This window comes from Thalassospira sp. MCCC 1A01428, from assembly GCF_002115825.1.
In the GTDB taxonomy this organism is placed as follows: Bacteria; Pseudomonadota; Alphaproteobacteria; order Rhodospirillales; family Thalassospiraceae; genus Thalassospira.
The window spans coordinates 288,357-336,483 of sequence record NZ_JFJZ01000001.1 but is presented as its reverse complement, the minus strand read 5'-3'; the positions used below and the strand labels follow the sequence as shown (position 1 = coordinate 336,483).

The following is a 48,127-nucleotide window of genomic DNA, read 5'->3' as shown; positions in this document are numbered from 1 at the left end:
CATTTGCCGCATCACGAATTTGGGTGGTGATCGTAACATCCTGATCCCAGTCTGCCGCGGGCGTGAAGGCCACGGCAGCAAGGGCAGCATTAACGTCATCCACCGAACCACTTACTGTCCAGATCCCGGTATTAGAATCGTATCCTGAACTTGCCGAGCCGAATGTTCCGGTAGTCAGGCTGCCAGCGGCGGTGTTTGACAGTGTCAGCGTCGCAGTGATGGTATCGCCACTATCCGCATCCGTCACCACTATGTCATCAAGCGCAACGGCTGAACCTGGATCTTCGGTATAAGGAACCGTCTGCGTCAGGTTGCTGGCCGTTGGTGCATTATTTGGCACAACTTCGGTCGCAAAGAGATTATCAATTTCATATGATGCTGTACCATCAAATGCAAGTTCTACGCGATCAACGTTTTGGTACGCGGCCCCCTCAAATGAAAAGTGCCCTGAATAATAGGAATTCGTTACCTCTAATGCACTATAAACATTATCATATTTAATAGTACCACCTCCTGCCAAGCCAGTGGGAATTGTTACATCGTCAGCAGAAAGATCTATTGAAGCGGTTCCAACAAGAATATTATTGCTATAAATATTTATCGTACCAATAGGATTTGAAATAGCTGTCACTGTGCCGAAATCAAATGATTGCAAAGAAACAAAACCACTTTGCGTTTCAAAACCGTATACAGTATCGACGTTTCCTGCATCATTTTGACTATTCCAGATCAAAGTGCCGTCACCGGCGTCTTCATCAGAATTCAAATGAGTAGAAACACCTGTTTGAGATGAATTACCAATTGCCAGACCAACAGCCGTTGTCGACGTAAAGTTCCATCCATTTAACGAAATGGTTGTAGCGCCATTTTGGGATTGAGGAGCATCAACATCAAACGTTTCGCTGCTTGCAAGGATCCCATGAAACTCAGCCTGGGCATTCGCAGATATTGAAACTACAGCCTCAATCTGGCCATGAGAGACCTCAAGATCCCAGTCGCCCCCCATGTCTGCTGCGCCTGTTACATTATTTGATGCGGCAACATCCGCACCAGTCAGGCCTGCCATGGCATCAACAAAGGCCATTCCTTGCTGATCACTGCCAACATTGCAACCATATAGCAAGATGTCCCCGGCATCAGTGAGATGCGCACCGATATCAGCCAGCGCACCGGACTGGCTCGACAGATTATCAACATCAATAATCTGATCACCCAGAATTATTGCTCCAACGGATCCATGCGACACCAGATGCACTGCATCAAACTGCCCATAAGAAGACAAAAGGTCAGCTATCTGGGTTAAAGTACCGTCAGACTGGAAAGTTATTACGGTAACATCGCCAGAGAACCCTGCCGCCAACGTTTCGTAACCTGCAATCGATGTGTCGATTAAAGCAACTTCGTGCGTTTGCGTTCCACTATGTGCCGGTATGGCATCGGGTATGACAACCGGGTTATCGCCGGCATCATTACCGTTATTCTCTGCAGTTTGCGCACTGGTATTGGCATCACCATCCGAATTGCTAACCGGCAGATCAGAACCGCTCTTAGTGCCCGAGCCATCGTGCGACGCGTTATCAGCAGTGGCGGCTTCAACTTGCGCCTGCGCATCCTGTGCGGCTTCTGCTCCGGTAGCAGCCCCGGCAGCATCAAACATGAAGCGCGGCTCCAGACACATCGGTTGAATTTGCGAAAACCCGACATCAATTAGTGCCTTGGCACCTTTTAAACGGTCCAGACGTGTCATTTATTGTTTGCTCCCATAAGCGGTCCCAGCGCCCTGAACCTGAATATGCAGAACGGATATAACTGCTTCAGATCCTAGAAAAATAACTATCCCAACGCATGACAGCATGCAACCTTTGCGCGATTATCACCCTCTTACGAGCTAGATAAATTCAAAATAACCGCCCATAACCCACCTCTTTGAATAGTTTTTTCTCCAAAAGAGAGGCCTTATTTATGCGCAGCATGAGTTTCAATTTTTGAAATAAAATTCGAATCTACCAAGTATAAAAAGAACACACATTCAGCGATAATATTTTGTAATGTTTATAAAAAATATTCCATCTCATTAAAAATTTTAACATCCGACTCGATTCGCGTTTCCTAGAGTCACGTTGCGCATCATTTCCAGCAGGCAGAATCCACTTCCAATTTACGGCCACAACAATCCTTTCGATGGTTTTTTTTCACTTTTCGACAATCTTAAATTGACCAATTAAAATGCTGATGCTGATAATATCGATGAAACCTGAAATTGAAAAATTTGACAACACGAGGGGACATCATGGAAGATTATGCCGGGGTTATTCAGGCGCCAGGATTTGACTTTTCGCCACGCAACTAGTCGTTATTGCCTGGAGAAATTAATCGCCTTCTCGCAAAACGATGCTCTTTTCAGTCTGCCTGGCGTCATTTATGGGGGCAACGGACAAACTTCTTTTTTCCGACCAGATTTACAAAGCGGGGTTCCATTGAGCTATGGAAATGGCGCAGGACTGCCGCGTTATATAATCGGCAGAAAAAATCGGAACACCATCACTGATATTAGTAATATTGAATATGCCATCTTATAGCCATCCACACGTCTATAGTGGCGCAGGTGCAACAAGTGCTCTTCATGTTTCGAAAAAAGCAGAAAACAGTCCAAACACCAAACGATGGCGATTATATTGGTTTGCCTGCCAACAACTTAGGGGCTTCCGGGTTCTTATATGTTTCAGCAGCTGATGGCGCATCAAACCCGCCAGCGGCAATTTCCGGTGTAACGGGGGCTGCATTTAACAATAACGACTTTACCATTGGCAATACCGGCGGCAACATTCCAATCGCTATTGTACAGCCAATTCTTGCGATCAATTACTCGATCTGCCTATACGGCACTTTTTCTTCCCAAAACTAAAAACCCGCCCCCTGGGGGATACCGGGGGGAACTCGAAACCATCCCTAAAACACCGTAATTGCCCTTTTCCCTTGATAGTTTCAACGATACACGGGCCTTGGTTAAACGATTTGCATCACCCTGCAAATAATGACCGGTATATTTATATCTTGCAAATATACCTGACCATTTAAGGCAACGCTCAGCTTCGGTTTTACGACATATCCATACGCAGCCCGGTCGAATGACAAGGATTTACGCACAAAACTATTTCGCTAAAATCACGATAACTTTAAGGGAATTAATGCTGGGTAAGGGTTTCATCAGCCTAATCGCCGACATTCAGTCGGGTGTTCAGGCGAACGGATATAGCAAGCGACGTCTCTATGTCATTAATCGCGAAAAGCTATCTTATCCTGACGACATTTATGACATCATTTGATCGTCAGACTGGACCAACAGCAATGTCGGTAATGCAGCGGCCTTTTGCCACATGAACCACAGGTTTCGACACCAATCCGACTTCATAGCCCAAAATACCAACATCTCCAGCACAAACCTGAAGCGCAGAATGGCACCTGCTCTGCCTGCGGCTTCTATAAACTTCCTATCGATCGACATCGATATGCTGAAGAATGCATTTTGGCCAACAGGCAAAATATACAGCCGGAAAACTGGGAAATGTGCGCTGGATCGATCTTAAAATCGCCCCATGCAGAAGCGCCATGAAGAGAGCTGACATTAACTCTTACACGCGCGCCCTTCGGTAAAGGCGCGGAAAACATCCAGCGTTTCGGCGCTCACATGGTGTTCAATCCCCTCGGCATCGAACTCTGCAATCTGCGCATCCAGACCAAGTGCTATCAGGAAATCATAGACAATTCTGTGCCGTTCCCGGCACTTGTCGGCCAGGGTTTGTCCTGCATCGGTCAGAAAAATGGAACGATAAGGCCGGCTCGATACAAAACCGTCGCGCTCCAGCCGTTTGATCGTATTGTTAACCGTTGCCGGTGTCACACCAAACCGCGCGGCCAATGAAACGGCGCGCGCCTCGCCTTCCTCGACAATCAGGTCGGCAATCATCTCTACGTAATCTTCCGTTACCTCACGCGCATGCGCATCGCGAAGCCGGGCAAAGGTTTCCGCATGATTTTCCTTGGGTGGAAGCGCCGCCCCGCCGGCCATTCCTGTCTCCTGCTTTTGAACAATTATTTGTCATACCAATTTCAAAAGCAAAAATCAATTTAGCATCGGCTAACTTTCGATCTCCAGTAAAAAACAGGGGACCTTAATGCGCCTCGGCCCGCCAGAACGTCATAACAAGGCATTGCTCGCGGCCCAGTTTTAATGTCTTGCGAAAATGGGTATGCAAATGGCGATAAATCTTTTGTTCTGTCGCCGTCCAGCAAAAAACGCCATGCGTTTCATCGGGAACCTTGATGTCACAAATTGCGCGGGCAAACGGCGAAACATCGTCACCTGCACCTGCACCTGCACCTGCATCTGCATCTGCATCCACATTCGTATTGGTCCCCTGTGGGGCAAATGCCATTTCGGGGCAACTGCCGTCGCGAAAAATCCATGCCAGATCAAACCCAGGATGATGTGGCAAATTCTGTTTGGCGTCGGGGCCTGAAACCTCGAGAATGACATGTCCGGTTTTGTCATCGGGCAAGTCTTCCAAATATCGGCAAATTGCCGGTATCCCCGTTTCATCGGCCGCAAACAAATACCAGTCCACCACAGGCAAATCACTGCCGATCGGCCCTGTTACCCCCACAAGCTGCCCGGGCACGGCATTATTGGCAAATCGCGACCCGGGGCCGTTATCGCCATGAACCACAAAATCAATATCCATCCAGCCTTCGTCGGCATTGATTTGACGAATGGTGTAAACACGGGGTTCTACCTTGTCCTCGCCCTTGGGCCAAACCGGCAAACCGTTTTCCCCCATCGTTGGCCATTGCGGCGCGCTAACGCCATGGGGCGGAATAATCAGACGTACATGTATTGCCCCGCCCAAATAGGGGGTTAAATCATCGCCATATAATCGGAGCCGGCGCATGTCAGGCCCCAAATTAGTAACCTTGCCCACGCTTAGTTCACGAAAATTGGGCAGTTTACCGCCTTTTTCCGAGGCCTGCCCTGCCCCGTGCCAACGACAGTCAAGATCAGCCCCGGGTACCAGTTGATCCACCATCGTGATCACACCGGTTTTAAGCTGGGTAATTGCCGTGTCATTTGCAGCGGTTATTTCGATGCCAATTGCTCTATCGCGCGGACCAACCCGAACCGTTCCAAGCGATATTGAAATCACGTGGTCATCGCCTTCGATCGAAACACTGCAATCATTGTCACGATAAAACGCCGACAAAACATCCAGCGCCCGCCGCGGATCCGGCACGGCAACCTGCGTGTGCGCCCGAACAATTTTAGAAGTCATCATGCCAAAGCCCGTAATGCTTGCAAAACCAAAGACAATGACCAAAACCAATATTACAAATGAAAATCATTCGCAATTTTTTATTATAGATTCCACCGATATTCTTTTTTCTGATCGGCAAAATGCGTTAAACCATAGGCTTACATACGATTTCCTACGGAAGAATAATGGCTCATCCTGAAAAAATCCGGCGCTTGCGCGAGAACGATCTGAAAACCATGCTGCAATGGGCATCTGATGAAGGATGGAACCCCGGCCAGGATGACCTGCAAGCATTCTGGCACACCGACCCGGAAGGGTACTGGGGGGCGTTCGACAAAAAAGGGTTGGCCGCCGTTATTTCCTGCGTCACATACAGTGCCGATTTTGCCTTTGTCGGGTTTTACATGTGCCGCCCGGACCGCCGGGGGCAAGGACTTGGCCTTCGGCTATGGGATAGCGTGCTTGGCGGGCCTGTTTCGCACACCATCGGACTCGACGGCGTGGTCGCCCAGCAGGACAATTATGCAAAATCCGGTTTTCAATTTGCTCATCGCAACATCCGCATGGCAGGCACCCTGCCGGCATCCGACGCGTTTACCGCCCCGTCGGACCTGTTTGAGCTGAAAATTGACGACATCGCGATTGCCGATGCTTTTGAACAAAGCCTGAAACTGTTTGCCGAATCGCGCCTGTCATTTCTCAGGGGCTGGATCGGCAGCGAAAAGCACACCGCTCTTGCCCTTTATGGACCAATGGGGGTGCGCGGTTATGGCGTAATTCGCCCCTGCCAGAACGGGTATAAGATCGGCCCGCTATTTGCCCAGGATGCCGATGATGCCGATTGCCTGTTTCAGGCATTGCTGGCACGACGCCAGAACAATCTGGATTGCCCGGTATTTCTGGATGTTCCGGAACCCAACCATGCCGCAGTTGCCCTTGCCCGAAAATATGCAATGAAACCTGTATTTGAAACCGCCCGTATGTATCGCGGTCCAATGCCTGAACTTGATCTGGCAAAAACCTTTGGCATTTCCAGCTTTGAATTAGGATAATTCCAAACTGAAGCAAGATGGCGATCTTCCCGCCACCACCCGTTAAGGCACTTTATTTATGGCTCCTCATTTGGGGATGCAAAAACATCATGGCCGCAACCATAATACGCACACGGAATAAAAACCGTTTCACTATGGAAATCGGATAGTTAACCCCAATCTGTTCTATATTGGCACTTGTCCGTGCACATTATGGTCAATTAACGGGTCTGCACCCGACGCCGAACCGAAACCACAACAGGTAGCAGTCAAAGACAATGGATATCGCAACACTCGTTGGAATTATTGCCGGCACAGGCGTTATTGTTGGCGCTATTATGCTGGGCGGCAGCCTTGGGGCCTTTGTCGATGTGCCATCAATCATGGTTGTGTTTGGCGGAACAGCGGCAGCAACCCTGATCAAATTTCCCATGCGCGACGTGGTGAAATCGATGAAAACCGGCATCGGCATTGCGTTTAAAAACCCCAAGGAAGACCCGCAATCGATTTACGAAAAGGCAATGGAGCTTTCCGCGCTGGTGCGTAAAAACGGCCTTTTGGGGCTGGAAAGTGTTGAAATTGAAAACGAGGTCATGAAACGCGGCATCCGCATGTGCGTGGATGGCCATAATGGCGACGTGATCCGCAGTTCGATTTCCAGCGAGGTCGCCAAATCCATCCAGCGCGACGAACTGGGCGAGTTAATGTTTCGCGGCATTGGCGATACCGCCCCCGCATTTGGCATGATCGGTACTTTGGTCGGGCTGGTGCAAATGCTGGCCAACCTGTCTGACCCTGATGCCATTGGCCCGGCCATGGCCATTGCCATGTTGACCACATTTTATGGCGCAGTTCTGGCTAACCTGATCGCCCTGCCCATTGCCGATAAACTGGCATTAAAAGTTGAACAACTGCGTAATACCAAGGAACTGATTGTGGAATCCGTTGTGCAAATTCAGGCCAGCCAAAGCCCGATGGTGATGAAAGAAATCCTCGGCCCTTACCTTCCCGGTGGTATTCCGGTAGATGACGGCGCCGGTGAAGGGGGCGACGCGTAATTCCGGTCTGTAACTTGACCCACACCGCCATTCGCCCCACACTTGACACTTCCTCATTCTGGATAATTTCACCCGATGGCTAAAAAACCTGCAGCAGGCGCACCCGCATGGATGGCAACATTTGCCGACTTGATGTCGCTGTTGCTGGTGCTGTTTGTGCTGTTGCTGACATTTGCCGAAATGGACGTGGTGAAATACAAGGCGATTGCGGGGTCGGTTAAATCCGCCTTTGGTTTTGCCAAGGATGACAAACTTTCCGGCGTGATCGAAATGGACGGATCACTTCTGGGCAAGGCCATCAAAAACCCCTCCCCCAATACCCCGCGCGTTGTTACTGAACTGCCGCCTGTACAAACCCCGAACGTCGAAATCAACAAAACCGATACCGGACAGGAACGGGCCGAAAAACTTGAAAACACCATCGAAACGGTGTTGCAACGCATGGGGCTAACCGAACAGATCGGCATTGAACGCAAGGGCGATGAAGTTGTGGTTCGCTTCCCCGATGATATTGCCTTTCCATCCGGGTCTTCACAAATCAACGAGGATTTTGGCGCAATTCTTAACCGTGTCCTGCCGGTGATCAAACAAACCGACGGCACCGTGATCGTCGCCGGTCATACCGATAATATTCCGCTTTCGCCGTCCTCGCGGTTTCAATCGAACTGGGATCTATCCGCCTCGCGCGCGACATCTGTGCTGCACTGGATGATCAATGAAAACGACATGAACCCTAACCGCATGATCCTGCAAGGATTTGGGGATAGCCGCCCGATTGCAAGCAACGACACACCCGAAGGCCGATCCAAAAACCGCCGGGTTGAGCTGACAATTATTATGGAAGACGCACAAGGCGGCGCAAAATCCGGCGACGACGCCCCCGGAGGGAACAGTACCGGCCCGCAACAGGGAAATTCGGCAACACCAGCCGAACCCGAGCAAAATAGCGACCGCGTTGGCACCGGTTTCATCCGCCAGTCACGCCCATAATTGTTGGCGCAGCGGGCGCAAGCAAGGACTGTTCGTAAACCAAATGTTGTAATGCAGGGACTCCCTTAATGCCCTGCATCACAGGAAGAACATTTCAAAAAACTTGCCAGTTGCCCTCCTGCCTGATCGCCCCGTCGTTACGAACAGTTCCAATGGTCATAAGGCACTAATCCTGTGTGGCGCGATAAATACGCCGCCCTTTCCACATCCAGCCCGCCGCAACAATCGCACCACCCGCCAACGCGCAAAGCACGACAAACCCCATTAACCCGGCATTTGCCGCATTTGGCAAAGCGGCCTTGTTCACCACAATCGCAACTGCAATTGCGCCAAAAGCGCCGCCAACACGTTGAACAATGTTAATCAGGGTTGCGGCATCCGCGGTCTGGTTCTTTGTAACGGCAATATAAGCCGCTGTCATAGCAGGCATCTGGACCATTGCCACCGCCATTCCCCGCATAAATAACAACAGCAATATCCCCCAAAACGACAGCAAACCCGGCCATAAAAATGGTGCTGTCACCAACAGCAAACAAACCGCGCCCAGCATACAGGAAACAGCGGCCCCATAACGATCCGTCAGTTGGCCCGCAATGGGCAATGCAATGGCAGAACCAAGCCCCATTAACAGCAAACCGAAACCCGCCTGATCAATTGGTTGTCGCAAGGTATTTTGCAAAAACATTGCAAAAAACAGCAACCCGCCATAAAGGCTGGCCCCGGTTAAACCCGCCAGTATCACCGCAACCGTAAAACCGGGAATTTTAAACAGGTCCATATCAATCAGGGGCTGGTTTGTGCGGGTTGCATGAACAAGAAACGCGGCAACAAACACCACGCCGCACACCGTAAAAACCACCGGCCCAAATGCCCCACCCTGAACACCCAGCCGAAGCGCACCATACAGCAATAACGGCAAACCACATGCGATCAGCGCAAAGCCGCGATAGTCAAAACGCAAGGTGGAACCGGTATTACTGGCAGGCAACACCGTTTTTGCCGCCCACAGGGCCATAAGCCCAAAAGGAAGGTTTATCCAGAACAGCCACCGCCAGGAAACAACTTCCAGAATAACACCGCCCAGCCCTGGGCCAAGGGCTGGGCCCAAGGCAACAGCAAAGCCGACCGTTCCCATCAGACGGCCAAGTTGCTGGCGGCTGGCCTGCGCGGTTAAAATGGCCTGGCCCGTTGGCACCATCACGCCGGTTGCCGCCCCCTGCAAACACCGCGCGGCTATAAGAAAGCCGGAATTTGGCGCCAAAGCACAAAAAACCGATGCCGTAACAAACAGCAGCACACTGCTAAACCAAACCCGATTATGCCCAAACCGTTGTCCCAGCCACGCAGTTAAAGGCAGTGAAACCGCCAACGCAATCAAATATCCCGTCACAATCCATTGAATATCGGAAAAGGATGCGGAAAAATCCCGGGCAATCGTTTTAACCGCAAGATTGGCAACCGTGGCATCAAGCATCGCCATAAACGCACCGGCACCGGTTACAAAGGCAACCAGCCATAAACGTACTGGAACAGGTGTGCTGACAGGCATGTACAACGTCCCGAAATCATAAACAGGCAAATATTCATTTTTATGGTACACATGTATCATAAAAAAGAACCCTTTTGCAAAGAAAGGCCCTGAAAATGCCCCGTCTGGTTGACCACGACCAACGCCGAGCAACCATCCTGAACGCATTTGTTGCTGTCGCAATTCGCGATGGTTTGCACACGGTTTCGTTGCGCCAGGTGGCGGCAGAAGCCGGTATTTCCCTGCGGCTGGTACAATATTATTTCAAAACCAAGGCAGGGCTGATGCAGGCGGGCCTTTCCTATCTTGAACAGCAAAGCAATGAACGCTGGAAAAAACGGCTAACGGTTGCAACACATCAGCCAACCATCCGCGCCACCCTTCAGGCACTATGTGCCGAGGCCCTGCCCAATGACCGGGCAAGCCGCGAATTTCACCTTTTGTGGATGTCCTATACGATCCTCGCCCTGACCACCGACGATTTCCCCGACCAGTCCTTTACCCGGGCCCCTAACCGGCTGCATCAAACCGTTACCGGCCTGCTGCAATCCGGTATTGAAAACGGCGAGTTTGACCATACCCTTGACGCCAATGACGAAGCTGGCATTCTGTTGGGATTAATTCATGGCTTAGGCACCGCAGTACTGATCGGCCAGCAAGAACCCGAAAATGCACTGGCACTGCTTAATCGCCATTTAAACAGACTGTAATCAGACGTCCCGGTTTCGCTATATCGATAACGCGCCAGGCCAGCAGCGGACAGCAAACAGATCAGGTGTTTAACCACCGGCGTTTTGTCCGCATGACATAACATCATCAGTACCAGTTATTCCGGCTGCCCTTGCTTTGGGAACCAACGCCAAACCGATGGCCTTTGCCAAAATCCTTTCGGTCACGCCGCCGCGCAGCAAATTTTATTTTAAACAAAATTAGATTGCCCTTGCCTCTCCACAAAATCGACCTATACCCCATATGCAAAGGTATAGATTTTCACCCAGGATAAACTGTTCCGAAATGTCCCTTATGTCTGGCCTGTCCGTTTTATATGCCGATTACAGCCCCAAGGCCGCCAGCCTTGTGCGCGAAGCATTGCAGCCATATAACATTGGTGCCTTCTATGCCTGCGAAACCCAGGAAGAAACGCTGGCGCTGGCCCATCGTTACCGGCCACGTCTGGTGATGGTCAGCCACCAGCTTGAAGGGTATCAAGGCATAAAAACAATCGGCTATCTGCGCGCCATGTCCGGGCAGGACGACCCGTATTTTACCCAGGTTCCTGTTTTGCTGGGGGCCAAATCGCTTAACCGCGATGCCATGCGCAGTGCAGTTGTCGCTGGTATCGAAGGGGTGTTTCGCCAACCCGTCAACCCCGACCGCCTGCACCGTATTATCAATACGGTCATCAAATCCCCGCGCCGGTTCGTGCTGGAAGGTGATTATTTTGGGCCATCACGCAAAAAAAACGCCCCCGCCGAAACGGCAACGGCCGATACCCCGACGCCCTGCACAACGCCCGATATAACATCATTGCAAGCACCCCCTGCCGAGGATGAAACCCGGCAGTCCGCGTCAGATTTACCAACCCGCAAACCACGGCAATCCAATGCCGGGGTGGTTTTACGCCCAACCCGTAAATCCGCCAGCGTTGATCGTGTGCCCGCCGGTCGGCAACGTGGTGCTGCATCGGGTACCACCCTGCCAGGTACTGTTTTAAAAGGCCGCAAAACAACCCTGACAGCCCTTTCGGAAGAAGACCTGATAACACCGGCGGATGCCCGGGCAAAGGCCACACTGCTTGATGTTGCTGACCTTCAGCAAAATAATCGTGATGCAACCAAATCCGTTGCAAACCTGATATCCACACCCGACAAAGATAGCAAAGCACCATCCCCCAAACCCGATCAAGCTGCTGTGCCCGGTGACGAAGCCGACAGCGACAATGATGACAATAGTGATGACAGCGCCGACGACGACCTTGTCGAAATCGACATTCGCACGGCATTGCTAACCCATAAAATGTGGGTCGATACCGGGGGCAAGGAAGGGAAAATGATATCCTTTGCCCATGCCGATTTACGCAATGAAGACCTTGAAGGCATTGATCTGACCCGGTGTGTGTTGCCCCAGGCCTCCCTGCATAATGCCAATTGCGAGGGCGCGGTTTTACGCCGTTGCGATCTTACGCAGGCTAATTTCAGCGGCGCCAACCTGAAAAACGCCGTGCTGGCGGCCAGCCGCCTTAACGGGGCTAATTTCAAGGATGCCCGTTTGACCGGAACCGTCTTTTTGGGGGCAGATCTCGGCAATGCCAATTTACGCGGGGCAAAACTGCCTCATTGCGACCTTAGCGGCTGTAATCTCGCCAAAACCGATTTGCGCGATGCCGACCTGTCATCGGCCAAGGGTCTGTTCTCCGAACAAATCCAGCGGGCCCGTATAAATGCCAGCACCCGGCTTCCCCGGGACATGAAGTTAAAAACGGTTTAGGGATATACGCGGGAAATAATCGAGAAACCGGTACAAGGCTCGATCTCAGCACCAGCGGTCTATTTTAGCCCCGGTGCCTGCAACATCCTTTAGCGTCGGCCAAACATCTTTTCGATGTCATGCAATTTTAGTTCAACATAGGTCGGGCGACCATGGTTGCACTGGCCGGAATGGGGCGTTGCCTCCATTTGCCGCAAAAGGGCATTCATTTCATCGGCATTCAGCTTCCGCCCGGAACGAACGGAGCCATGGCACGCCATAGTGGCGCACACATACATTAGCCGGTCTTTCAGCGCCATGCCTTGCCCCAGTTCGGCCAGCTCGTCGGCCAAATCACGGACAAGGGCGCTCACATCAACCTTGCCCAGCATGGCGGGCACTTCACGCACCACAATCGCACCGGGGCCAAACGGTTCAATCACCAGCCCCAGTTCGGCAAATTCATCCGCCCGTTCGGCCACGCGGTCAGCCCCGGATTCATCAAGCTCCACCACTTCGGGCAATAACAACCCCTGGCGCTTCACCCCGGTTTCCGCCAAATCGGCTTTCATGCGTTCATAAACAATGCGTTCATGGGCCGCATGCTGGTCCACAATCACCAGTCCGTCACGGGTTTGGGCGATAATATAATTGGCATGAACCTGCCCGCGCGCCGCCCCCAGGGGGTGATCGACAAAGCGGGTATCATCGGTGGCATCAATCCGGGCCGAGGGCGATGCACTGGCATAGCCCCCCGCAAGGGCTGCGGCGGCGGCCCCGGCAAAACCACCATCCGCCCCATCTCCCTGCCCGGCTGAGGGATGGCCACCAAAATCGCGGGGCCGGTCAAACAACCCGCCAATGGCAGGACCACCGGGGCCGCCATTATCAAACGGGGCCTGTGCAGCATAATTGCGTTCAATCGCCTGGTGACCAGGATAGGCATTGGGGTTGCGATTATAGCCACCAAAACCGGCCATCCGCCCCGAAGCACTGCCCAACGCGCCATAGGGCACACCGTCGCCATCTTCGCCTTCGCGGCGCACCGCGCCCATCGCCATATTGGCAACTGTGGTCGATGCCCGGTGCCCGGCCCCGGCCAGCGCATGTTTCAACGCCCCGACAATCAACCCGCGCACCAGCCCCGGATCGCGAAAGCGCACCTCGGTTTTGCCGGGATGCACGTTGACATCCACGTCACGCGGTTCCAGTTCCAAAAACAGGGCCAGCAACGGGTGACGATCACGGGCAAGGAAATCCTGATAAGCTCCGCGCACAGCCCCCTGCAATAACCGGTCCTTCACCGGGCGGCCATTAACAAACAAAAACTGCATCTGGGCATTGCCCCGGTTCAATGTCGGCACACCGGCATAGCCGGTCAGGCGAATGCCCTCGCGTTCCGCCTCAATCTGCAGGGCGTTATCCTGAAATTCGCGGCCCATCACTGCGCCCAGCCGTTTCAGGCGAGCATCGAACAAATCGCCACTGCATGCCGGGTAATTCAGGATCGATTTATTGTTATCCCCGCTCAGCGTAAAACCCACATCGGGCCGTGCCATGGCAAGGCGTTCCATAATCTCGCGGGCATACATCTGTTCGGTACGCGCGGTTTTTAAAAATTTCAACCGCGCCGGGGTGGCGTAAAACAAATCACGCACCTCAACCCGGGTGCCAAACGGATGGGCGGCGGGTTCGGGTTCGCCTTTCATGCCGCCTTCAACGCTCAGGCTCCAGGCGTTATCGGCCCCTTTGGTGCGACTGGTCAGGCGCATTCGCGAAACCGACCCGATGGACGGCAATGCTTCGCCGCGAAACCCCATAAAGGCAATATTGAATAAATCATCATCAGGTAATTTCGATGTCGCATGACGCTCGACCGCCAGGGCCAGTTCCTCGGGGGTCATCCCTCGCCCGTCATCGGTAACAGATAACAAGGTGCGTCCGCCCTCGCGCAGGGCAACATCCACCTTTTGCGCCCCGGCATCCAGGGCGTTTTCCACCAGTTCCTTTAACGCCGCGGCCGGGCGTTCCACCACCTCACCGGCGGCAATCTGGTTGATCAGGTTCTGGGGCAGGATGCGCAGCGACATAAACAAAAGCCTGTGTTGTTCGATACCCTATATAGAAGGGCACAGCCCCCAAAAGCAACAGGGGCAGCGAAATCCCTTTCGCCGCCCCTGCCTTGCGTTGATGTCAAACCGGAAAGGTTAAACAAATCCGATTTAAAATCAGTGCGGCGTTACATCAAAGCCAAACCATTTGTCCGACAGTTTCTTGATTGTGCCATCGGCCTTGGCTTGCGCAATGGCCTTGTTAAACATGTCGCGCAGATCGGTATCTTCCTTGCGCAAACCAACCGAGCTACCCCGGCCCAGAATGCCCCGCTGGAAACGCGGCCCGGCTACGACCATGTCGCTATTGCCTTCTTTGGCAGCGGCGGTTGAAAGGTAGCCCATCGATGCCATGATCACGTCAACACGGCCTGCCAGCAAATCAAGGTCATGCTGTTCGGTGGATTTGTATTCGCGAATTTCGGCGGTGTCCTTCAGGTATTTATCAAGGAATACCGACGCGATAGAGGCCGTCTGAACACCAATGATTTTGCCCTTGAGGAACGGCTTGATGTCTTCAACAGCTTTTTCAGCCTGTGGCAATTCGGATTCCAGCGAGAACACTTCGCCAAAATGTGGCATTTTTTCCAGGTCACTGCCGCGTGCTACAGCAAAGGTCTGGCCAGTGGTGCCATAGGATTCCGAAAAGCTGATGATTTTTTCGCGTTTTGCCGTTGCCGACATGCCCGCCATAATCGCATCAAACTTGCCTGCCGTCAGGGCCGGAATAATACCGTCCCATGCCTGCGTTACCATGGTGCATTCCACATTCATCCGTTTGCACAAATCCTTGTACAAATCGATTTCATACCCTTCAAGCGACCCGTCGGGTTTGGTCGAATTCCACGGGGGAAATGCCCCTTCGGTCGCAATCGTGATATGCTTCCATTCCTTGGCCTCTGCCTGGCCCAGCATTGCCAGCCCCATGCAAACGGCCAGAACCATTTTACCAAATTTCATTTAGACCTCCGTGATGATTGTTTTGGCGTTATATCGCCGGTTTTATTAATGCGGCTGGGCCGCGATGAATTGTCGGAACCGGGCCGACCGGCTGGCCCCAAACACCGTTTGGGGGGCGCCGTCTTCCTCGATCCACCCCTGTTCGAGAAAGATCACCCGGTTGGAAACCTCGCGGGCAAACCCCATTTCGTGTGTCACCACCAGCATGGTCCGCCCTTCGTCGGCCAGTGCGCGCATCACGCGCAACACTTCGCCTACCAGTTCGGGGTCCAGTGCCGATGTCGGTTCGTCAAACAGCATAACCTTGGGATGCATCGCCAATGACCGGGCAATGGCAGCACGCTGCTGCTGCCCGCCTGACAGATGGGCAGGATAGGAAAAACGCTTTTCGTAAATGCCAACCTTTTCCAGATAGGCGCAGGCTTCATCATGGCATTCGGCAACCGGGCGTTTTTGCACAAACACCGGCGCTTCCATTACGTTTTCCAGAACGGTTTTGTGCGACCACAAATTAAAACCTTGAAACACCATGCCCACATTGGTGCGCAGCCGGTTAAGCTGGCCCATATCGGCCGCTTCAAGATCGCCATTATTGCCCGAACGCGTGCGTATGGTTTCCCCGGCAATGGTAATTTCGCCCATGGTGGGGGATTCCAGGAAATTCACACAGCGCAGCAAGGTTGATTTACCCGAGCCGGAAGATCCCAAAATTGACACCACCTGCCCTTCGGCCACATCAATATCAATGCCCTTAAGCACTTCGACATCGCCGAAATTTTTATGCAGGTTGCGAATGCTGATCGCGGTCTTTTGATCCGACATCTGCGCATCGGCAAATGGCCCCGCCAACGCCATGTCCTGATCTGGTACCCCCGGCTGTGTCATGGAAGGTGATGCCATGTTATGCAGCCCCCCGTGCAGCAATCCGCGAGGATGGACGTTCCGCCGCAGTATGGCGCATCAGCCGTTTTTCCAGCACAGCCACCCCGCGCGATAAAATGAAATTGATCAGCAAATACAGGCTGCCGGCGACCAGAAACACCTCGACCACGCGGTATGTTTCCGAAATCATCTTGGCTGCCAACCCGGTGATTTCCATCAGGGTAATGATCGATGCCAGCGATGTTGCCTTCAAAAGCAGGATCACTTCGTTGCCATAGGCCGGTAAGGCCTGACGAATGGCAAGCGGCAAAATAATGCGGCGGTAAATCAAAACCTGCGACATGCCACAACTGCGCGCCGCTTCTACCTGCCCGCGCGGCACCGATAACAACCCGCCCCGCACAATCTGGCTGCCATAGGCACCGGTATTAAACATCAGGGCGAAAATTGCGCACCAATAAGGTTCGCGCAGAATGGGCCACATAAAGCTATGACGGATAAAATCAAACTGCCCCATGCCGTAATAGATCAGAAATATCTGGATCAAAAGCGGCGTACCGCGGATGCAAAACACATAAAAATCGGCGACAGACCGCAACACCACATTACCGGAAAGCTGCATTAATGCGGCAGCAAGGGCAAAAAACACCCCAAAGGCCGAGGCAATGAAGGCCAGTTGCAAGGTCATGGGAATGCCGGGCAAAAGACGCATCAGCGCTTCATACATAAATGGAAAATCGATCATCTTGCCCCCCGAACCCCGCGTGAAAAATGCGCCTCGGAAAACCGGAACACCCGGTTAGAGACAAAGGTGATTGCTAAAAACAGGATGGCGGCAGCGATAAAGAAATAGAACGGCTGGCGGGTTGACCCCGCCCCGATTTGCGCCTGACGCGCCAGTTCGATCATGCCGGTAACCGATACCAAAGCTGATTCTTTCAGCACCACCTGCCAGATATTGCCCAAACCCGGCAAGGCATGGCGCAGCAATAACGGCATTATGATCCGGCGAAGCATCATCATCCGCGTCATCCCTGCGGCCCTGGCGGCTTCAATTTCGCCATCATGAATGGCGTAATACGCCCCCCGGAACACTTCGGTATGCTGCGCCCCCGATGTCAGGCCGATTGCCATCGCCCCGGCGGCAAAGCCGGGGAAATCGACAAATCCTTCACCGCCAAACGCGCGGTAAACCGCCGACAACGCCAGACTACCGCCAAAATAAAACAGAAAAATCACCAGAAGGTCGGGAATGCCGCGCAAAATGGTGGTGTAGGCATCGGCAGCAATGCGCACCGGGCGATTGCCCGCAATTTTGGCCCATGCGCCAAATGTGCCAATAAAACCGCCCAATATAAACCCGGCCAGGGCAACCATCACGGTCATGCCCGCTGCGCGCAACATCGACCAGCCCCAGCCATCGGGGCCAAAATTCATCAATTCCCAGAAACTGGCATGCGACATCAGCGCATCCTTTCATGGTGTTGGGCGGGCAGACCCGGCCCGTATAAGCAGGTTAAACGGGCGGGCCGGGCCATTATTCTGCGGCCTCGCCATAACCGGGGATCGGCGGGTTTACATCATCGGGGATCGGGTTGATAAATGGCCGCCCTTCGCGGCGTTCGGCAAAATCGGCCTTGGCGGCGGCGACCAGCGACGGGTCGGCAAACAGTTCCGATGCCGTTGCCGCCATCACCTTGGCGGCATGAACCATGCCTTTATGTGCAGCAGGCATTTTACCCTGTGCCACCAGTTGCCAGCTGTGGCCTGGCGTGCCAATGGCATAGGTTGCACCGCGCATTTGCACGGTGGGCACCACCCAGCTAACCGTGCCAACATCGGTGGAACCGACATGGCGGCCATCGCCACTTTCAGGCGGAAAAATTGTATCGCACAATGGCACGTCAAGACGCGGCTTCAACCCGAATCGGGCATAGGCCGCGCGGATGTCCTTTTCGCTAAGCGTTGCCTGAATTTTACGGGCAAAGTCGCGGTCGGCCTCGTCAAATTCGGGCGGGCCAAGGGCTTCGAGCTTGCGATACATCAGTTGCTCAAGCGGTGTATTGCCGATCAGGTTGGCATCCCCGCTAACCACCACATGCTCTACACTGGTTTCGGTCATCAATGCCGCACCCTGCGCAATTTTCTTAACCCGCTCAACCAGTTCGATCAGTTCGTCAAGCTCACGCGCACGGATCAGGTATCGCACCGTGGCATTGGCCTGCACCACATTTGGCGCAACGCCACCGGCATTGATCACGGCATAATGCAAGCGTGCGGTGCTGGGCATATGTTCGCGCATGTAATTGGCACCGACATTCATCAGTTCAACCGCATCAAGGGCACTGCGCCCCAGTTCCGGCGAGGATGATGCATGTGCGGCCCGGCCCTTGAAATGAAACTCCAATTCGTTACACGCCAGTGAAATCGGGTTATTGACCCCGGCAAAAGGGGCGGGATGCCACGAAATGGCAACGTCAACATCATCGAACGCGCCCGCGCGCACCATAAAACCCTTGGCCGATCCGCCTTCTTCAGCCGGGCAACCATAATAACGCACCCGGCCAGGCAAATTATTACTTTGCAAAAAATCACGCACGGCAATGGCCGCCAGCATCGCACCGGACCCCAGCAGGTTATGACCACAACCATGCCCGTTGCCACTATCATTACGCGGTTTTTGTTCGGCAATACCGGCTTCCTGGCTTAAGCCCGGCAGCGCGTCATATTCCCCCAGAATCGCAATTACCGGGCCGCCGTCACCGGCCTCGCCCATCACAGCGGTGGGAATGCCGCCAATATTTTCGGAAACGCGAAAGCCCTTTTGCGCCAACATGTCCTTGTGACGGGCAACACTTTTGGTTTCCTGATAATTCAGCTCAGGGGTTTCCCATATCTCGTCACTCATGGCGCACAAATCGGGGCCATGCCCCTCTACCATTGTCCAGATCGCGTCGGCATTCGGCGTGGCAGCCATGTGATTTTCCTTGTATCCGTATTCATCATCTATAAATTGGTGCCAATTTTGGCGCATATTTTTCCAATGTAAAGAACAAACCGGATTTTTGAGTTAAAAATATGCACTACGCGAAATTGCGTACTATTTATACAACAGGTTGTTGCTGGCATGTTTTCGCCAGTCCGATATAAATAAAAGCGCACCTTTGGCGCGCCCGATGCACAAAAAAGAGCAACCCGTGGAAACGTTGAAACCCGCCCATAACGACGCAGAAACCGACCTTTTGAACCAGATTGCCACCGACATTCAGGCCGGAGCTTATGCGCCTGGCTCGTGGTTAAAACAGATCGAATTACAGCACCGCTACAAAACATCGCGGCCCATGATCCGGGTGGCGCTGGACCGATTGGCGCAAAAACAGCTGATCCGCCATGAACCCAATCGCGGCTATTATGTTTACGAAGCTGATGATGACGAAGTGCGCGACCTGCTGGATTTGCGCGCCATGATCGAATGCGCCGCGGCACCGCGTATTGTTCGCCACGGTACCGGCCCCGAATGCGAGATTTTGGCGCAACTGGCACAAAATTTTGAAGACCTGATCGACACCGGCAGCATCATTAAACAACACGAAGCCAATCAGGCATTCCATCGCCAGCTTCTAAGCATGACAGGCAACCCGCAAATCGCTGCTACCATCGCCGAGTTGCGCCATCGCATTCCGTCTGCTCCGGCCGGGCAATGGAAAACCCGCCAGCGCATCAAACAATCCAGCATCGAACATTTCGAAATGGTCACCGCCGTTCGCAACCGCGATGCCGACGCCCTTGAAGATGCCATTCGCCGCCATATCATGCAGGCGGCATAAAAAAACACGGCAAGGATGCCCCTGCCGTGTTTTGTAAATTCAAATCCGGTCTATCAGACCATCAGAAACTCAGCTTGCCTTCCGGCTTGCCCACCACAATCGCGGTAACGTGGTCAGGGTCCAGCAATTTTCCGGCAACGCGGTTCACGTCATCAAGGGTAATGGCATTGACGTAATCATTGCGCTTATCGAGAAAATCAATCCCCAGATCCTCGCTTTGCATTCCCACCAGCATGCCCGACAAATTGCCAAGGCTGGTAAAACGCAACGGAAACGCGCCGGTCAGATAGGATTTGGCGTTGTCCAGCTCGGTCTGGGTAATGCCCTTTTGCTGCATTTTTTGCCATTCATCGCGAATAACCGACAGGCTTTTGCCAATCGCATCGTTGCGCGTGGCAACCCCGCCCATCATGATGTTGGCCTGGTCCAGGTTGGCAAGATAACTATAAACACCATAAGCCAGCCCGCGCTTTTCACGGACTTCCTCGGTCAGGCGCGATGAAAAACCACCCCCGCCCAGAATATAATTCATCACATACGCAGCGTAAAAATCCTTGTCCTTACGCGCAATGCCCTTTTGCCCCCACATTGCCTGGCTTTGCGGGTTGTCTTGCGAAATCACTTTCACATCACCGCCAAATTTCGGCGTCGCAGCCGGAATTTTGGGCACTTTGCTATGGTCAGGCAAACCGCCAAACGCTTCATCCAGTAACGGGCCAAGTTCCTTGGCGGTAATGTCACCCGCCACACCGATAATCAGGTTATCGCGTGCCAGCGACTGTTTCACAAAGTCACGCAGATCCGCAACTTTCAGGCCGTTCACGGTTTCAAAAGTGCCTTCAACCGGCCGGGCATAAGGGTGATCGCCAAAAACGCTTTTGAAAAAGGCGCGCTGCGCCATTGAACCGGGGTCGGTTTCCTGCTGCTTTAACCCGGCCACAATTTGCGACCGAATGCGTTCAACCGCTTCATCATCAAAGCGCGGCTTGGTCAGCGATAAGTTAAGCAGGTTCACCGCTGTTTTGCGTTCGCGCGTCAATGTCACCAGCGAACCGGTAAAATCGTCACGTCCGGCATCATAGGACAGGCTAATCGACTTGTTTTCCATCAACCCGCGAAAGGTCTGGCTATCCATATCGCCAGCGCCTTCGTCAATCAGGCCCGATACCATATTGGCCCGGCCCAGTTTGCCATCGGGGTCGGTTGCGGCACCGGCACCCTTAAAGGAAAAATCAACGGTCAGAAGCGGGTTTAAATGATCCTCGATCAGCCAGGCCTTAATCCCGCCCTTGCTGATCACTTCCTGTACTTCTACCGCCTGGGCACTGCCAATACCAAACCCGGCTACACCCACCAGTGCAATCAGACCGGCGGCAAACTGGCGCGATTTTGTTTTCAATGAAAATGCCATGATCAATGCGTCTCCATTTCACCGGTTACGGGGGCTGTCGGCATACCCGGCCCCTTGGCCCCTTTGGGCCGCAACAACCAGCCGGTCACGGAACGTTTATCGTCCAGCACCGCGCGGGCAGCATCATTAACCTGTTCGACGGTCACCGCATTAATCCGGTCAGGCCAGCTTTCAACCTGATCAACGGTCAGGCCAACGGCCAATGCCTCGCCCAATGTCCGGGCTGCACCCGAAAGCGAATCACGGGCAAAAACCGCACTGTCAAGCAAGCGCTGACGCGCTTCATCAAGTTCCTTTTGCGTAATCCCGTCTTTCAGGGTTTTGGCAAGTTCATCATCAAGGGCGGCTTCAAGATCGGCCATTTCAACGCCATCGCGCGGCACGGCATAAAAGCCGAAGGTCGATAAATCCATTGCCACCGGGTCGTAAAAGCTGCCTGCCGACGTTGCCAGTTTCTGGTCAACCACCAGCGATTTATAAAGACGACTGGTTGTACCCGACCCTAAAATTTCACTAAAAACTTCCAGCGGAGCTGCTTCGTCAGCATGTTCGGTATTATAGGACGGAGCCAGATAATAACGCGACATGGATGGCTGACCGACACGCGCATCGGTTAACGTTACCTTGCGCGGCGCATGCTGGGTTGGCTCCTTTACCCGCACACGTTTGGGGACGTCATGGCCCTTGATGCTACCGTAATATTTTTCGGCCATCGGTTTAAGTTCGTCCATGGTGATATCACCGGCAACCACCAGAATGGCATTATTGGGCGTGTACCATTTTTTGTACCAGTCCATCGCATCCTTGGTGGTCAGTTGCTGCATTTCGTGCAACCAGCCAATAATGGGTCGCCCATAGGGATGTTGCATGAACAGGGCATTGCGCATCTGCTCGCCCAATAACGCACTGGGATTATTATCAATCCGCATCCGGCGTTCTTCGATGATCACGTCGCGTTCGGGCAAAACCACCTTGTCGGTCAGTTGCAGGTTTTGCATTCGGTCGGCTTCCATTTCCATCACCATGCCCAAACGGTCACGGGCAATGTTCTGGAAATAGGCGGTGTAATCCCATGTGGTAAAGGCATTGTCCTGCCCGCCATTGCGCGCCACAATTTTGGAAAATTCGCCTGGCGCGATATCCTTAGTGCCCTTGAACATCAAATGTTCCAGAAAATGGGCAATGCCGGATGTACCGGGCACCTCATCGGCGGCACCGGCCTTGTACCACACCATATGGGTCACGACGGGCGCCCGGTGGTTTTCCACCAGCACCACCTGCATCCCGTTCGACAGGGTTGTTGTTTTGGGGTTAAACACACTTGCCTGCGCCATCGGGGCAAGCAAAACCAGCACCATCATCAAAACCGGAAACACGACCGGGACGTGGTGCCAAAAACGTTGGGACAAAAATTTCATGCTGTCTTCCTTGGGAGTCTGTCCGGGAATTTAGCGACTTGTTTTTATGACCCGCTCATTTTTTGTAAATGGTGCGGGGTGTTCTGATTAAGAACCGATTATGACAGAACAAGGGCGCGGAAGATCCGCGCCCTTGCAAATGTGATCACAATTTGGCGATCCGGTTTTTTTGCCGCCGCCCGATTGGAAAATCCTAGAAAATATCTTCGAGAATGCCTTTTTTACGGCGTTCAATCGTTGGCGTATCGCCATCGGTTACAGAATTGCCAAGCGCCTGCTGGTCACGAATGCGCTTTGCTTCCTTTTCCGCGTCAACCTGGCTGCCAAAATCGGGCTTTTGCTGCCAAAACACCAGCTTGTCGATAACGCTGTCATTTTCCTTAATCAGGATCGAGGTTTCACGGTCCACCTCGGTTCGGATATCGGGGTCAGCATATTGTGCCCCCCCCTTTTCCAGCAACACAACTTCGCCGCTGCTACGATCGGCGGTGTTAAGGTCACGCGCAACCGGGTTTGGCGTTTCACCCGTCAGAATACGGCGGGCCTGTTCGGTCGTTGTACCAGTTTGCGGCCGCGCAATACCAGGTTCCGGTGCACGCAGATTATATTCCGGCGGCAGGCTAAGCGGCGCCCGCGAAACCACCTGAAATTCGTCAGGGGACTGTTTATTCAGACCAAAGGTTTCTTTCGTCGATTCACAACCGGTAACGGCAAGCGCCAACCCGGTTAGCGCCACAATCCTGATCAGATGAGATTTCCGGGTCATTCACGCCTCTTGCAAGTCTGTCATCAGGCCACCTGCGGCCCGACCAAAATTATCGCGAAGTTTTTTTACCGCCAAACAGGGAATCGATCAACAGCAACGCGGCCCCAATCGTGATTCCGGTATCTGCAATATTAAATACCGGCCAATGATAGCCTGCAACATGCAAATCAATAAAGTCCGTAACCGCCCCGTGACGTAACCGGTCTACCAGATTACCGAGCGCACCGCCAACAACCATTGCAAGGGCAATGCCCAAAACCCGGTCCCGCGTACGCCACATCCAGATCAGAAACCCGATGGTGATTGCCGCAGTGCCCGCGATCATCACCCAGGGTGCCTGGCCCTGAAACAGCCCAAACGACACACCGGGGTTCCATGCCAGAACAAAGTTCATGAACGGCGTCACTTCAACATACCGTGCCGGATGGGCCAATGCGTCAATCGCAATCTGCTTGGTCCACTGGTCAAGGATAAAGACAATCGCCAGCACCGGCAGGCCAAAGGCAAAGGCGCGATGTTTCATCAATTTTCTTTCCGTCTGCCCAAACAATATCAAACCGCGTTAATCAAAAGCCCTTGCCGTCATGGCAGAAGCATCCCGGGCCGTCGCACCAGACCGGATCGCCATAAATCAACATCATGACGATCTGGTATAACAAGGCCGGGCATTCCGCCCGGCCTTGTCTCTTTTTAAAACGGTTTATTCGGCTGCAATGCCCATTTCATCAACGGCATCGGCACAGCGCCCACAGATTGTTTTATGTTTTGGATGCGTCCCGACATCAGGCAAAATCTGCCAGCAACGCTCGCATTTTTCACCCTCGGCCAGGGCCGGAACAACACCGACCCCCGCGACATCATCCAGGCGATAGGCCCCTTCCGGCGCCTCGCCCTCAATCAGTTCAATGTCCGATGTAATGGCAATTTCTGCCAGATTAAGGCCGTTCAAAGCCTCGACATAATCCGCACTGACATAAACCTTGGGGGCAGCATCCAGACTGCCACCAATGCGTTTTTCGGCACGCTCGACTTCCAGCGCCCCGGTTACAACCCGGCGCAGCTTGCGGATTTTTTCCCATTTCGCGGCCAGTGCGTCATTTTTCCAGCCATCGGAAACGGTATTGAAGGTCTGGGCATGGACCGAACTATCCGCACCATAACGCTCGCGCCAGGCTTCATCGGCGGTAAAGCACAGAACCGGTGCCAGCCAGCGCACCAGGCAATCAAACACACGATCCATCACCGTGCGGGCCGCGCGACGGCGCAGGCTTGAAGGCGCATCACAATACAACGCATCCTTGCGGATATCGAGGAAATAGGCCGACAGATCCTGAGCGCAGAAATTGTGCAGCTCGATGAACATTTCGTGGAAATCGAACGCCGCCGTGGTTTCACGGACCAGATCGTCAAGTTTGCTTAACCGGTGCAAAACCCAACGTTCAAGTTCCGGCAATTCGCTATCAGCAACCTTTTCGGCCTCATCAAAGCCCGAAAGATTACCCAGCAGGAACCGCAATGTGTTGCGCAAACGACGATAAATGTCGGAATGCCGCTGGATGATTTCGTCGGAAATGCGCAAATCATCGTGGTAATCGGAGCTGACAACCCACAAACGCAGGATGTCGGCACCGAATTTTTTGATCATGTCTTGCGGGGCAACCACATTGTTCAGCGACTTGGACATTTTATAGCCCTTGCCATCCAGAACAAAGCCGTGCGTCAAAACGGCATCATAGGGTGCCCGACCCCGCGTCCCGCAGGATTCGAGCAGCGAGGAATGGAACCAGCCACGATGCTGGTCCGACCCTTCCAGATACAGGTCGGCTGGCCATTTCAGGTCCGGGCGTTCTTCCAGAACAAAGCTGTGCGTGGAACCGGAATCGAACCACACATCGAGAACATCCATGACCTGTTCGTAATCATCGACATTGTAATCATTGCCAAGGAAACGCTGCGCATCCCAGGTAAACCAGGCATCAGCCCCTTCTTCACAGAAAGCGGCATAGACACGGTCCAGCACAGCCTGGTCGCGCAGGGGTTCACGGGTTTTCCTGTTCACAAATACCGTAATCGGCACACCCCAGGCACGCTGGCGCGATACGCACCAGTCCGGGCGGTTCGCAATCATGGAATGCAGGCGGTTACGGCCGGCTTCCGGTACGAAACGGGTATCATCAATCGCCTTAAGCGCGGTTTCCCGCAGGCCATTTTCCGACATGGAGATGAACCATTGCGGCGTGGTGCGATAAATGATCGGTGCTTTGGACCGCCAGGAATGCGGATAGCTGTGCTTCATCCGCCCGCGCGACAGAAGCGCACCATCCTCGATCAGCTTCGCGATCACGGTTTCGTTGGCATCGCCTTCCTTGCCATTGGCATCATAGACAAACCGGCCGGCAAAAAGCGGCACATGGTCGTAATATTTGCCTTCGGCATCGATCATTTCGGGCACTTCCAGCCCAAATTTCAGGCCGGTCACATAGTCGTCCGGGCCGTGCGTCGGGGCGGTATGGACAAAACCGGTACCAGTATCGGTCGTGACATAATCAGCGGCAAGCAACGGCACATCAAAATCATAGCCCTGCCCGCGGAACGGATGGGCGGCAATACCGCCGTCAAGATCACGGCCCTTAAACGTGCCGACAATTTTATGGCCCAGGATACGGCCATTTTTGCACATGTCCTCAACCAGATCGGCACAAACCGCCAGCTTCTCGCCAACCTTGGCCCAGCATTCCTCGGCAGTTTCGGTGACTTCAATGACGACATAATCAATGTCTTCGCCATACGAGATCGCGCGGTTGCCCGGAATGGTCCAGGGGGTGGTGGTCCAGATCACGATACTGGCATCATTCAGGGCTTCGACCGATGATTTCACCACCGGGAAGCGCACATGAATGGTCTTGCTGGTATGGTCGTGATATTCGATCTCGGCTTCGGCCAGGGCGGTTTTTTCGACAACCGACCACATTACCGGCTTTGACCCGCGATACAGCGACCCGTTCATCAAAAACTTGCCCAATTCGCGGGCAATGGCGGCCTCGGCCCGGTAATCCATGGTGATATAGGGATTATCCCAATCGCCCATCACGCCCAGGCGTTTGAATTCCTCGCGCTGGATATCCAGCCATTTCTGGGCAAATTCACGGCATTCCTTACGGAATTCAGCAACCGGAACCTCGTCCTTGTTTTTGCCTTTGGCGCGATACTGTTCCTCGATCTTCCATTCAATCGGCAGGCCGTGGCAGTCCCATCCCGGAACATAAACCGCATCCTTGCCCATCATCTGCTGGGACCGGGTGATCACGTCTTTCAAAATTTTGTTCAGGGCATGGCCAATATGCAAATGACCATTGGCATAAGGCGGGCCATCATGGAGCACAAACTTTTCCCGGCCTTTGGAAATGCCGCGAATGGTGCCGTAAAGATCGTCTTTCTGCCATTGCTCCAGCAATGTCGGTTCCATTTTCGGCAGCCCCGCCCGCATCGGAAAATCGGTCTTGGGCAGGATAACGGTCTTTTTATATTCGACGCTCATCGTGACAGTCCTGTCGTCTTGCACTTTATTTCACAGGCAAACCCAGATCCGGGCTGCACCCTTTTGGGGCGCGCGGATCATAGCGGGTTCGCAACCAATTTCAAATCCCGGGATTGACCGGCGGGTTTGCCGCCAGAATTTCACGGGCCGTATTCACATCACGGCCAATCTGGGCCTTCAGGGCATCAAGCCCGTCGAACTTCTGTTCGCCACGAATAAAGCCGATCAGGCGGACCCGAACGGCGCGATCATATATGTCTCGGTCAAAGTCAAACAGGTGGGCTTCCAGCCCGGCTTCTTCATCGCCGCCAAAGCTGGGCCGAACGCCAATATTGGCGACTCCGTCGATCCAGCATTCCACACGATGCGAGCCATCCTGCGCCACCAGCCCCAAACGAACGGCATACACGCCGAATTTGGGCCGTAAATGCAGCCCCAACGCCACATTGGCCGTGGGAAAACCAATGGTCCGCCCGCGGGCATCCCCGTGAATGACAATGCCGCCAATTTCCCAGGGGCGCCCCAGCAATACCCGCGCATCTTCGGGGCGGCCTTCGCGCAACGCCTGGCGAATGGCCGTTGATGAATAAACAATCCCGTTATCGTGGGTTACGGCGTCAACCGCACTCACCCCGAAACCGTTTTTCCCGCCCATCGCACGCAGGGTGTCCACATTGCCGGCCCGCCCCTTGCCAAAGCAAAAATCCCAGCCAACAACCACATGGCGCGCGCCCAGCCCGTCGACCAGCACCCTGGTAATAAATTCCTCGGCCGTCAGGGCCGAAAAGGCACGGTCAAATTCAACTTCATAAAACAGATCAATATCAAGCTCGGCGGCGGCAGCCACCCGGTCCTGTGCAGACGTCAAACGAAACGGCGGTTCGCCCGCACGAAAAATCATCCGCGGATGAGGTTCGAACGTCAGGATCGCAAGGGGGACATTCAGTTCGGCAGCCATTTTGCGGGCATGGGCCAAAATGGTTTGATGGCCCAGGTGCAAACCATCAAAATTGCCAATTGCAACAACGGCGCCACGCGCATCGATGGGCAAATTTTCAAACGATCGAAAAACGCGCATCAATGCCGGTCTCTCTGTGTTGCTCGCCAAATGAAATACCATTACGGGCTGCTGTGTGCAAAACCCGGCAGGCAGCTATAAATCGCCCAAGGCCAAAGCGTAAAGCCTTTTCCTGATTATAATGGTGCAAAACAGCCATGCTGTTGCATTATTTTCGCAGCACAGACATCCCAGATCCGCCAGAAAACCGTAATATGTGCGCAGGTATCATCCCTGCGCACACTGGTAACGGCCCCAAAACCGGCCAGGCGGTTTATCCGCGCGCTGGCACCATCACGGTTGCCTCGCCCGAAATAACCACCCGGTCACCCACGGTACAGGTAGTTTCAAGGACAATACGTTTTTTCGCGGCAATAATTTCACGTACTTTAACCGTGGCGGTTACGGTATCGCCAATACGAACCGGGGCGCGAAATTGCAGGTTTTGCGATAAATAAATGGTGCCCGGCCCCGGCAAACGCGTGCCCAGCACCGTTGAAATAAACCCGGCCGACAACATGCCATGGGCAATACGCCCTTCAAACATGGTGGTTTTGGCAAACTCGTCGTTCAAATGCACCGGGTTGCTATCGCCCGATACGCCTGCATACAAAATAATATCGGTTTCGGTCACGGTTTTGGCATAGCTGCCTTCCATGCCAACTTCCAGATCTTCGAGATAATATCCTTCAAGACCATCACGTTTTGTCATCTTGTCGATCCCCTGCCTGTTTTGTTTGTGCGTTGCAATATAAGTAAAGTATCATCGCCAAACTGCCGTTTCGCAATGGCAATTTAAAAATTTCGGCGAACTGTCACAGGAAACTTCGCGCTATCTGGTTGCTTTGCACAATTATTTGGCCCCCTGCATGTGACGTCGCCTGCCCCACGCAACACCGTCCTTATCGGCAAATGTCCATTGCTTTGGCTGACCGCGCAATCAATATTAACAATTGAAACAACACCGAAATACCGGTCTTTGTCACAAGGCATCCTATGCAGCAGGCCTTGCTGACATAGCCCCTGTCAATTGCGGAACATAACCATGACTTCATCCGTCGCCGACATCTATGAAATCGCCATGGGCAGATGGAGCCGCCGCCTCGCGCGCGCTTTTCTTGCCTTTGTCGATGCCCCTGCCTGCGGCACATTGCTGGATGTCGGTTGCGGTACCGGCAGCCTGACACTGGCAGCTGCCACCCGCTATCCCTCGGCCACGATTACCGGCATCGACCTTATGCCCGATTATCTGGGCGAGGCCCTGTTACATGCGGCCCCCAATGTCAAATTTGAAACCGGCGATGCCAGTGCCCTGCCTTACGAAAATGTCAGCTTCGACACCGCATTTTCGCAACTGGTGCTAAATGATCTGGCTGAACCGGAAAAAGCCCTGAGCGAAATGTTGCGCGTCACCCGCCCCGGCGGGGTTATTGCCGCAACGGTTTGGGACCGGTCCGGTGGTTTGGCCTTTTTGCGCCTGTTTCTTGATGCTGCCGCCATTTTGTTTGACGGCGAAGGCGAAGCCCTGCGCGCCCGTATTTTTAACGTCCCCTACGAAAATGAAGATGCCCTGCTGGATTTATGGGCCGATGCCGGGTTAACCGAAATAGGCACCGCCACCTTATCAATCCGCATGGATTTTCTTGATTTCAACGATTACTGGCAATCGCTTCTGGGCAGCCACAGCCTGATCCGCGAATTTTTCACATCCCTTGATGCCGAAGCCGCCCACAGCCTGCAATCCGCCGTGCGCCGCGCCTATATCAGTGGCGGCAATGATGGCAAGCGCTCATTGGTGGCATCGGCATTGGCCGTGCGCGGGCTTGCCGGCACAGCCTGAAACCCCGCATTACCTGTCTTTTCTTTGCTGTTTATCGCCAATATCCCCGGCTGTCGCGGCCGGGGATGCCGGGTGCCGCGGCTTACTGCGAAACGGCAACCATAAACTGCCCACCAGCGACTGGCTTTCGCGATCACGAAATTCATTCAGGCCAATCGTCATCTCGCGGTCGTTTTCACGCGATTTATCAGTATAGCTGGCAAAGATACGATCCCACAGCGACAGGATATTTCCATAATTGCTGTTGGTTTCCACCATTACTGCCGAATGATGAATACGATGCATATCGGGCGTCACAAAAAGCCCGCGCAAGGTTTGGTCAATCAGGCGGGGCAAATGCACATTGCCATGGTTAAACAGGGCAAAACTGCTTAGCAGGGTTTCATAAATTACTACCGCCCACGCATCGGCTCCCAAAACAACCACAAAAGCGGCCTTGTAAGCGGCTGATACCGCAATTTCGAGGGGATGAAACCGCACCGCTGTTGAAACATCGAAGCCCGGGTCGACATGATGCACCCGGTGAAACCGCCACAGCACATCAAACATATGGGTAAACCGGTGTTGCCAATACACCGCGCAATCAAGCCCGATAACCGCCAGCACCACCGCCACAGGGGCGGGCAAACCCAGCATTGGCAACAGGCCCCAGCCGCGCCCTTGCGCATAGGATGCCGCAATAATCATGGCCGCCCCGATGGTAAACCGGCTAAGGGCTGCGCCACAAATCATCAGCGAAAAATTGGTCAACCAGCGCCGGCCCCGGCTTTGCCCGGCCCCGGTGCGATAAGGCAACAAAAATTCCCACCCTGCCATTATCAGCAGCAACACGGCAAAAACAGCCAGACGAAAAAGCACAGTTTGATCCATGGCCCTGATGAAATTCCTGTGTAAAATGGGTTTGAACTGTCATGACGGCACGTATACATATGACAGATCAGGCGATAATGCGCCGGGCATAATAAATTGCCTGTCGCGCAGGCCTGAAAAAATGCCGCTTGGCTGCGCATGGGGGTGTTGCAGCCACAATATTGTTTCCCCGGTACAAGGCAATCAGCAAGGAGACCTTTATGGGTCACAAAATAGTGTTTTCCGCAATGTGTGCCATCGGCATTCTGGCGGGGGCGCTGTATGCGGCACCGGCACGCGCCGATGGGCCGCCCTTTGATTTGCCGGTGGATTGCCCCTATGGCGAATGCGATATCGTCCATTATGTTGACCACGATGCCGGGCCGGGCATTCGCGATTTTGCCTGTGGCACCAGCACCTATGACGGCCACCGTGGCACCGACTTTGCCATTCCCGACGAAGAAGCCATGATCAGTGGCGTTGCCGTACTTTCTGTTGCCGATGGCGTTGTCAGTGCAACCCGCGACGGAGTCGAGGATATCGACGCCGGACGCCTGAACAAGGATGCGCTTAGCGGCATTGAATGTGGCAACGGCATTCTGATCGACCATGAAGATGGCTGGCAAAGCCAGTATTGCCACATGCGGCGCGGTTCCATTGCCGTGCGCAAGGGCGACCATGTAACCCGGGGCCAAACCATTGGCCTGATCGGTATGTCCGGCCAGGCCACCTTCCCGCATCTGCATTTCAACCTGCGCCAGAACGACCAGTTGATCGACCCGTTTAGCGGCACCAATATGGCCGACGCCGGCACGGAAAATTGCGCGACCAGCCAGTCTGTCCTTTGGACCCCCGAAGCCAGCGCGCAAATGACCTATCGCCCGGTTCACCTGTATGCGCTGGGTTTCTCATCGGGCCGCCCCAATGCCACCGACATCAAACGCGGCTATGACCGCGGCGACACCCTGCCCGCTACCAGCCCGGCGCTGTATTTTTGGGGGTATCTGATCGGGGTAAATGACGGCGATGTCATCACACTTAATGTCACCGGGCCGCGCGGCTTTAACGGCAGTCGCGATTTCACCATCAAGCTACCCAACGACAATGGTCCGCGCGCCAAATGGTTTTACGTCAATGCGGACCGCCCGGGTGATCAATGGCGTAGCGGCACCTATCAGGGCCGCATCCTGTTTGCACGGGATGGCAAATCTCCGGTCGAAATTGGCGCAACCGAATTACACATTCCCTGACCTTGCGTGCCAAGCGGGCAAAGCGGTTAACAAACCGGCATCGGGAATCGCCCGAAAAAACAGAAAACAGTGCCTTTCGTCTGATTCAAAATTGTCCTTCTGGTGCGAATCCTCGCCCGAAACCGGAACAAAAACCGGCCTATCGTGTTTAATTGGGGTTAAGATTAATAAATTTCGTGTCGCAAACCCGCAGAAAACCTTATCTATTCCACCAGGTTGAAGGTTTTTTGACGTTTTTGACTGCACAGCACTTGTAACCTGGGCCGATGCCTGCCTATATTTCTTTGGTGCACTAAACAGTGCATACGCCCTGTCTTAAGACGGAGAAAAATGATGAACAAACGCAAAGCCGCTGCTATCGCCATTGCTCGCGACCAGCAAATCGCCCGCTCGATGGAAATCCTGTTTGCCGGGACCATTGTTGCCCTGATCGCTTCGCTCCTCATCCTTTGATGGATTGACAGCTTCATCATTACCGGGGAATGTTCCCCATCTTCTCTGCCTTCGGCACTGCCGATTGCGGTGCATTTCAGAACAAGCATGACCCAACACCACATTCCTTTTTTGCAGATTACGCGAATTATTCGCCCGGTGGTCTAAGGACCCCGGGACGTTAGTCGTTTTATCTGGATTGAAGTAAATGTATGTGGATCGTCATGACCAATCATGCCCTTTTGGCGCAGGATGCGCTGTCTTCCGACTTTAAATCTGTTCATTGTTTTGCGGTTCATGCTGTAGCAGAGCCGGACGTTATGCCGCGTGTGCTGGAACTGTTTGCCAAACGCAACCTGATCCCGACAAGCTGGCATTCGATTGTTGCCAGTGACCGCCACGGCAACGAAGAACTGCAAATCGATATCCAGATCAGGCATCTTGAAACCCGCATTGCCGACCATATTGCCCGCTGTCTGCGCCAGATTGCCAATGTGCAAACTGTGCTGACATCGGAAAAGGGCTATTCCAGTTCAGCAATCGGGGCATAACAGCCAGCCCCACAAACGGCCGCGAAAGCATCTGCACCCTTTGTTCCGCGCAACAACATCCGGGACAATATTGCCGGGGCACCTGAAAAGGTGGGCACATCCTTGATTGCACCATTGCACCCATAAAAGAATGTGCGCTAACACTGTTCACGTGCCCCGACGGGCGCATCGGCATTGCCGGTTTGCCTTTTACGCGGAGCAGCCCTGATGGCTTTTATCGACCATATCCACGCCTGCAACAGCGCAAAGCCGGAACAATATGTTCCCTTCTGCATGGATGGACGTGTGATTGGGGGTACTCGCCCGGCCTTTGCCAATGCCCTGCTGGCCCATCCGGCCCGGCATGTGTTGCGCAATCATGCCAATGACGGGCTTCATCTTGCCCCGGAAATTGCCAGCCACGATTCTCGCAGCCAGGCCTTTGCCGCCCTGATTGCCGATTTGCACCGCGACGGCATGATCAAAAGCCTGCACGGCGAAAAATTTGACGTTCGCCCCACCCTTAACGATGCCCCGCTCTGCGTCATGGACCGTTCGGCCATGTCCTATTTCGGGTTTCGGTCGTGGGGCGTTCATTTAAACGGATATGTTCGCAAGGAGGATGGTATCCACATGTGGATTGCCCACCGGTCGCAATCCAAGCCAACCTATCCCGGCCAGCTTGATAACATGGTCGCAGGCGGCCAGCCCACCGGTTACAGCTTTCGCCAGAACATGATCAAGGAATGTGCCGAAGAAGCGAATATACCCGAAAACCTGACACATAACATGGTTGCCGTTGGCACGGTTTCCTACGTCCACGAAACCGAAAAGGGTATCAAGCCCGACGTCATGGTTAATTACGATCTGGAATTGCCGCTTGATTTTATCCCCCGGCCCGTAGATGGCGAAGTCAGCCATTTTGAACTAATGCCCCTGTCCGAGGTCGCCGAAATGGTCCGCACCGGGTTTGACTTTAAATTCAACTGCGCGCTGGTGATTATCGATTTTCTCATTCGCCACGGGGCTATTACCCCCGATAACGAACCCGATTACGCCGAACTGACCATCGGCCTGCATCGCGATATCGCACGATAAACCCTAATCAGCCCACCAATACAGCAATAGGCAATGGTTCGTGTATTTAACCGCATACAAGCCTATCAGGTCGTGTAAACAGGCTCAGGAAAGCTGTGATCGCGCATTGATGTGACCGACTGAAATACCATTCCGACACAGGATAATAAATGGCACCACGTTATTCCGGCTACCTCTTCGGCTGCCGTAAAATCCAAAAATGGATTTTATTAATGTTCGGCCTTGTCATTCCCCATACCAAAGGCGCTTAGCGCCATCAGGGTCAGCTTCATCCGGGCATCAGGGTCAAGGGCATCCAGGTCGGCCTGCTTGCTGCGCATGGTGTTAAGTGCATCGGAAATCAGCTTTTCGCGGCCGGGTGCCTGCCCGGCCTTGGCATACCGGCTTTTTTCCTGTCCCAGTTTGTTATCTGCTGCACTTAATGCCGCCAAAATCTCGGATGATGGATTTTGCGATTCCAGCAATGTTTCGGCCAGGGCCTGGGCGCGGGCCTCGTCGGCGGTCATGCCTTCGGCTTCATGGGCAAGGGCACGATCGGCAATGCGGCGCGCCTGTTGGGCTTGCTGCGCCTGGGCAACAGGGGTTTGTCCACGGCCCGTCGCCCCCGCACTGCCCCCATAGGCAGCACTGGCAGCCGCACGGCTTGCTGCGCCACTCACCGCCCCGCCGGGGCCTGACCCGGGCCGGGCAGACAATGGATCAACAGGCAACGCCTGGGCATCCTGATAGGCACGTAACGCTTCGCGTCCGCTTTTGCCAACAAAAACGCGCAATAGCGTTTCCTTAAGCATTCCCATTGCAATTCCCTTCGCACATCTACCTGACGCCAACCGGGACCGATCCATACTGGTTCGGAAAATAGCGCACACATTGTGCATCCCGGCCCACCATCATGCCGCAATGGCGACAAAAAATCATCGGAGTTTATGTATTAATCCCAAAATGCACCTTTTTGTGGCCTCTCAGGTTTATGCTGGCCCGCCTGTGCCCATTCGATTTTCTTCAATCAGCAACAAAAACCGCATCAATCCGCCGATATCACCAGTGGCAAAGTGGGCGGCATCAAAGACAAAATCCACCGTATCGCGGGCCGGATCATCGGGATTACCGATAATGCCAAACTGCACATGCTGTGCGCCCTGGGCATCCAGCGACGAAATAAGATCGGCCACCCGCACCCGGTCATCGCCTTCGGCTTTCAGGCGAATAAGAGCCAGAATATCGGCATCACAGTCAATCACCTGTCGGGCAATCGATATTTCATCAGAAATGGGCGGGGCAATATCAACGTCAAACCCGCCATCGGCAAACAGGGTTGCCACCGATTTTAACAACCGTTCTTCATCATGCGATGCGGCTGCAATCAAAATGCGGGGATGGCGCCCTTCAATTTCGGCAAACCGCGATAACATGGATGCAAGTTCAATAGAGGTCATGGCACCTCGCAAAATAACCTGACCGGTACGCAACCGGCACAAACTAAAACACGCAGCAACGGGCATGGCACTGTTGTTTTGCCATACCCTATCACAACCTGCCCGGATCAGAGCAAGGCCGCTTGCGATAATTAAGAAACAGGCCCGGCTAAAAGGCCAGAGGATCACGCCCCAGGACAAGCGGATGCAGCCAAAGGATCGCACCATACAATATGATGCCACCGATCACGTCGCGCCAGTCCAACGCACCATTTAACAATGCACGCCAGTCAAACCGCCGAGTCCCGGCAGAAATACGGGCAAACTCGTCCGGGCCAAGCTGGCGAAGGCGCATTTTCTCCATCCGGCTCATGCCCAGCAGGGCAAAAAGCGCACTTCCACCAAAAAATATTATTGCTGCCAAATGACCATTTGGCACCATATGCGCCGTCCCCCAGATCAAAACACCCAGCAACAACGGATGCCGGGTAAAACGATTGATCCCCGGATGATCGGGGTCATACCCGCGAGCACGCCCGATAGAAAGCGGACAGGGCTGGCGCACAGCCGCCACCCAAAGAACGCAAACCGGCAGCATCGCAAGGATCGGAACCCAATGTTCGCGCGGATCATAGGGCCAAAGGGGAATATAATCGGCCTGTAATTCCGCCCAGATCACCCATGCAAGAAGGGCCATTGAAACCAGCGAAAAAACCAACACATATAGGGTCGCCCCCAACCGGGCAACCAACGCACGACGAAACAAACCCGGCACCATATGACCGGCCAGAAACGCAAAAATGGAAATGAAAAACCACGTCAAAATACGATCACCTCTTTACTTTGACGGCGCAACATGCAAATTGCCCACCACGTTTCGCGCGCCCCGGACAGGCAGCCCGTTGGCTTCACCCCTTGCGCCGCGCGACTTTAGCGGATACCTCTTTATCCCTAATTGACTTTACGCAATAAAGCTGGGTTCATCCCAAACATCGGAACACGGAATATACTCGAAATGAGCTGGACACCGGAAAAGATTGAATTGCTGACTTCGCTCTGGAATCAGGGCTGGACCACGGCACGCATCGGTGAAGAGCTGGGTGTGGGTAAAAACGCCGTCGTTGGCAAGGCGCACCGCCTGGGCCTGCCCAAACGTCCGTCCCCGATCCAGCGTCGCGCTGAAGATGCATCGGAACCCAAAAAGGCACCGGCACCCAAGGTTCTGTCCAAGGGCATCAGCATCTATGACCTGGGACCGGGCATGTGCCGCTGGCCCTTTGGCGACCCGGGTGATGATGACTTCCATTTCTGTGGCAAGAAAAACATCCAGGGCAAACCCTATTGCGACGAACATTGCGCGGCAGCCTATCTCAATGGCAAAAGCCCGCGCGAAGATAACCCGCGCAACCACAATCACGGCGGCCCGAACAACAAACGTTAATTCCGTTTGTATCGGCCCGGCCATCTCGCCAATGCGTCAAAGCCGCCCATCGGGCGGCTTTTGCCGTTTCATACGCGACAGCGCTGGTATGTAAGTGCCGCATCAGCAAACAGCAAAGCCCCGCCAGCAATGACACTGACGGGGCTTTGCTTTTCTTAATTTGTCATCTGTAACCACACAACGCGATCACCCGCTTTATTTCGTCGATGTCAGAACATATTGGGCAAACCCTTCGTCGGTTTCCCCGATAAAACTGATATTGGACGGGGCATTGGCCGCGTTCGACGCCTTGGGGCTGGTCACAAATGTCACCTTGCTGGCATTGCCAACCGGGGCCAGATGCCAGTTACCATCGGCTTTGGGATCGATGGTTTTTTCATCCATAATATAGTTTGCCAGCACAGTACGGTTTTCATCGGGCGCCTCAACGATAATGGTTGATCCGTCCAGCCCCGGGAAATGCCCGCCGCCACCGGCCCGGTAATTGTTGGTCGCAACAACGAATTTCTGCGCGCCATCGATCGGCTTGCCATCAAATTTCAGGTTGGCAATACGGTGTGAATCCTTGTTTACAACCTCGCCTTCCTTGTTATAGCGGGCCGGTTGCGTCACATCTATTTCATAGGTCACACCGTCAATCACATCGAAATTATAGGTCGGGAAATCCTCGTTGATCAGCATCTGTTCTGCACTGCTGTTCGGATCAATCCGGTTAAACTGCCCGGCGGACATTTCCAGCCATTCGCGCACCTGGTCCCCGGTCAGCAACACTGCACGTACCGTATTGGGATAGACATAAAGATCTGCCACGTTTTTAAGGGCAATCTTGCCTGCCGGGATATCGGTATAATATTCCGGCCCGCCACGGCCACCGGCCTTAAACGGTGCCCCTGCCGACAGGATCGGCAAACCGTCATATTCGGTTCCGGCCAAAATCTTTTTCAAATACCAGGTTTGCGCATTGGTCACGATCTGGATCGACGGGTCATCGGCCACCAGGGCAAAGAAACTGTTAATCGATGATTCCGTCGTCCCCACCCCTTCGCGCATATATTCGATGGTGGCTTCGTGTTCGGTTTTTACCGCTTTTAAAATCTCCGGGTCTGCGTCTACCAGCGGCACAACATCGCGCCCTTCACGATGATAAATCGGCTCGGCCTCGGACAGGGAATCTGTAACATCCCAGGTGCCATCATCCTTAACCGACAGGCTAAGATCGATCACACCAACATGGCTGCCCCAAAAACCGGGCATCACGGCGGCGACCCCGTTAATGGTGCCTTTGGTCAAATCAACACCGTCAATATCGGCAAACGTCTCAGAGGGAAAAACCGTATGGGCATGGCCAAACAAAATGGCGTCAATCCCCTTTACCTTCGACAGGTAATAGGTGGCGTTTTCTTCCATGCCGTGGCGCGTCTGGGTGCTTAAGCCCGAATGGGCAACCGCCACCACAATATCGGCCCCCTTTTCGCGCATTTCCGGCACGTATTTTTCGGCCATATCCACAATGTCTTTGGTAACAACGTGGCCTTCAAGGTTGGCCTTGTCCCACTGCATAATCTGGGGTGGGGCAAAACCGATCACACCAATAGTAATAGGGTGCTTTTTGCCGTCCTTATCCACCAAATCGCGTTTTAACAACTGATAGGGCGTAAAATAGGGTTTGTCGTTATCGGGGTCGTTATCGCCATCATCGATAAAAATATTGGCATTCACATAGGGAAAATTCGCCCCGCCAATGGCATTGCCCAAAAATTCCAGCCCGTAATTGAATTCGTGGTTCCCGATATTGCCAACATCGTAGTCCATCAGGTTCATTGCCTTGTAAACCGGATGAATTTCCCCTTTTTTATTTCACCATGACTCCAGCACCGTACTTCGCTGGACTACGCCTAAGCTCGCTACAGCAAGTTTATCAATAACTTAGGTGAATTCATCATATGCCGGTGCTTTCCGAAACTTGACCCGGCTTCCTTCCGCTTGACTCCTAACAGGCTCCTGGAAACGGGTCTTTCCAAGGAGTCAGCTATGGCTAAGATCAAACTCACCAAGTCCGCAATTGATGCGGCAAAACCCCAGGCGCAGGCGATTGAACTGCGCGACACCCTCGTTCCCGGCTTTCTTTGCAAGATCACGCCGACCGGCCGCAAGGTCTTCATGCTCCAGTACCGGACAAATGCCGGTGAGCGGCGCAAGCCGGCATTGGGTCTGTATGGAGAGTTGACGGTCGATCAGGCCCGCTCATTGGCGCAGAGTTGGTTAGCTGAGGTTCGCCGGGGCGGCGATCCGGGAGCCGCAAAGGCTGAGGCGCGCAACGCACCGACGGTCAAGGAGCTGTGTGCAAAGTTCATGGAGGACTATTCCAGGCATCGTAACAAACCCAGCACCCAGAAAGGCTACCAGGGCAATATCGACCGCAACATCATCCCAATCCTGGGGCGAATGAAAGTCCAGGATGTGAAACGATCTGACGTAGCGGTGATGATGAAGAAGCTGGACTACAAGCCAGGTGAGGCTAACAAGGCGCTGTCAGTCCTGCGCAAGATGTTCAACCTGGCTGAAATTTGGGGCTATCGCCCGGACGGCTCGAACCCGTGCCGACATGTTCCGTTGTATACCGGGGGCAAGACTACCCGCCTCATTACCGACGAAGAAATGGCCAGACTGTTCAAGCATCTTGACCAAATCGAGGTCGAGGACTTGGTGCCTTATGTCATCCCGTTGGCGATCCGTCTGCAATTCGAGTTCGCTGCCCGCCGCTCTGAAATCGTCCTGCTCGAATGGGAATGGATTGATCTGGAAAACCGCCGGGTGGTCTGGCCTGACAGCAAGACTGGTGGCATGTCCAAGCCCATGAGTGAGGAAGCCTATCGGCTGCTTTCCACAGCCCCTCGACAGCCCGGTATGCGTTATGTGCTGCCGTCGCCACGCAACCCGCTTACCCACCTGACCTATGGGGAATATTACGGTGGCTGGACTCGGACACTCAAAGCGGCTGGTGTACCGCATGTTGGCACCCACGGTATCCGCCACCGCTCAGCCACCGACATCGCCAACTCGGGTATCCCGGTCAAGGTCGGCATGGTGCTGACCGCACATAAGACGGTGACCATGTTCATGCGCTATATCCACACCGAGGATGATCCGGTGCGTGAGGCAGCCGAACTGGTGGCAAACCGGCGAAAGACGATTACAGGCACACTACGGTGTAAGGAGGCGACGGTATGACTGGCAACCTCATTCTTATCAATACCGATCTCAGTCGTGAACCGAATTATCGAGAGGTTGACGTGGCCATTCAGTCCTTGTGCTTCATACCCGAACAGGTATAATTCATGTCTGAGAAACGAAAGCTACTGTACTGGGAAGGCTCCTCAAAAAGGGACTTCAAGGCATTTCCTGTTTCCATCCAGAAGGATATGGGCGTCGCGTTGTTCGTTGTACAGCTGGGTCGAACGCCTGATTCGGCAAAGCCTTGGAAAGGTCTCGGTTCCGGTGTTTATGAACTGGTGGGAGATCATCGGGGCGACACTTTTCGAGCGGTCTACACCGTGCGCGTCGGCAATGCTGTGCATGTGCTACATGCGTTTCAGAAGAAGTCCAAGTCCGGAATTGCTACGCCGCGTCCGGACGTGGAATTGATTGAAAAGCGGCTAAAGACAGTGCTTGCCCGCTATGGGGCGAGCGGGAGACCGTAATGACGCGCAAAGCCCATCCACAAGGCACAGACAACGTGTTGGTAGACCTCGGCTTCAATGATTCGGAGGAGCTGTCAGCGAAAGCTGCTCTTGCAGTCAAGCTCAACGATCTAATTGACAAACGCAATCTCAGTCAGACGGAAGCGGCCGCCATCACCGGTATGACTCAGCCCAAAGTCTCTCAAGTGCGTCGTTACAAGCTACAGAATATTTCTCTCGAACGGCTAATGCAGGCATTGGTGTCTCTTGATCAGCATGTCGAGATTGTTGTATTGCCTGCGCGTCGCGCGCACACGGCCGGCATTACGGTTGCTGTATGATAAGCCGTTTGCTGAAACTTAGCTCGGAGGTTAGATGAAGTTTGCCTACGAGGATATGAGTGACGATCAGTTCGAAAAACTTATCGTTTTCTTGTGCCAGCATTTGCTTGGAATTTCCGTGCAAGGTTTCGCTAAGGGGCCTGATGGCGGACGTGATGCGAAATTTGTCGGCACGTCAGAGCTACATCCGAGCAAAGCTGCGCCGTGGGTTGGTACGACCATCATCCAGGCCAAACACACCAATGGCTACAACAGAAATTTTTCGGAACCTGACTTCTTTAGTACGAAAGCAGCGAACACGGTGCTTGCTAAGGAAATTCCTCGCATTAAGAAACTACGCGAAGCCAAGCAACTGGATCATTATATGCTGTTTGCCAATCGACGGTTGGCTGGCAATGCTGAGAGCGAGATACGAGAGTACATTGCAACACAATGTGGCATCCCTGCTTCGTCGATCTATTTGTGTGGACTGGAGCAGTTGGAGGTCTTGTTAAAGACGTTTCCTGACGTAGCAAGAAAGGTCGATCTCGATCCGGTTGATTCGCCCTTGATCGTTAGTCCAGACGATCTTGCTGAAGTTGTTCAGGCATTGGCCCGACAGAAGGATAGCGTATCGGCCTTGCTAGACGATCCGCCCACTGAGCGGGTCACCTATGAACAGAAAAACCTACTGAACAATATGAGCGCCGAGTACGCCAAGGCCCAACGCAGGAAGTACCTGAAGGAAACGGCGCAGATTCGCGCATTTTTGGCGGCGCCGGAAAATCTCGAATTACTACGCATGTACGAATCTGTGGTTGATGAGTTTCAACTCAAGATCATTGCCAAGCGGAAGGACTATCAAACCTTCGATGATGTAATGGAGTACTTGGTAGATCTATTGTTTAACCGCGATCCAGTATTGAGGCAGCATGCGCATAAACGCTTGACCCGCGCCGTGCTTTTCTACATGTACTGGAACTGCGATATTGGGGAGGTGAGCGATGCTACGGCCGACTAAGCACTCACACCCGGATCGTACGGTTATTAACGTTGCGTTATTGCTATTGATACGACTAAAAGATCGTCGCGTGGATGAATATAGCGCACTCCGCAAGTATGCGAAGAAGACTGTCACCGGAGGCGACGTACTATTCCTGCCGGCACTAAATTTCCTCTACCTCATGGGGCTTATCGACTATCACCCGAAAACCGATGCTGTAGAGTATGTGGGGCCTAATGAAACTGTCTAGACTTTATTCAAACAAGCCAGATTTGTTTGAACCCGTCAATTTTGTACAGGGCCTGAATGTGGTCATGGCGGAGATTCGCCTGCCCGAAAATCGTGAGAAAGATACCCACAATCTTGGGAAGACGACCCTGGGGCGCTTGCTCGATTTCGGGTTCTTATCTGGACGCGACGCCAAATTTTTTCTTTTCAAGCACTTCGAGCGCTTCAAAGATTTCGTTTTCTTTCTAGAGATTGAGCTAGAGGATGCTTCATTCCTTACGATACGGCGTGGTGTGGAACAGGCAACCAAGATCAGCTTTAAGAAGCACGAAGCAGGACACCAAGACTTTTCTGCCTTGTCAGAATGGGACCATCAGGATGTGGCGTTCGGTCGCGCTCGCGAACTGCTCGATGGTCTGCTCGATTGGCGCGCACTTAAACCGTGGTCTTATCGCAAGGGGTTGGGCTATCTCCTGCGCTCACAGGAAGACTTTCGGGAGGTATTCCAACTTCGCAAGTTTGCGTCGAAGCATGCTGACTGGAAGCCATTTCTTGCGCATATGCTAGGTTTCGACGCAAAATTGATTACTTCGCATTATGAGAAGGAAGAGGAGCTATCTAAAAAGCAAGATACTGCCCAGACTATTAAGAACGAATTGGGTGGGTCGATAGAGGATATCAGCAAAATAGAAGGTATTCTTTTGCTCAAGCAAAAGGAAGCTGAGAAGAAGCAAAAGCTCCTTGATGCCTTTGATTTTCGTGTGCAGGACAAAGACCGAACTAAGCAGCTGGTCGATGGTATAGACGAGCGTATCGCGACCCTCAATAGCGAACGTTATTCGCTGACACAAAACAGGAAGAAGATACTGGCTTCGTTGGAAGAGGATCAGATTCTATTTAATCCCGAAGAAGCCCAGCGTTTGTTTGAGGAAACGGGTGTCCTTTTCGAGGGACAAGTGAAAAAGGACTTCGAGCAATTGATCGCCTTTAACCGGGCAATCACGGATGAACGTCGAATCTATCTTCAGGAAGAGCGTGGAGAGATCGAAGCTGAGATTAAACGTGTCAATGCTGAGCTTAGTTCCTTGGGAAAAAAACGCTCGGATATGCTTTCGTTTCTGAGCGAGACCGACGTTTTCGGAAAGTACAGGCAAGTTTCCGACGAAATGGTAACGCTGCGCGCCGACATCACGTCTCTTGAGCGCCAACGCGGCTTTTTACACCGCTTGCAAGAATTGCGCACTGACATTAGAGCACTGACTGAGGCGTGTGGTCATCTGCAAACCCAAATAGAAGTCGATGTTGAGAATCAGAACTCGGACCCCAATAGTTTATTTTCGTCGATTCGGGTCTTTTTTAGTGAAATCGTCGAAGAAGTGATTGATCGTAAAGCTTTACTAAGCGTCTCTCCAAATCAAGCGGGGCATCTAGAGTTCAAGGCAGAGATTCTGGATGAATCAGGAAACGCGACCAGCGCTGACCTTGGGTACACTTATCGCAAGTTGCTGTGCATTGCCTTCGATCTTGCTGTATTACGTGCTCACCTTGACGACAAGTTTCCGCGCTTTGTTTATCACGATGGGGTATTCGAGTCTCTGGATGATCGCAAGAAGGAAAACCTGTTAGCCGTCATTCGCCGATACACCGAGCTGGGGATTCAGCCTGTTATCACTCTGATCGATTCAGACTTGCCAGCGCGCACCGAAGACGATGAGCCAGTGTTCACAGCCGACGAAATTGTCGTGACGTTGCACGATGAAGGTGATCAGGGACGGCTGTTCAAGCTCAAAGCATGGTAATGGTTTCGAGCCACCCCAGATCGGTTCAGATTTACAGACGGATGCCGCCGGACTTCGGCGTTGCGAATTGCTCGGGTTCTTCGCCGAGCGGGAAGCCGACCACATATAGCACCGTGAGGGGCATCGGTTTGGCATCCGCATCTGTACCCCACTTCACCTGTATCTTGCGTGTGGCGTAGCGCAGCGAGACGCCGAGCGCCTTGAGCGCACCGATGTGGGATTGCATCTCGTCGTATACGTCGAACTTCTGCGTTTCGCTGTAAGCATCGGCGCAGTCCCGGTAGTCCCGAAGGTAATCCACCAGCATGGCGAAGGTCTCGTCTGCCTCGCGGGTCAGCTCGAAAGCCGGTTCCGACAAGTCCATCGAGCAGGTTTCTGCCAGCTTGGCCAACTGCTTGCCCGTGGTTAGTGGCATCGCTGTCAGGGTGACGTGCTCCCGGTCGAACTTTTCCTTTGCCGCCTTGGCTTCTTCCTCGGACGGAATGGCGAACGGCTTGTTGAGTACGTCGATGTCCTCGAACTCGAAGGCTCGGGCAAGAGCGCGGCGGGTATCGAGACTGGCAGACAAGCCTTGTTCGACTCGCTGGATTGTTCGCACGTTGAGACCGGAAATCGCGGCCAACTGCTCTTGCGACCATTGGCGCATTTCGCGGAACATCTTAATGCATGCGGCCAGTTCAGCGGGCGTGAGCAGACGGGGTTGTTGAACATGTTCTGTAGCGTTCATAGGTGGCTCCATTGTTTTCAGTAGACGTGGAGAAGTATGGGGAGCCAGGAACAATGACAACACGACAGTAGCCCGACAGCCAGCCGACAGGGATAACGTTAAATATCATACATGTTCGTTCCACAGAATATTCAAAGAACTAATCAATGCACCCTGGCGTACCGCCGTCGGGCTCGCGGGCTGCGCCCCGCGCCTCATACTGAGTCACGGCCATCCGGCTTTGATCCCTGAGTGTCTTCGGCCCATAGGGCCTGCGCGCTCCGCTTGCCAAGAGCGAGTGGGTGCAGTGGGCGGGGTATGGGCGGTCTTGCTGTTTCCCTTCACCGTACCACGGCGTGCTCGCCGTCAAGGGCGGCGCGTGCTCCGCGCGCTTGCGTCCTGCGGCCGTGGGTCACCCCTGACGGCTTGCGCTGCGCCGTGCTGGCGCCGGTTCCGGGCAATTCCGCCCGAGCAACCGGAGCATGATCATGACTCAACTGTCCTTTTCCTCGTTCGATTCCTCTCTGCTGGTGCGTGACGCGCAGGGGCGCTACCTGCCGGCGTCGCCAGATCAAATTCTTGATGCGGCACGCCATGTTATCGACCAGAAACTCCAGCGGGGGATGTCTTTCACCTCACCGGCAATCGTCAAGGAGTTCCTGTGTGCCAAGCTGACAGGTTTTGAGCACGAAATCTTTGCAGTGCTGTTCCTCGATTCGCAGCACCGCCTGATTGACTACGCCGAGATGTTCCGGGGCACCATTGACGGTGCATCGGTGTATCCGCGCGAAGTCGTCAAGGAAGCGTTGCGGCTCAATGCGGCGGCGGTAATTTTTTCGCATAATCATCCCAGTGGGAATCCCGAGCCGAGTCGCGCCGATGAAGCCATCACCAAGCGGCTCAAAGAAGCGCTGGCACTGGTGGACGTGCGCACGCTGGATCACGTCATTGTCGCCGGTAGCGACACTACGTCCTTTGCGGAGCGTGGTCTGATCTGATCTTGGGGGCTTCGGCCCCCTTTTTTGCTGCGCCGATTTTGTTACAGGGTTCTGCTGCGTTCGCGCTGGCGAAGGCGCTTGATATAGGCATCATCGAGCAGATCATCAGGGTCAAGGTCCATTGCGCAGTTGCCTAGTGAGGCAAGTGCCCGGTCGGTCAACTTGAAATTTCTTGGTAGCTGACCGTAATTTTCGGCACTGTTTTCCTCAATCGCTGCGAGCAGCGCCTTGATGAAATCCGCCTTTGACGAACGCGTTGCTTCTGTAGCGGCTGCGGTCAAAGGGTCGGTTGCGGTCAACTCGGCGTTCTCCGCATCTGACGCCAATGCCTGAACGCACTCGCTCAACGAAGGCCAGTACTTGAGGTCGAACTGTCCTCTCAAGGCATCCAGTTGCTCTTGCACATATGACTTGAACAAATAGTTGTGCAGGGAGGCCTGCTCGATTACGTCACAAACGTGATAATGGGTGTCACTGCTAAAACCTGACGTGTTATGCAGTTCAGAGCGTTTGCCCAGAAGCGCTGCCAATTCGGCAGCCTTTTTCGCAATTTGGCGATTGGTATTCACCAAGTCGTCTCGTGCGGTTCGTGCTTCCTTGATCTTATCTGGACTCCAAAACGCGGCTGCGCTCAGCACCAAGCCAAGAAAAACCTGGAGCGCGGTCGGATGCTGATGAAGCTTGGCGTGTAATTCTTCATAGACCTCCTTCATCTCAGCCCCACGATTAAGGAGCCGATTCGCGACAGCGTTTTCGCTGGGCAGGATACGGTGCTCGCGGTTGTATCGAATTTCCTCCCGCAGGCAATCTTCGCAGATGTGTTGTGGGCTCACTGTTTTCACTGAACTCATGATCAATCCTCAAGAATGTAGTGTTTCACAGCCTATGGGGTTAAGGCGAATCTGTCGGTACCTGAATGCGCCAGGTCAAATGGGTTTTCAGGTACCTGCTTGTTCATGACTCGCTGAGCGTCCCCGGCCAACACCCATGGCCGGTCGCGCTGTCGTGCTGTGCATCAAGCCTCGCTACGCGAGTCTTGCCCCCTTCGGGCTTCCATCCCTGACGCCTACGGCCCGGCTTCCAGCTTCGGGCCTGCGCGCTTCGCTTGCGTGCGGTCGGCACATTGAGGCGGCCGTTGCCTGTCCAGCCATCTCTCCTGATTCCATCACCTTTTCCGCGACTGTAGCCCGCGTCCGTGTGCCATCAAGGCGCGCCGGGCCGTGTCCTCGGCTGCGCCTGCGGGCCGCACCATCCCAACGCTTATCTCCTTGACGGCTCCCGTCCGCGCGCTCCTGACCGTCGCGGGCGATGAACTCAGGAAAGACGGTGGCAACGAGACCAACCGGGTTCTTCGTGCCAACCACACCGAACAGCCGAAAGGCTGGGCTCCGAATCTAGGAATCCGGTGCGCGGTGTGACCAACAACCCATTTTGTCAGGAGTACAGACCATGCTTGCATCCCGTTTCGCTTCCCGTTCCCCGGTACTGCGCAGCGATTCCCCGCTGTCCGATGACCAGATTCAACGTGTGGCCCCGTCCATCTTCGCGGACGCCCCGCACGAGAGCCGTTCACAGCGGTATGCCTATATCCCCACCGCCGCCGTGTTGACAGAACTGCGCAAGGAAGGCTTTCAGCCCTTCATGGTGGCGCAGACCCGCACGCGCCACGAAGACCGGCGCGACTACACCAAGCACATGATTCGCTTGCGCCACGCCAGCCAGATTAACGGTGCCGAAGCCAATGAAATCATTTTGCTGAACTCCCACGACGGCACCAGCAGTTACCAGATGCTGGCCGGAATGTTCCGGTTCGTCTGCGCCAACGGACTGGTGTGCGGCGACACCGTGGCCGATATGCGCGTACCGCACAAGGGCGACGTGGCCGGACAGGTCATTGAAGGCGCCTACGAGGTGCTGAGCGGCTTCGAGCGGGTGCAGGAATCCCGCGACGCCATGCGGGCCGTGACGCTGGACGATGGTGAAGCCGAAGTTTTCGCCCGTTCCGCGCTGGCGCTGAAGTACGACCCCACGGACAACACCCCCCCACCTATCACCGAATCGCAAATCCTGATGCCGCGCCGGTTCGATGACCGCCGCCCCGACCTGTGGAGCGTGTTCAATCGCACCCAGGAAAACCTGACCAAAGGCGGCCTGCCCGGGCGCAGCGCCAACGGACGCCGCCAGCG

General features: G+C 53.8%; 47 protein-coding genes (1 of these 47 running past the window's edge). 23 read left to right on the top strand and 24 right to left on the bottom strand.

All coding sequences use genetic code 11. The annotated features are described in order from the left end of the window. Nucleotides 1–1,747: DUF4347 domain-containing protein (locus tag THS27_RS01580; protein ID WP_139835438.1), on the bottom strand; the 1,747-nt coding region annotated here is incomplete at its 3' end. 553 nt (nt 1,748–2,300) lie between these two features. Here THS27_RS01580 and THS27_RS27695 point away from each other — a divergent pair. The 3 genes from THS27_RS27695 to THS27_RS26835 all read left to right on the top strand — a co-directional run bounded on the left by THS27_RS27695 (nt 2,301) and on the right by THS27_RS26835 (nt 3,326). Next, on the top strand, nt 2,301–2,579 hold the full coding sequence (locus tag THS27_RS27695) for a tail fiber protein (protein ID WP_085587236.1): 279 nt from the start codon (nt 2,301–2,303) through the stop codon (nt 2,577–2,579). Nucleotides 2,580–2,623: 44 nt separating this feature from the next. Next, nucleotides 2,624–2,905, top strand: coding sequence for a hypothetical protein (locus THS27_RS01570; RefSeq protein WP_085587235.1), 282 nt, complete (start codon nt 2,624–2,626; stop codon nt 2,903–2,905). A 283-nt stretch (nt 2,906–3,188) separates the two neighbouring features. Continuing rightward, nucleotides 3,189–3,326 (top strand): hypothetical protein, encoded by a 138-nt coding sequence (locus tag THS27_RS26835; protein WP_168184794.1) that lies wholly within the window; start codon nt 3,189–3,191, stop codon nt 3,324–3,326. Between the two features lie 299 nt (nt 3,327–3,625). Here the strand turns inward: THS27_RS26835 and mntR are convergent, their stop codons facing one another. Both mntR and THS27_RS01550 read right to left on the bottom strand, forming a co-directional pair. Further along, a complete protein-coding gene (mntR, locus tag THS27_RS01555; RefSeq protein ID WP_085587232.1) occupies nt 3,626–4,069 on the bottom strand; it encodes a manganese-binding transcriptional regulator MntR in 444 nt (147 codons plus the stop codon). Between the two features lie 103 nt (nt 4,070–4,172). Continuing rightward, complete coding sequence (locus tag THS27_RS01550) at nt 4,173–5,330, bottom strand: siderophore-interacting protein (RefSeq protein ID WP_139835437.1); 1,158 nt, start codon at nt 5,328–5,330, stop codon at nt 4,173–4,175. Nucleotides 5,331–5,494: 164 nt separating this feature from the next. On the opposite strand from THS27_RS01550, the gene THS27_RS01545 reads away from it, so the two are divergent. The 3 genes from THS27_RS01545 (at nt 5,495) to THS27_RS01535 (ending at nt 8,388) form a co-directional block, all read left to right on the top strand. Beyond that, nucleotides 5,495–6,361 (top strand): GNAT family N-acetyltransferase, encoded by an 867-nt coding sequence (locus THS27_RS01545; protein WP_085587230.1) that lies wholly within the window; start codon nt 5,495–5,497, stop codon nt 6,359–6,361. A gap of 257 nt (nt 6,362–6,618) precedes the next feature. Beyond that, nucleotides 6,619–7,398, top strand: a complete 780-nt coding sequence (locus tag THS27_RS01540; protein ID WP_085587229.1) for a motility protein A — start codon at nt 6,619–6,621, stop codon at nt 7,396–7,398. A 75-nt stretch (nt 7,399–7,473) separates the two neighbouring features. Further along, the gene (locus THS27_RS01535) at nt 7,474–8,388 is read left to right on the top strand and encodes an OmpA family protein (protein ID WP_085587228.1); all 915 of its coding nucleotides are present in this window, start codon (nt 7,474–7,476) and stop codon (nt 8,386–8,388) included. 166 nt (nt 8,389–8,554) lie between these two features. Here THS27_RS01535 and THS27_RS01530 read toward each other — a convergent pair whose 3' ends face one another. Next, nucleotides 8,555–9,937, bottom strand: coding sequence for a DHA2 family efflux MFS transporter permease subunit (locus THS27_RS01530; RefSeq protein ID WP_085587275.1), 1,383 nt, complete (start codon nt 9,935–9,937; stop codon nt 8,555–8,557). Nucleotides 9,938–10,032: 95 nt separating this feature from the next. On the opposite strand from THS27_RS01530, the gene THS27_RS01525 reads away from it, so the two are divergent. Continuing rightward, entirely contained in the window at nt 10,033–10,626 is a 594-nt protein-coding gene (locus THS27_RS01525) for a TetR/AcrR family transcriptional regulator (protein ID WP_085587227.1), read from the top strand. Nucleotides 10,627–10,930: 304 nt separating this feature from the next. Then, nucleotides 10,931–12,403 carry a pentapeptide repeat-containing protein gene (locus THS27_RS01520; protein WP_168184793.1) on the top strand — a complete coding sequence of 491 codons (1,473 nt, stop codon included), beginning with the start codon at nt 10,931–10,933 and terminating at the stop codon, nt 12,401–12,403. A gap of 89 nt (nt 12,404–12,492) precedes the next feature. Here the strand turns inward: THS27_RS01520 and mutL are convergent, their stop codons facing one another. The 6 genes from mutL to THS27_RS01490 form a co-directional block, all read right to left on the bottom strand. Beyond that, a complete protein-coding gene (gene mutL / locus THS27_RS01515; protein ID WP_085587225.1) occupies nt 12,493–14,472 on the bottom strand; it encodes a DNA mismatch repair endonuclease MutL in 1,980 nt (659 codons plus the stop codon). Between the two features lie 138 nt (nt 14,473–14,610). Beyond that, entirely contained in the window at nt 14,611–15,453 is an 843-nt protein-coding gene (locus THS27_RS01510; RefSeq protein WP_085587224.1) for a transporter substrate-binding domain-containing protein, read from the bottom strand. Nucleotides 15,454–15,498: 45 nt separating this feature from the next. After that, the gene (locus tag THS27_RS01505; RefSeq protein ID WP_085587274.1) at nt 15,499–16,275 is read right to left on the bottom strand and encodes an ABC transporter ATP-binding protein; all 777 of its coding nucleotides are present in this window, start codon (nt 16,273–16,275) and stop codon (nt 15,499–15,501) included. A 79-nt stretch (nt 16,276–16,354) separates the two neighbouring features. Next, the gene (locus tag THS27_RS01500) at nt 16,355–17,080 is read right to left on the bottom strand and encodes an ABC transporter permease (protein ID WP_349596480.1); all 726 of its coding nucleotides are present in this window, start codon (nt 17,078–17,080) and stop codon (nt 16,355–16,357) included. After that, entirely contained in the window at nt 17,077–17,799 is a 723-nt protein-coding gene (locus tag THS27_RS01495; protein WP_085587223.1) for an ABC transporter permease, read from the bottom strand. Before THS27_RS01495 ends, THS27_RS01500 begins: the two co-directional genes overlap by 4 nt. A gap of 73 nt (nt 17,800–17,872) precedes the next feature. Next, complete coding sequence (locus tag THS27_RS01490; RefSeq protein ID WP_085587222.1) at nt 17,873–19,312, bottom strand: M20 family metallopeptidase; 1,440 nt, start codon at nt 19,310–19,312, stop codon at nt 17,873–17,875. Between the two features lie 220 nt (nt 19,313–19,532). Between THS27_RS01490 and THS27_RS01485 the strand changes: the two genes are divergently transcribed. Continuing rightward, complete coding sequence (locus THS27_RS01485; RefSeq protein ID WP_210402797.1) at nt 19,533–20,162, top strand: GntR family transcriptional regulator; 630 nt, start codon at nt 19,533–19,535, stop codon at nt 20,160–20,162. Between the two features lie 61 nt (nt 20,163–20,223). On the opposite strand, the gene THS27_RS01480 is transcribed toward THS27_RS01485, so the two are convergent. From THS27_RS01480 to THS27_RS01450, 7 genes are all read right to left on the bottom strand, one after another. Continuing rightward, nucleotides 20,224–21,573, bottom strand: a complete 1,350-nt coding sequence (locus THS27_RS01480) for a pitrilysin family protein (protein ID WP_085587221.1) — start codon at nt 21,571–21,573, stop codon at nt 20,224–20,226. A 2-nt stretch (nt 21,574–21,575) separates the two neighbouring features. Next, nucleotides 21,576–22,991 (bottom strand): pitrilysin family protein, encoded by a 1,416-nt coding sequence (locus tag THS27_RS01475; RefSeq protein ID WP_085587220.1) that lies wholly within the window; start codon nt 22,989–22,991, stop codon nt 21,576–21,578. A gap of 193 nt (nt 22,992–23,184) precedes the next feature. Beyond that, nucleotides 23,185–23,757: a DUF3035 domain-containing protein gene (locus tag THS27_RS01470; RefSeq protein WP_085587219.1), complete on the bottom strand. Its 573-nt coding sequence runs from the start codon at nt 23,755–23,757 to the stop codon at nt 23,185–23,187. Nucleotides 23,758–23,806: 49 nt separating this feature from the next. After that, nucleotides 23,807–24,280, bottom strand: coding sequence for a signal peptidase II (lspA, locus tag THS27_RS01465; protein ID WP_085587218.1), 474 nt, complete (start codon nt 24,278–24,280; stop codon nt 23,807–23,809). A 177-nt stretch (nt 24,281–24,457) separates the two neighbouring features. After that, complete coding sequence (gene ileS / locus THS27_RS01460) at nt 24,458–27,295, bottom strand: isoleucine--tRNA ligase (protein ID WP_085587217.1); 2,838 nt, start codon at nt 27,293–27,295, stop codon at nt 24,458–24,460. Between the two features lie 100 nt (nt 27,296–27,395). Beyond that, nucleotides 27,396–28,373 carry a bifunctional riboflavin kinase/FAD synthetase gene (locus tag THS27_RS01455; RefSeq protein WP_085587216.1) on the bottom strand — a complete coding sequence of 326 codons (978 nt, stop codon included), beginning with the start codon at nt 28,371–28,373 and terminating at the stop codon, nt 27,396–27,398. A 253-nt stretch (nt 28,374–28,626) separates the two neighbouring features. Continuing rightward, nucleotides 28,627–29,064 (bottom strand): MaoC family dehydratase, encoded by a 438-nt coding sequence (locus THS27_RS01450; protein ID WP_139835436.1) that lies wholly within the window; start codon nt 29,062–29,064, stop codon nt 28,627–28,629. 333 nt (nt 29,065–29,397) lie between these two features. On the opposite strand from THS27_RS01450, the gene THS27_RS01445 reads away from it, so the two are divergent. After that, nucleotides 29,398–30,192, top strand: coding sequence for a class I SAM-dependent methyltransferase (locus THS27_RS01445; RefSeq protein ID WP_085587214.1), 795 nt, complete (start codon nt 29,398–29,400; stop codon nt 30,190–30,192). A gap of 9 nt (nt 30,193–30,201) precedes the next feature. Here the strand turns inward: THS27_RS01445 and THS27_RS01440 are convergent, their stop codons facing one another. After that, the gene (locus THS27_RS01440; RefSeq protein WP_085587213.1) at nt 30,202–31,062 is read right to left on the bottom strand and encodes a sterol desaturase family protein; all 861 of its coding nucleotides are present in this window, start codon (nt 31,060–31,062) and stop codon (nt 30,202–30,204) included. 200 nt (nt 31,063–31,262) lie between these two features. Between THS27_RS01440 and THS27_RS01435 the strand changes: the two genes are divergently transcribed. The 4 genes from THS27_RS01435 to THS27_RS01420 all read left to right on the top strand — a co-directional run bounded on the left by THS27_RS01435 (nt 31,263) and on the right by THS27_RS01420 (nt 34,351). Continuing rightward, nucleotides 31,263–32,291, top strand: a complete 1,029-nt coding sequence (locus THS27_RS01435; protein ID WP_085587212.1) for a M23 family metallopeptidase — start codon at nt 31,263–31,265, stop codon at nt 32,289–32,291. A 330-nt stretch (nt 32,292–32,621) separates the two neighbouring features. Beyond that, a complete protein-coding gene (locus THS27_RS27550; RefSeq protein ID WP_256376725.1) occupies nt 32,622–32,744 on the top strand; it encodes a hypothetical protein in 123 nt (40 codons plus the stop codon). A gap of 203 nt (nt 32,745–32,947) precedes the next feature. After that, the gene (locus THS27_RS01425) at nt 32,948–33,274 is read left to right on the top strand and encodes a hypothetical protein (RefSeq protein WP_085587271.1); all 327 of its coding nucleotides are present in this window, start codon (nt 32,948–32,950) and stop codon (nt 33,272–33,274) included. Between the two features lie 207 nt (nt 33,275–33,481). Continuing rightward, nucleotides 33,482–34,351: an NUDIX hydrolase family protein gene (locus tag THS27_RS01420; protein ID WP_085587210.1), complete on the top strand. Its 870-nt coding sequence runs from the start codon at nt 33,482–33,484 to the stop codon at nt 34,349–34,351. Nucleotides 34,352–34,560: 209 nt separating this feature from the next. On the opposite strand, the gene THS27_RS01415 is transcribed toward THS27_RS01420, so the two are convergent. The 3 genes from THS27_RS01415 to THS27_RS01405 all read right to left on the bottom strand — a co-directional run bounded on the left by THS27_RS01415 (nt 34,561) and on the right by THS27_RS01405 (nt 36,589). Next, nucleotides 34,561–35,148, bottom strand: a complete 588-nt coding sequence (locus tag THS27_RS01415) for a hypothetical protein (protein WP_085587209.1) — start codon at nt 35,146–35,148, stop codon at nt 34,561–34,563. Between the two features lie 171 nt (nt 35,149–35,319). Further along, the gene (locus tag THS27_RS01410; protein ID WP_085587270.1) at nt 35,320–35,787 is read right to left on the bottom strand and encodes a methylmalonyl-CoA mutase; all 468 of its coding nucleotides are present in this window, start codon (nt 35,785–35,787) and stop codon (nt 35,320–35,322) included. Between the two features lie 148 nt (nt 35,788–35,935). Next, nucleotides 35,936–36,589, bottom strand: a complete 654-nt coding sequence (locus THS27_RS01405; protein ID WP_085587208.1) for an NnrU family protein — start codon at nt 36,587–36,589, stop codon at nt 35,936–35,938. Nucleotides 36,590–36,781: 192 nt separating this feature from the next. Between THS27_RS01405 and THS27_RS01400 the strand changes: the two genes are divergently transcribed. Continuing rightward, nucleotides 36,782–37,207, top strand: a complete 426-nt coding sequence (locus THS27_RS01400; RefSeq protein WP_085587207.1) for a GcrA family cell cycle regulator — start codon at nt 36,782–36,784, stop codon at nt 37,205–37,207. Nucleotides 37,208–37,402: 195 nt separating this feature from the next. On the opposite strand, the gene THS27_RS01395 is transcribed toward THS27_RS01400, so the two are convergent. Next, entirely contained in the window at nt 37,403–39,049 is a 1,647-nt protein-coding gene (locus tag THS27_RS01395) for a bifunctional 2',3'-cyclic-nucleotide 2'-phosphodiesterase/3'-nucleotidase (protein WP_256376727.1), read from the bottom strand. A 189-nt stretch (nt 39,050–39,238) separates the two neighbouring features. Here THS27_RS01395 and THS27_RS01390 point away from each other — a divergent pair, with 189 nt between their 5' ends. The 6 genes from THS27_RS01390 (at nt 39,239) to THS27_RS01365 (ending at nt 44,237) form a co-directional block, all read left to right on the top strand. Continuing rightward, nucleotides 39,239–40,438 (top strand): site-specific integrase, encoded by a 1,200-nt coding sequence (locus tag THS27_RS01390; protein ID WP_085587205.1) that lies wholly within the window; start codon nt 39,239–39,241, stop codon nt 40,436–40,438. A 107-nt stretch (nt 40,439–40,545) separates the two neighbouring features. Next, nucleotides 40,546–40,908 (top strand): type II toxin-antitoxin system RelE/ParE family toxin, encoded by a 363-nt coding sequence (locus tag THS27_RS01385; RefSeq protein WP_085587204.1) that lies wholly within the window; start codon nt 40,546–40,548, stop codon nt 40,906–40,908. After that, nucleotides 40,908–41,228: a helix-turn-helix domain-containing protein gene (locus THS27_RS01380; RefSeq protein ID WP_085587203.1), complete on the top strand. Its 321-nt coding sequence runs from the start codon at nt 40,908–40,910 to the stop codon at nt 41,226–41,228. Before THS27_RS01385 ends, THS27_RS01380 begins: the two co-directional genes overlap by 1 nt. A 34-nt stretch (nt 41,229–41,262) precedes the next feature. Further along, a complete protein-coding gene (locus THS27_RS01375; protein ID WP_085587202.1) occupies nt 41,263–42,228 on the top strand; it encodes an ABC-three component system protein in 966 nt (321 codons plus the stop codon). After that, nucleotides 42,212–42,460, top strand: a complete 249-nt coding sequence (locus THS27_RS27690; RefSeq protein WP_085587201.1) for an ABC-three component system middle component 8 — start codon at nt 42,212–42,214, stop codon at nt 42,458–42,460. The genes THS27_RS01375 and THS27_RS27690 overlap by 17 nt, the downstream gene beginning before the upstream one ends. After that, complete coding sequence (locus THS27_RS01365) at nt 42,447–44,237, top strand: DUF2326 domain-containing protein (protein WP_085587200.1); 1,791 nt, start codon at nt 42,447–42,449, stop codon at nt 44,235–44,237. Before THS27_RS27690 ends, THS27_RS01365 begins: the two co-directional genes overlap by 14 nt. 31 nt (nt 44,238–44,268) lie before the next feature. On the opposite strand, the gene THS27_RS01360 is transcribed toward THS27_RS01365, so the two are convergent. After that, nucleotides 44,269–44,964, bottom strand: a complete 696-nt coding sequence (locus THS27_RS01360) for a helix-turn-helix domain-containing protein (protein ID WP_085587199.1) — start codon at nt 44,962–44,964, stop codon at nt 44,269–44,271. Nucleotides 44,965–45,431: 467 nt separating this feature from the next. Between THS27_RS01360 and radC the strand changes: the two genes are divergently transcribed. After that, nucleotides 45,432–45,941 carry a DNA repair protein RadC gene (radC, locus tag THS27_RS01355; RefSeq protein ID WP_085587198.1) on the top strand — a complete coding sequence of 170 codons (510 nt, stop codon included), beginning with the start codon at nt 45,432–45,434 and terminating at the stop codon, nt 45,939–45,941. Between the two features lie 41 nt (nt 45,942–45,982). Here the strand turns inward: radC and THS27_RS01350 are convergent, their stop codons facing one another. Then, nucleotides 45,983–46,792, bottom strand: a complete 810-nt coding sequence (locus THS27_RS01350; protein ID WP_085587197.1) for a hypothetical protein — start codon at nt 46,790–46,792, stop codon at nt 45,983–45,985. 598 nt (nt 46,793–47,390) lie between these two features. On the opposite strand from THS27_RS01350, the gene THS27_RS01340 reads away from it, so the two are divergent. Further along, nucleotides 47,391–48,127 carry the 5' portion of a DUF932 domain-containing protein gene (locus tag THS27_RS01340; RefSeq protein ID WP_085587195.1) on the top strand. The gene runs 91 nt beyond the window's last position, so the window shows 737 of its 828 coding nt (coding positions 1–737); it begins with the start codon at nt 47,391–47,393; its stop codon lies off the right edge, out of view.

What these genes read in the sequence shown, in the direction of transcription:
- THS27_RS27695 (WP_085587236.1), top strand. Translation starts at nt 2,301, where the DNA reads ATGCCGGGGTTATTCAGGCGCCAGGATTTGACTTTTCGCCACGCAACT.
- THS27_RS01570 (WP_085587235.1), top strand. Translation starts at nt 2,624, where the DNA reads ATGTTTCGAAAAAAGCAGAAAACAGTCCAAACACCAAACGATGGCGAT.
- THS27_RS26835 (WP_168184794.1), top strand. Translation starts at nt 3,189, where the DNA reads ATGCTGGGTAAGGGTTTCATCAGCCTAATCGCCGACATTCAGTCGGGT.
- mntR (WP_085587232.1), bottom strand. Translation starts at nt 4,069, where the DNA reads ATGGCCGGCGGGGCGGCGCTTCCACCCAAGGAAAATCATGCGGAAACC.
- THS27_RS01550 (WP_139835437.1), bottom strand. Translation starts at nt 5,330, where the DNA reads ATGATGACTTCTAAAATTGTTCGGGCGCACACGCAGGTTGCCGTGCCG.
- THS27_RS01545 (WP_085587230.1), top strand. Translation starts at nt 5,495, where the DNA reads ATGGCTCATCCTGAAAAAATCCGGCGCTTGCGCGAGAACGATCTGAAA.
- THS27_RS01540 (WP_085587229.1), top strand. Translation starts at nt 6,619, where the DNA reads ATGGATATCGCAACACTCGTTGGAATTATTGCCGGCACAGGCGTTATT.
- THS27_RS01535 (WP_085587228.1), top strand. Translation starts at nt 7,474, where the DNA reads ATGGCTAAAAAACCTGCAGCAGGCGCACCCGCATGGATGGCAACATTT.
- THS27_RS01530 (WP_085587275.1), bottom strand. Translation starts at nt 9,937, where the DNA reads ATGCCTGTCAGCACACCTGTTCCAGTACGTTTATGGCTGGTTGCCTTT.
- THS27_RS01525 (WP_085587227.1), top strand. Translation starts at nt 10,033, where the DNA reads ATGCCCCGTCTGGTTGACCACGACCAACGCCGAGCAACCATCCTGAAC.
- THS27_RS01520 (WP_168184793.1), top strand. Translation starts at nt 10,931, where the DNA reads ATGTCCCTTATGTCTGGCCTGTCCGTTTTATATGCCGATTACAGCCCC.
- mutL (WP_085587225.1), bottom strand. Translation starts at nt 14,472, where the DNA reads ATGTCGCTGCGCATCCTGCCCCAGAACCTGATCAACCAGATTGCCGCC.
- THS27_RS01510 (WP_085587224.1), bottom strand. Translation starts at nt 15,453, where the DNA reads ATGAAATTTGGTAAAATGGTTCTGGCCGTTTGCATGGGGCTGGCAATG.
- THS27_RS01505 (WP_085587274.1), bottom strand. Translation starts at nt 16,275, where the DNA reads ATGTCGGATCAAAAGACCGCGATCAGCATTCGCAACCTGCATAAAAAT.
- THS27_RS01500 (WP_349596480.1), bottom strand. Translation starts at nt 17,080, where the DNA reads ATGATCGATTTTCCATTTATGTATGAAGCGCTGATGCGTCTTTTGCCC.
- THS27_RS01495 (WP_085587223.1), bottom strand. Translation starts at nt 17,799, where the DNA reads ATGTCGCATGCCAGTTTCTGGGAATTGATGAATTTTGGCCCCGATGGC.
- THS27_RS01490 (WP_085587222.1), bottom strand. Translation starts at nt 19,312, where the DNA reads ATGGCTGCCACGCCGAATGCCGACGCGATCTGGACAATGGTAGAGGGG.
- THS27_RS01480 (WP_085587221.1), bottom strand. Translation starts at nt 21,573, where the DNA reads ATGGCATTTTCATTGAAAACAAAATCGCGCCAGTTTGCCGCCGGTCTG.
- THS27_RS01475 (WP_085587220.1), bottom strand. Translation starts at nt 22,991, where the DNA reads ATGAAATTTTTGTCCCAACGTTTTTGGCACCACGTCCCGGTCGTGTTT.
- THS27_RS01470 (WP_085587219.1), bottom strand. Translation starts at nt 23,757, where the DNA reads ATGACCCGGAAATCTCATCTGATCAGGATTGTGGCGCTAACCGGGTTG.
- lspA (WP_085587218.1), bottom strand. Translation starts at nt 24,280, where the DNA reads ATGAAACATCGCGCCTTTGCCTTTGGCCTGCCGGTGCTGGCGATTGTC.
- ileS (WP_085587217.1), bottom strand. Translation starts at nt 27,295, where the DNA reads ATGAGCGTCGAATATAAAAAGACCGTTATCCTGCCCAAGACCGATTTT.
- THS27_RS01455 (WP_085587216.1), bottom strand. Translation starts at nt 28,373, where the DNA reads ATGCGCGTTTTTCGATCGTTTGAAAATTTGCCCATCGATGCGCGTGGC.
- THS27_RS01450 (WP_139835436.1), bottom strand. Translation starts at nt 29,064, where the DNA reads ATGACAAAACGTGATGGTCTTGAAGGATATTATCTCGAAGATCTGGAA.
- THS27_RS01445 (WP_085587214.1), top strand. Translation starts at nt 29,398, where the DNA reads ATGACTTCATCCGTCGCCGACATCTATGAAATCGCCATGGGCAGATGG.
- THS27_RS01440 (WP_085587213.1), bottom strand. Translation starts at nt 31,062, where the DNA reads ATGGATCAAACTGTGCTTTTTCGTCTGGCTGTTTTTGCCGTGTTGCTG.
- THS27_RS01435 (WP_085587212.1), top strand. Translation starts at nt 31,263, where the DNA reads ATGGGTCACAAAATAGTGTTTTCCGCAATGTGTGCCATCGGCATTCTG.
- THS27_RS27550 (WP_256376725.1), top strand. Translation starts at nt 32,622, where the DNA reads ATGATGAACAAACGCAAAGCCGCTGCTATCGCCATTGCTCGCGACCAG.
- THS27_RS01425 (WP_085587271.1), top strand. Translation starts at nt 32,948, where the DNA reads ATGACCAATCATGCCCTTTTGGCGCAGGATGCGCTGTCTTCCGACTTT.
- THS27_RS01420 (WP_085587210.1), top strand. Translation starts at nt 33,482, where the DNA reads ATGGCTTTTATCGACCATATCCACGCCTGCAACAGCGCAAAGCCGGAA.
- THS27_RS01415 (WP_085587209.1), bottom strand. Translation starts at nt 35,148, where the DNA reads ATGGGAATGCTTAAGGAAACGCTATTGCGCGTTTTTGTTGGCAAAAGC.
- THS27_RS01410 (WP_085587270.1), bottom strand. Translation starts at nt 35,787, where the DNA reads ATGACCTCTATTGAACTTGCATCCATGTTATCGCGGTTTGCCGAAATT.
- THS27_RS01400 (WP_085587207.1), top strand. Translation starts at nt 36,782, where the DNA reads ATGAGCTGGACACCGGAAAAGATTGAATTGCTGACTTCGCTCTGGAAT.
- THS27_RS01390 (WP_085587205.1), top strand. Translation starts at nt 39,239, where the DNA reads ATGGCTAAGATCAAACTCACCAAGTCCGCAATTGATGCGGCAAAACCC.
- THS27_RS01385 (WP_085587204.1), top strand. Translation starts at nt 40,546, where the DNA reads ATGTCTGAGAAACGAAAGCTACTGTACTGGGAAGGCTCCTCAAAAAGG.
- THS27_RS01380 (WP_085587203.1), top strand. Translation starts at nt 40,908, where the DNA reads ATGACGCGCAAAGCCCATCCACAAGGCACAGACAACGTGTTGGTAGAC.
- THS27_RS01375 (WP_085587202.1), top strand. Translation starts at nt 41,263, where the DNA reads ATGAAGTTTGCCTACGAGGATATGAGTGACGATCAGTTCGAAAAACTT.
- THS27_RS27690 (WP_085587201.1), top strand. Translation starts at nt 42,212, where the DNA reads ATGCTACGGCCGACTAAGCACTCACACCCGGATCGTACGGTTATTAAC.
- THS27_RS01365 (WP_085587200.1), top strand. Translation starts at nt 42,447, where the DNA reads ATGAAACTGTCTAGACTTTATTCAAACAAGCCAGATTTGTTTGAACCC.
- THS27_RS01360 (WP_085587199.1), bottom strand. Translation starts at nt 44,964, where the DNA reads ATGAACGCTACAGAACATGTTCAACAACCCCGTCTGCTCACGCCCGCT.
- radC (WP_085587198.1), top strand. Translation starts at nt 45,432, where the DNA reads ATGACTCAACTGTCCTTTTCCTCGTTCGATTCCTCTCTGCTGGTGCGT.
- THS27_RS01350 (WP_085587197.1), bottom strand. Translation starts at nt 46,792, where the DNA reads ATGAGTTCAGTGAAAACAGTGAGCCCACAACACATCTGCGAAGATTGC.